At 44.1% G+C, this 57,671-nt stretch carries 45 protein-coding genes, 2 rRNA genes and 2 pseudogenes (2 of these 49 only partly in view); 38 read left to right on the plus strand and 11 right to left on the minus strand.

Annotated features, from left to right (window positions below; genetic code table 11):
• The 5 genes from T3H97_RS12045 to T3H97_RS12065 all read left to right on the plus strand — a co-directional run.
• Positions 1-1,983 (plus strand): 23S ribosomal RNA (locus tag T3H97_RS12045); it begins 945 nt to the left of the window's first position.
• Positions 1,984-2,128: 145 nt separating this feature from the next.
• Positions 2,129-2,245 (plus strand): 5S ribosomal RNA (gene rrf, locus T3H97_RS12050).
• Positions 2,246-2,519: 274 nt separating this feature from the next.
• Positions 2,520-3,371 (plus strand): alpha/beta fold hydrolase, encoded by an 852-nt coding sequence (locus T3H97_RS12055; protein WP_328802660.1) that lies wholly within the window; start codon positions 2,520-2,522, stop codon positions 3,369-3,371.
• A 273-nt stretch (positions 3,372-3,644) separates the two neighbouring features.
• On the plus strand, positions 3,645-4,367 hold the full coding sequence (locus tag T3H97_RS12060; RefSeq protein WP_328802661.1) for a YjjG family noncanonical pyrimidine nucleotidase: 723 nt from the start codon (positions 3,645-3,647) through the stop codon (positions 4,365-4,367).
• A 24-nt stretch (positions 4,368-4,391) separates the two neighbouring features.
• The gene (locus T3H97_RS12065) at positions 4,392-4,937 is read left to right on the plus strand and encodes a GNAT family N-acetyltransferase (RefSeq protein ID WP_328802662.1); all 546 of its coding nucleotides are present in this window, start codon (positions 4,392-4,394) and stop codon (positions 4,935-4,937) included.
• Between the two features lie 122 nt (positions 4,938-5,059).
• On the opposite strand, the gene T3H97_RS12070 is transcribed toward T3H97_RS12065, so the two are convergent.
• Positions 5,060-7,336 (minus strand): alpha-galactosidase, encoded by a 2,277-nt coding sequence (locus T3H97_RS12070; protein WP_328802663.1) that lies wholly within the window; start codon positions 7,334-7,336, stop codon positions 5,060-5,062.
• An 82-nt stretch (positions 7,337-7,418) separates the two neighbouring features.
• On the minus strand, positions 7,419-8,405 hold the full coding sequence (locus T3H97_RS12075; protein ID WP_250245050.1) for a LacI family DNA-binding transcriptional regulator: 987 nt from the start codon (positions 8,403-8,405) through the stop codon (positions 7,419-7,421).
• Between the two features lie 177 nt (positions 8,406-8,582).
• On the opposite strand from T3H97_RS12075, the gene T3H97_RS12080 reads away from it, so the two are divergent.
• From T3H97_RS12080 to T3H97_RS12150, 15 genes are all read left to right on the plus strand, one after another.
• Positions 8,583-10,391, plus strand: a complete 1,809-nt coding sequence (locus tag T3H97_RS12080; RefSeq protein ID WP_328802664.1) for a cache domain-containing sensor histidine kinase — start codon at positions 8,583-8,585, stop codon at positions 10,389-10,391.
• Positions 10,384-11,490, plus strand: coding sequence for a response regulator (locus tag T3H97_RS12085; protein ID WP_328802665.1), 1,107 nt, complete (start codon positions 10,384-10,386; stop codon positions 11,488-11,490). Before T3H97_RS12080 ends, T3H97_RS12085 begins: the two co-directional genes overlap by 8 nt.
• A 196-nt stretch (positions 11,491-11,686) precedes the next feature.
• Positions 11,687-12,988, plus strand: a complete 1,302-nt coding sequence (locus tag T3H97_RS12090; RefSeq protein WP_328802666.1) for an ABC transporter substrate-binding protein — start codon at positions 11,687-11,689, stop codon at positions 12,986-12,988.
• 78 nt (positions 12,989-13,066) lie between these two features.
• A complete protein-coding gene (locus T3H97_RS12095) occupies positions 13,067-13,945 on the plus strand; it encodes a carbohydrate ABC transporter permease (RefSeq protein WP_328802667.1) in 879 nt (292 codons plus the stop codon).
• Positions 13,946-13,973: 28 nt separating this feature from the next.
• Positions 13,974-14,816 carry a carbohydrate ABC transporter permease gene (locus tag T3H97_RS12100; protein WP_149033066.1) on the plus strand — a complete coding sequence of 281 codons (843 nt, stop codon included), beginning with the start codon at positions 13,974-13,976 and terminating at the stop codon, positions 14,814-14,816.
• A gap of 491 nt (positions 14,817-15,307) precedes the next feature.
• Positions 15,308-16,009: a response regulator transcription factor gene (locus T3H97_RS12105; RefSeq protein ID WP_311083170.1), complete on the plus strand. Its 702-nt coding sequence runs from the start codon at positions 15,308-15,310 to the stop codon at positions 16,007-16,009.
• Positions 16,006-16,992 (plus strand): sensor histidine kinase, encoded by a 987-nt coding sequence (locus tag T3H97_RS12110; RefSeq protein ID WP_328802668.1) that lies wholly within the window; start codon positions 16,006-16,008, stop codon positions 16,990-16,992. Before T3H97_RS12105 ends, T3H97_RS12110 begins: the two co-directional genes overlap by 4 nt.
• Before the next feature lie 101 nt (positions 16,993-17,093).
• Positions 17,094-17,873: an ABC transporter ATP-binding protein gene (locus tag T3H97_RS12115; protein ID WP_311083172.1), complete on the plus strand. Its 780-nt coding sequence runs from the start codon at positions 17,094-17,096 to the stop codon at positions 17,871-17,873.
• Positions 17,839-19,851, plus strand: a complete 2,013-nt coding sequence (locus tag T3H97_RS12120; protein WP_328802669.1) for an ABC transporter permease — start codon at positions 17,839-17,841, stop codon at positions 19,849-19,851. The genes T3H97_RS12115 and T3H97_RS12120 overlap by 35 nt, the downstream gene beginning before the upstream one ends.
• 211 nt (positions 19,852-20,062) lie before the next feature.
• On the plus strand, positions 20,063-21,166 hold the full coding sequence (locus T3H97_RS12125) for a TolC family protein (RefSeq protein ID WP_328802670.1): 1,104 nt from the start codon (positions 20,063-20,065) through the stop codon (positions 21,164-21,166).
• 35 nt (positions 21,167-21,201) lie between these two features.
• Positions 21,202-22,674: an efflux RND transporter periplasmic adaptor subunit gene (locus tag T3H97_RS12130; protein WP_328802671.1), complete on the plus strand. Its 1,473-nt coding sequence runs from the start codon at positions 21,202-21,204 to the stop codon at positions 22,672-22,674.
• Positions 22,671-23,408 (plus strand): ABC transporter ATP-binding protein, encoded by a 738-nt coding sequence (locus tag T3H97_RS12135; protein ID WP_328802672.1) that lies wholly within the window; start codon positions 22,671-22,673, stop codon positions 23,406-23,408. Before T3H97_RS12130 ends, T3H97_RS12135 begins: the two co-directional genes overlap by 4 nt.
• A complete protein-coding gene (locus tag T3H97_RS12140) occupies positions 23,405-24,619 on the plus strand; it encodes an ABC transporter permease (protein WP_328802673.1) in 1,215 nt (404 codons plus the stop codon). Before T3H97_RS12135 ends, T3H97_RS12140 begins: the two co-directional genes overlap by 4 nt.
• A gap of 72 nt (positions 24,620-24,691) precedes the next feature.
• Positions 24,692-25,168 (plus strand): RNA polymerase sigma factor, encoded by a 477-nt coding sequence (locus T3H97_RS12145; RefSeq protein WP_328802674.1) that lies wholly within the window; start codon positions 24,692-24,694, stop codon positions 25,166-25,168.
• Between the two features lie 240 nt (positions 25,169-25,408).
• The gene (locus T3H97_RS12150; RefSeq protein WP_328802675.1) at positions 25,409-27,010 is read left to right on the plus strand and encodes an alpha-amylase family glycosyl hydrolase; all 1,602 of its coding nucleotides are present in this window, start codon (positions 25,409-25,411) and stop codon (positions 27,008-27,010) included.
• A gap of 335 nt (positions 27,011-27,345) precedes the next feature.
• On the opposite strand, the gene T3H97_RS12155 is transcribed toward T3H97_RS12150, so the two are convergent.
• From T3H97_RS12155 to T3H97_RS12170, 4 genes are all read right to left on the minus strand, one after another.
• Positions 27,346-28,128 (minus strand): HAD family hydrolase, encoded by a 783-nt coding sequence (locus tag T3H97_RS12155; protein ID WP_328802676.1) that lies wholly within the window; start codon positions 28,126-28,128, stop codon positions 27,346-27,348.
• A gap of 29 nt (positions 28,129-28,157) precedes the next feature.
• Positions 28,158-29,207 (minus strand): 2-amino-2-deoxy-D-mannitol dehydrogenase GutB1, encoded by a 1,050-nt coding sequence (gene gutB1, locus T3H97_RS12160; RefSeq protein ID WP_328802677.1) that lies wholly within the window; start codon positions 29,205-29,207, stop codon positions 28,158-28,160.
• Positions 29,208-29,240: 33 nt separating this feature from the next.
• On the minus strand, positions 29,241-30,482 hold the full coding sequence (locus tag T3H97_RS12165; protein WP_328802678.1) for an aspartate aminotransferase family protein: 1,242 nt from the start codon (positions 30,480-30,482) through the stop codon (positions 29,241-29,243).
• A gap of 113 nt (positions 30,483-30,595) precedes the next feature.
• Positions 30,596-31,804, minus strand: coding sequence for an MFS transporter (locus T3H97_RS12170; RefSeq protein WP_328802679.1), 1,209 nt, complete (start codon positions 31,802-31,804; stop codon positions 30,596-30,598).
• Positions 31,805-32,295: 491 nt separating this feature from the next.
• Between T3H97_RS12170 and T3H97_RS12175 the strand changes: the two genes are divergently transcribed.
• From T3H97_RS12175 to T3H97_RS12230, 10 genes and pseudogenes are all read left to right on the plus strand, one after another.
• Positions 32,296-33,204, plus strand: a complete 909-nt coding sequence (locus tag T3H97_RS12175; protein WP_250245068.1) for an AraC family transcriptional regulator — start codon at positions 32,296-32,298, stop codon at positions 33,202-33,204.
• 117 nt (positions 33,205-33,321) lie between these two features.
• Positions 33,322-34,386, plus strand: coding sequence for a Gfo/Idh/MocA family protein (locus T3H97_RS12180; RefSeq protein ID WP_328802681.1), 1,065 nt, complete (start codon positions 33,322-33,324; stop codon positions 34,384-34,386).
• A gap of 721 nt (positions 34,387-35,107) precedes the next feature.
• Positions 35,108-37,655 (plus strand): annotated as a pseudogene (locus T3H97_RS12195) (alpha-amylase family glycosyl hydrolase); the annotation flags it as partial.
• A gap of 340 nt (positions 37,656-37,995) precedes the next feature.
• Positions 37,996-39,024: a helix-turn-helix transcriptional regulator gene (locus T3H97_RS12200; protein ID WP_328802686.1), complete on the plus strand. Its 1,029-nt coding sequence runs from the start codon at positions 37,996-37,998 to the stop codon at positions 39,022-39,024.
• Positions 39,025-39,160: 136 nt separating this feature from the next.
• A complete protein-coding gene (locus T3H97_RS12205) occupies positions 39,161-39,955 on the plus strand; it encodes an SDR family NAD(P)-dependent oxidoreductase (RefSeq protein ID WP_103048508.1) in 795 nt (264 codons plus the stop codon).
• 91 nt (positions 39,956-40,046) lie between these two features.
• The gene (locus tag T3H97_RS12210; RefSeq protein WP_103048509.1) at positions 40,047-40,349 is read left to right on the plus strand and encodes a putative quinol monooxygenase; all 303 of its coding nucleotides are present in this window, start codon (positions 40,047-40,049) and stop codon (positions 40,347-40,349) included.
• Positions 40,350-40,875: 526 nt separating this feature from the next.
• Complete coding sequence (locus tag T3H97_RS12215) at positions 40,876-41,403, plus strand: GNAT family N-acetyltransferase (protein WP_103048510.1); 528 nt, start codon at positions 40,876-40,878, stop codon at positions 41,401-41,403.
• Positions 41,400-42,110, plus strand: coding sequence for an SAM-dependent methyltransferase (locus T3H97_RS12220; RefSeq protein WP_328802687.1), 711 nt, complete (start codon positions 41,400-41,402; stop codon positions 42,108-42,110). Before T3H97_RS12215 ends, T3H97_RS12220 begins: the two co-directional genes overlap by 4 nt.
• A 453-nt stretch (positions 42,111-42,563) precedes the next feature.
• Positions 42,564-43,331 carry an S-layer homology domain-containing protein gene (locus tag T3H97_RS12225; protein WP_328802688.1) on the plus strand — a complete coding sequence of 256 codons (768 nt, stop codon included), beginning with the start codon at positions 42,564-42,566 and terminating at the stop codon, positions 43,329-43,331.
• A 654-nt stretch (positions 43,332-43,985) separates the two neighbouring features.
• Positions 43,986-44,114, plus strand: a pseudogene (locus T3H97_RS12230) (SAM-dependent methyltransferase); the annotation flags it as partial.
• Between the two features lie 254 nt (positions 44,115-44,368).
• Here the strand turns inward: T3H97_RS12230 and T3H97_RS12235 are convergent.
• Entirely contained in the window at positions 44,369-45,754 is a 1,386-nt protein-coding gene (locus tag T3H97_RS12235; protein WP_328802689.1) for an MFS transporter, read from the minus strand.
• Positions 45,755-45,865: 111 nt separating this feature from the next.
• On the opposite strand from T3H97_RS12235, the gene T3H97_RS12240 reads away from it, so the two are divergent.
• Positions 45,866-46,753: a LysR family transcriptional regulator gene (locus tag T3H97_RS12240; protein ID WP_103048516.1), complete on the plus strand. Its 888-nt coding sequence runs from the start codon at positions 45,866-45,868 to the stop codon at positions 46,751-46,753.
• 169 nt (positions 46,754-46,922) lie between these two features.
• On the opposite strand, the gene T3H97_RS12245 is transcribed toward T3H97_RS12240, so the two are convergent.
• Together T3H97_RS12245 and T3H97_RS12250 are read right to left on the minus strand one after the other, a co-directional pair.
• Positions 46,923-47,489, minus strand: coding sequence for a helix-turn-helix transcriptional regulator (locus T3H97_RS12245; RefSeq protein WP_328802690.1), 567 nt, complete (start codon positions 47,487-47,489; stop codon positions 46,923-46,925).
• Positions 47,393-47,764, minus strand: coding sequence for an AraC family ligand binding domain-containing protein (locus tag T3H97_RS12250; RefSeq protein ID WP_328802691.1), 372 nt, complete (start codon positions 47,762-47,764; stop codon positions 47,393-47,395). Before T3H97_RS12250 ends, T3H97_RS12245 begins: the two co-directional genes overlap by 97 nt.
• Before the next feature lie 149 nt (positions 47,765-47,913).
• On the opposite strand from T3H97_RS12250, the gene T3H97_RS12255 reads away from it, so the two are divergent.
• The 3 genes from T3H97_RS12255 to T3H97_RS12265 all read left to right on the plus strand — a co-directional run bounded on the left by T3H97_RS12255 (position 47,914) and on the right by T3H97_RS12265 (position 53,209).
• A complete protein-coding gene (locus tag T3H97_RS12255) occupies positions 47,914-49,974 on the plus strand; it encodes a beta-galactosidase (protein WP_328802692.1) in 2,061 nt (686 codons plus the stop codon).
• A gap of 264 nt (positions 49,975-50,238) precedes the next feature.
• The gene (locus T3H97_RS12260; RefSeq protein ID WP_328802693.1) at positions 50,239-51,168 is read left to right on the plus strand and encodes an ArsR/SmtB family transcription factor; all 930 of its coding nucleotides are present in this window, start codon (positions 50,239-50,241) and stop codon (positions 51,166-51,168) included.
• 280 nt (positions 51,169-51,448) lie between these two features.
• A complete protein-coding gene (locus tag T3H97_RS12265; RefSeq protein WP_328802694.1) occupies positions 51,449-53,209 on the plus strand; it encodes a glycoside hydrolase family 2 protein in 1,761 nt (586 codons plus the stop codon).
• Positions 53,210-53,361: 152 nt separating this feature from the next.
• Here the strand turns inward: T3H97_RS12265 and T3H97_RS12270 are convergent, their stop codons facing one another.
• On the minus strand, positions 53,362-53,703 hold the full coding sequence (locus T3H97_RS12270; protein ID WP_328802695.1) for a winged helix-turn-helix transcriptional regulator: 342 nt from the start codon (positions 53,701-53,703) through the stop codon (positions 53,362-53,364).
• A gap of 106 nt (positions 53,704-53,809) precedes the next feature.
• Here T3H97_RS12270 and T3H97_RS12275 point away from each other — a divergent pair, with 106 nt between their 5' ends.
• A complete protein-coding gene (locus tag T3H97_RS12275; RefSeq protein WP_328802696.1) occupies positions 53,810-54,724 on the plus strand; it encodes an arginase family protein in 915 nt (304 codons plus the stop codon).
• A gap of 233 nt (positions 54,725-54,957) precedes the next feature.
• Positions 54,958-55,062, plus strand: coding sequence for a DUF6254 family protein (locus tag T3H97_RS12280; protein ID WP_023988604.1), 105 nt, complete (start codon positions 54,958-54,960; stop codon positions 55,060-55,062).
• 212 nt (positions 55,063-55,274) lie between these two features.
• Here the strand turns inward: T3H97_RS12280 and dapA are convergent, their stop codons facing one another.
• Positions 55,275-56,156 (minus strand): 4-hydroxy-tetrahydrodipicolinate synthase, encoded by an 882-nt coding sequence (gene dapA / locus T3H97_RS12285; RefSeq protein WP_328802816.1) that lies wholly within the window; start codon positions 56,154-56,156, stop codon positions 55,275-55,277.
• A 102-nt stretch (positions 56,157-56,258) separates the two neighbouring features.
• Between dapA and T3H97_RS12290 the strand changes: the two genes are divergently transcribed.
• Both T3H97_RS12290 and T3H97_RS12295 read left to right on the plus strand, forming a co-directional pair.
• On the plus strand, positions 56,259-57,140 hold the full coding sequence (locus T3H97_RS12290; RefSeq protein WP_442955647.1) for a LysR family transcriptional regulator: 882 nt from the start codon (positions 56,259-56,261) through the stop codon (positions 57,138-57,140).
• A 305-nt stretch (positions 57,141-57,445) separates the two neighbouring features.
• A protein-coding gene (locus T3H97_RS12295) for an SDR family oxidoreductase (RefSeq protein WP_328802697.1) crosses the window boundary here: on the plus strand, positions 57,446-57,671 show its beginning. Its footprint extends 419 nt past the window's final position; 226 of the gene's 645 nt are visible here — the first part of the coding sequence; it begins with the start codon at positions 57,446-57,448; the stop codon falls past the right edge of the window.

Below are 57,671 nucleotides of genomic sequence, written 5' to 3' on the forward strand. Positions count from 1 at the left end.
CCAAGCTCAGTCAAACTCCGAATGCCATAGATTTAGTTCCGGGAGTCAGACAGTGAGTGCTAAGATCCATTGTCGAAAGGGAAACAGCCCAGACCATCAGCTAAGGTCCCCAAGTGTGTGTTAAGTGGGAAAGGATGTGGAGTTGCACAGACAACCAGGATGTTGGCTTAGAAGCAGCCACCATTGAAAGAGTGCGTAATAGCTCACTGGTCGAGTGACTCTGCGCCGAAAATGTAACGGGGCTAAACACACCACCGAAGCTATGGCTTGATGCTTTGCATCAGGGGTAGGGGAGCGTTGAATGCGGGTTGAAGGTGTACCGTAAGGAGCGCTGGACTGCATTCAAGTGAGAATGCCGGTATGAGTAACGAAAAGATCTGTGAGAATCAGATCCGCCGAAAGCCTAAGGGTTCCTGAGGAAGGTTCGTCCGCTCAGGGTAAGTCGGGACCTAAGGCGAGGCCGATAGGCGTAGTCGAAGGACAACAGGTCGAAATTCCTGTACCACCGTAATCCGTTATGAGCGATGGGGTGACGCAGTAGGGTAGTGACGCGGACTGATGGATGTCCGTCTAAGCAGTGAGGCTGATGTGTAGGCAAATCCGCACATCGTAAGGCTGGGCTGTGATGGGGAGCGAAAATTGTAGTAGCGAAGGTCATGATCTCAGACTGCCAAGAAAAGCCTCTAGCCAGGAGAAGGTGCCCGTACCGCAAACCGACACAGGTAGGCGAGAAGAGAATTCTAAGGCGCGCGGAAGAACTCTCGTTAAGGAACTCGGCAAAATGACCCCGTAACTTCGGGAGAAGGGGTGCCTCGGTAGGGTGAATAGCCCGAGGGGGCCGCAGTGAAAAGGCCCAAGCGACTGTTTAGCAAAAACACAGGTCTGTGCGAAGCCGCAAGGCGAAGTATACGGGCTGACGCCTGCCCGGTGCTGGAAGGTTAAGGGGAGTGGTAAGCCCTTCGGGGCGAAGCTATGAACCGAAGCCCCAGTAAACGGCGGCCGTAACTATAACGGTCCTAAGGTAGCGAAATTCCTTGTCAGGTAAATTCTGACCCGCACGAATGGCGTAACGACTTGGGCGCTGTCTCAACGAGAGATCCGGTGAAATTTTAATACCTGTGAAGATGCAGGTTACCCGCGACAAGACGGAAAGACCCCATGGAGCTTTACTGCAGCTTGATATTGAATTTGGGTACGATCTGTACAGGATAGGTGGGAGCCGTAGAATCTTGAGCGCCAGCTTGAGAGGAGGCATCCTTGGGATACCACCCTGATCGTATCTAGGTTCTAACTTGGTACCGTAATCCGGTGCGAGGACAGTGTCAGGTGGGCAGTTTGACTGGGGCGGTCGCCTCCTAAAGAGTAACGGAGGCGCCCCAAGGTTCCCTCAGAATGGTTGGAAATCATTCGAAGAGTGCAAAGGCAGAAGGGAGCTTGACTGCGAGACCTACAAGTCGAGCAGGGACGAAAGTCGGGCTTAGTGATCCGGTGGTACCGCATGGAAGGGCCATCGCTCAACGGATAAAAGCTACCCTGGGGATAACAGGCTTATCTCCCCCAAGAGTCCACATCGACGGGGAGGTTTGGCACCTCGATGTCGGCTCATCGCATCCTGGGGCTGAAGTAGGTCCCAAGGGTTGGGCTGTTCGCCCATTAAAGCGGTACGCGAGCTGGGTTCAGAACGTCGTGAGACAGTTCGGTCCCTATCTGTCGTGGGCGTAGGAAATTTGAGAGGAGCTGTCCTTAGTACGAGAGGACCGGGATGGACGTACCGCTGGTGTACCAGTTGTTCCGCCAGGAGCACCGCTGGGTAGCTATGTACGGAAGGGATAAGCGCTGAAAGCATCTAAGCGTGAAGCCCCCCTCAAGATGAGATTTCCCAATTAGTAAGACCCCTTGAAGACGACGAGGTAGATAGGTTGGGGGTGGAAGTGCAGTAATGCATGGAGCTGACCAATACTAATCGGTCGAGGGCTTATCCTAAAATAAAACGCAAATAAGTTTCGGATCCAGTTTTCAGGGTGTAAGTTTTGTATTGTATAAGCTCAAGTAGCTTATATGAAACAAGCGAACACACAGCATTTGGCGATGCTGATTCCTGAAAAAGAATTTACGATGTAAATTCATGTTTGGTGGCGATAGCGGAGGGGTTCCACACGTACCCATCCCGAACACGACCGTTAAGCCCTCCAGCGCCGATGGTACTTGGACCGCAGGGTCCTGGGAGAGTAGGACGTCGCCAAGCAAATAAAAGTATGACCTCTACATAAAAAACCGCGATTATCGCGGTTTTTTTGTTTCCAAAAAGATATGCTTGTCAAAAATCCAGTATGAATCCCTTAAGTGAAGAAAAGTAAGACAAAAGTAAACCAGTTTTGTTTTTGAAAAAAACATGTTAAACTTTTCTCATAAAAATTGTACTTTCTGAGGTGAGTTGAAGTGTTGGAACGTTCTATGGAGAATACAAGGGAATTACACAAAGGAAAGGGAGTGATTTAAAAAAGAAAAGGAGATTATAAATGAGCACTTATCAAACAGTTATTAGTGATGGATTTGAGCTGAAATATGCTATAAGAGGTAACGGAAGACCGATATTGGTGATCGGCAGTAGTGTATATTATCCTCGCTTATTTTCAGACCATTTATATAAAAAGTTTCAGTTTATTTTTCTGGATCATAGAGGGTTTGCAAAACCGACTCGAGCTTTAAAACTAGAAGACTATACTTTGGATAAAGTTATTAATGATATAGAAATAGCAAGACAATGCCTTCATCTAAATGAATTTATCATATTAGGACATTCCGGGCATGCCTTTATGGCTTTAGAATATGCTAAACAATACCCGGACCATGTTCAAAAAGTGGTACTTTTAAATTCAGCACCTACAAACAGCCAAGAAAGACAGCGGCAAAGCTTTTCATTCTTTTATGAAACGGCCAGTTCAGAAAGAAAGGAACGTTTCGAAAAGGACATTGTTTTATTAGAGGAAGATATTAAAAGAGACCCTGATAGAAGATTTGTTCACATGTGTATACGTATGGGAGCTCAAAGCTTTTATGATTATACCTATGATGCAGCTTACATGTGGAATGATGTGTACACGAATATGCCTATCATTGATTATTTATGGGGAGAAGCATTCGGAAACATGAATCTGATACAATCCTTGGCGGATGTCCATAAACCCGTATTTATTGGTTTGGGAAGGTATGATTATTTGGTTGCGCCAATTTCTTTATGGGACATGGTCGATGATAGCTATACGAACGTGAAAAAAGTGATTTTTGAACATAGTGGTCATAACCCAATGTTTGAAGAATCTCATTATTTTTATCAAACATTAACCGAATGGATGAATGAAAATCATTAGGATTTTTGCTAAATCATCTCTTAGATGCTCAGGGGCCCGTAAAATGAGAATCATCTTCATTTTACGGGCATTCTTATTGAGCGTTATTTACCTTTTGCACCGATAACAAAATACTATGACTTTGTTATTAGTGACTTGACGGCTTAATTAGGTTCTGTATAATAACCGAAAGGTGATAAAGTATTGTTAGTTCTTCGTTGTACTTTTATCTGGAACATTTCTAAGGCTCATGGAACTGAACAAAGGTCGTAAAGCAATGATATGGAGGTCGTTATGAAATACGAAATTATTTTATTTGATGTCGATGATACGCTGTTTGATTTTAAAAAGGCAGAGAGTCATGCGCTACATAATACGTTTACCCAATTTGGATTGCCACAAGGGGCCACTGAGTATAAATCTAGTTATGATGAAATCAACAGCGCGTTGTGGCGAGAGGCAGAGGAAGGACACATTACCTCAGCGCAACTGCGTGTGGAACGGTTTAAGCGATTATTTACTGTTCATGACCTAGACTTCAATCCAGATGCCTTTAGCGCTGCATATTTACGTTATTTGGGTGAAGGTGCTTTTTTGATGGATGGAGCTGTTGAATTATGTGATATGCTGTCTGATTATCGTTTGGCGATTATTACGAATGGAATCAAAGAGGTGCAAACCTCCAGAATTCAGCTTTCACCGCTGCGTGATGTGTTTGAGCAGGTAATTATTTCAGAGGAAGTGGGTTGCCAAAAGCCACAAGCTGGTATTTTCGATTACGCATTTACTAAGCTAGACATTTCAGATAAAAGTAAGGTTCTCATGGTCGGTGATTCTTTGACCTCCGATATTCAAGGAGGCAACAAATACGGAATTGATACCTGTTGGTTCAACCCTGCTGGGAAAACAAACGCGTCTGGTATTCTACCCACTTATGAAATAACAAGCCTGATGGAGTTATCGAATCGTGTGCTTTTAAAGCGTCCCGTACTGCATCATACATCGACGGAACTCTAGATGAATGAGAAGTTGGAAATCAGGATGAATAATGTCGAAATCAGAAGGCCGGAAATTAAGGACATCGAAAAGTTAAATGAATTGTTTAGAATTGTGATTACAGACACGTTTGCTAAAGAAGGCATTGGTCATATGCTGGAAGACATAGAGAAGGAAATTGAGACTAAGAGGGTATATTTGGAACGTGACTTTGAGAGTCACGGTGAACAACGATATTTCCTAATCGCTGTAGATGGGAATCAAATAATGGGTTCTATTGAATTTGGACCAGTAAGTGAACTAATAAGTAAATTTACCAATGCTACATTTAAAAATTTGTGCGAGGTAGGAACTGTATCTGTTCACCCTGGCTACCAGAAGATTGGGGTAGGGAATTTATTGTTGAAATCAATGTATCTGGCGCTGAAGAATAAAGAAGTAGAAGAGTTCTGTTTAGATAGTGGATATCGTAATGCGCAGAAAATATGGAAAAAGAAATTTGGAGTTCCTGATTATTTATTAAAAGATTATTGGGGGACAGACTTTGATCATATGATATGGAGAATTAAAGTCAAGGATGTTATTAAATAATCAATTGCTTGGCAATCTCTTGTGCGTCTTTAATCCACGGGGATCAAAGTTATTAAACAAGGCAGGCCGGAAAATCGGTCTGCCTTGTTTGAATTTTTTATCGTCACTGGCTTGATCCATGATTAGCAGGAAATAGCTTTGAGGCGGAAGGTAGAGCTGGCGAAATCTCCAGAAAGATCCGAGACAACAATCCCAATTCTCATTAGCCGGTCACCTCCAAAAATTTCGCCATCAAATGCTACGCAGAAGGGGGAACCGCCATCTTCCACTAAGGTATTACCCGCATGGACTGCAGCGTTGTCCGTCGCTCCGTGTTCGATAATATACTTTTTATATGGGTCAAGTCCTTTTAGAGTTAGTCGCCGGATGGGCCCATTGGGTTCTGCTAGTACACGGAAGTAAGCGACAAAAGCTTCGGACTGGTCTTCGCTAACGAACATCCAGGACGTATCGCCTCGACCTTCAAATGGACTAAGGAGTCGATACATATCTCCCTGCTGTACGAGGGAACGAATTTCCTTATACTGAGCGATTTGCTTGGCAGCGAGCTCCTTTTCTTCCTTTGTAAAGGCAGTTAGGTCAAGTTCGTAGCCAAAATTCCCGCTCATTGCCACGTCGCCGCGTATAGCGAGGGAGGTGATTCGCCCCACCTGGTGATTCGGTACATTCGATACGTGTGCGCCCATGGTACTGGCTGGATACACGATGCTGGTGCCGTACTGGATAGCCAATCTTTCAATGGCATCGGTGTCGTCACTGGTCCATGTCTGCGGCATATAGTAGAGCATTCCGGGATCGAATCGTCCACCGCCTCCGGAACAGCTTTCGAACAAGATGTCCGGGAACTGGGAGGTCAGACGTTCCATCAGATCGTAAAGTCCAAGCATATAACGGTGTGCAGTTTCCTTTTGTCGTTCGCTAGGAGCAGTAGCCGAAGCAATCTCCGTCATATTACGGTTCATGTCCCACTTGACATAAGTAATCGGAGCGATCGAGAATACGGAGCTAAGCGTCTCATACAAGTAGTCGCATACTTCCTTGCGGGAGAGATCGAGCACCAGTTGGGATCGGCCTTCCGTTCGCCGCCGACCTTCCGCATGCAGGCACCAGTCGGGATGGCTGCGGTACAGTTCACTATCCGGTGATACCATTTCCGGCTCAACCCACAAGCCAAACTGTAATCCTTGTTCATTAACCCGTTTTGCCAGGTCGGCAAGTCCGCCAGGCAGCTTACGGCGGTCTTCAAACCAGTCCCCAAGCGAATTGTCATCGTTGTCGCGCTTACCAAACCAACCGTCATCTAGAACAAAGAGCTCAATTCCAAGAGGCCCTGCTTCCTTGGCAATCGCTTCGATTTTGTCGGCGTCGAAGTCGAAATACGTGGCTTCCCAATTGTTCACGAGAATCGGACGTTCTTTGTCACGGTAAGCCCCTCGGCACAGACGTGTGCGATAGAGTCGGTGATAGGTGCGTGACATGCCTCCAAGACCTTCTTCGGAAAAGACCAATACAGCTTCAGGGGTCTGGAATGACTGACCCGGCTCAAGCCGCCAGGAGAAGTCAAAAGGATTGATTCCGATACTTACACGAGTCTGATTGAATTGCTCTACTTCTGCCTGTGCGACGAAGTTGCTGCTGTAGATTAGACTGAAACCGTAAACATCCCCACGATCTTCAGTCACATCAGGACGAAGCAGTGCCAGAAAGGGATTCATTTGGTGACTGCTAGAACCCCTTCGGCTCTCGAGCCTAAGAGAGCCGGGTCCGAGATCGCGGCGTTGGATATGTCTTTCTCGAACCCAGGCTCCAGATAAGTAGAGAGCTTGGTAGTTGGAATCGGCGAAGTCGACAGAGGCGCTCATGGCGTGTTCAATATTAATGGTAGCGCTTCCCTTTTGTTCAAAAAGAGTAGACCTAGCAATGGCACTGTGGTTCGTAAATACAGTATAGAGCAATGTAGTCTTAAGTCCCGAGTACTGATCCTCAAGGATCAAAAAGAGGGTTGTGGCTTCATCATCCGATTCGGCATAGACGGAAGGAAGTCCCTCGAGCTTTGGTTTACCAGGTTCAATACGGTAACCACTATATTTCAGCTCCGTAGTCCGAGTTCCGTCCGCAAGTGCAACCTGGTAAGCTGGTTGACGAAAGTCGCTTGTTCCATACTGGGGGTATTCCTGAGGAAGCGTGTCCAAAGAAATTGTACGGCTGGAAGAAACGGGAGTGGGAGAGAAAGAGCAACGCTCCCTAAGCTCCAATATACTTGCGAGACTTTGGTCATGATGAAGTTGAGCTCCCCAATAGACATGTGCGGGATATCCTTCTACAAGCTGGATAATATAGCTGCAATCCTTGGACTGCAAATGAAACAAACCAAGCGCCTCGTTAACATGAATGTTCATGATATTCACTCCTTAGGGGGTTATCATTATTGTTTTACGTAAGGATACTGATCAATGACAACAAGACTCTCAAGTACTGATGTTAGCCTTTTTTGCATGAGCTCTCCCGAATGACAAGCTTAGTCCCGATCACGCTGTACGCAGGTGGTTCACGTCCCTCAAACCGTTCAGAGAGCAGTTGCACGGCAGCCTTTCCCATCTGTTCGGGATAGGCACGGACAGTGGTTAGCGGAGGCTGCACGAAGGCTGCCATCTCAATGTCGTCGAAGCCGACAACAGCCATATCTTCTGGTACCTTGACTCCATGTCCATGAAGGGCGCGGAGGGCACCAATAGCGAGTGGATCACTTGCAGCGAAGCAGGCTGTCGGTCGTTCCTGTTGGGTTAGGAGTTCGTTCATCATGAGATAACCATCCGCGGTACTCCAGGCACCTATACGGACGAATTGAGGATTGTACAACCCCTGTTCCCGCATAAATCGTTCAAAATAATGAGCTCTTCGCTCACCGTCGCTCTTACCGCCGATAAATCCGATTTGTCGGTGGCCAAGCTCAAGTAGATGACCGAGTGCCTGATCAACAGCTTGCCGGAAATGAAGTCGCACAGAATCATACTCCAACTGTTCATGGTACTGGTCGACAAGGACAATGGTGTTCTTGTCAGGATGAAGCTTGAATACCTCTTCAGGGTCAACGCCGCCCACAACAATCAGACCGTCCGCCTTTTGCAGGGTGCCGATGGATGAGCGGCCTCGCAAGGTCTGGCCCAACGTCAGGCCAAGCTCTTCACAGCGCAGTTCGATTCCACGGCGGATCGAAGCGTAATACGGATCGTCTCTTTCCTCCTCAATAGAACACCACAGCAGGAGGGAGACCGTTTTCCCGGCACGTTCCGTATTCTGCTTTAATTGCCTCAGCCGGGTAGGCTTATACCCGAGTTGCTCGGCAACCCCAAAAATTCTGCTTTTGGTGTCCGGGCTTACGGATAGTGACAGATCGTTATTTAAAACCCTTGAAACGGTTGCGGCAGACACACCCGCTTCGCGAGCGATGTCTTTAATGGTTGCCAAAAGAGCTCACACCTTTTTAGTTAATAATTTTACTAAAAATCGACTTTATCCTAACATATCTCTAAGGCACTTTCAAGATGGACGGTTGAATTTTTTTAACTTTATTTTTGATCTACTACTGTAGAGATTGTTTGTGTTAACATGATGAATATTCTCTTGATGAAGGAGGGGTTCTAGGTGAATATTCTGTCACTAGCTCGTAAGTGGTTTGGTCGACTTCGCTTTAAAAGCAAGGTTATCGCAGTATTTCTCCCGCTAATTATTGTTTCTCTGCTTATTCTTGGACTATTGTCCAACCAACTTTTCAGCCGTTCTTTGATAGATCAAACCACCAGCAATGTGGTCGATGAGTCTCAGCTTATCTTGTCTAGGACCGATTACATATTCAGGAGTGTGGAGACGGCGGCCAATATTATGGTCACGAATATTAACCGGATGTATGATTCATACGGTGCCAAACCTGATACTGCCATGGAGCCTATTCAGTTTGGAAACTTGATGCAGAGCCGCCTATCCATTGATTTGTCAATCTTTCGTGAGGTGGATGCCGCTGTCTTCATTGATAACGAAGGGAAGATTTTCGCCTCTTATACCGAAAGCGGGGATGATCGCAAGATCTATAGCATGCTTAAGCGGGTAAGGGAATCTGAAAGTTATGGACAGGCCCTCTGGTTTGATATGGAGAAGAGAGATTTCCTAACACCAGATCCGAGCTCTCCCGTTTTGACGCTGGGGAAGACGGTCATTAATATAGACACCGGCGAACCTTATGGAACGCTTTTTCTGTTAGTGAAGGAAGAAGGTTTGTCCGATTACTTTCGTTCCAGCGATCCAGATGCGCCTAAATCTTATTATTTTTTAGATAACGAAATGCGCGTGGCTGTGGCAGAAGACAATGAGATGCTGATGAATCCGGTGAATCCGCAGTTGGGTGAGGCCATCCAACGTTGTGCCCCTAATGCATCCCATGGAACGTGCTCATTCGAGTATGAGGGCAACCTGATAACGGTCACTGATTATAGCCGGATGGAATGGAAGTTGGTCAATATTGTTTCTCTTAGCCTACTTACAGCTGATGTCCGGCAAAATGTTAGATTGTCGCTCTTAATCGGCGTGTTATGCCTTGTTTTTTCCTGGCTGGGTGCTAGCTTTCTGTCTAAAATGGTCGTTAGCCCTCTCGAACAACTAACTGGGGCCATGCGAAAAGTAGTAACTGGTGACTTGCAATCGGTTACAACCGTGCGTACAGAGGATGAGATCGGTACCATTGCTGAAGCGTTTAATTTTATGATAAGACGAGTTCGGGAGCTGCTGGATGAGGTAAGGCAGGAACAGAACCGTAAGCGTGAATATGAGCTTGCACTGATAAGTGCCCAAATTAAACCGCATTTTCTGTACAACACTTTGGATACCATTTATGCACTCAATGAGTTAGAACGTAATGAGGAGGCTAGAGATACTACAAAAGCGCTGGCAGATTTTTATCGAATGGTGCTGAACAAGGGAAGGGAACTAATCACTTTAGAAAAGGAAGCTCAGATTACTGATGATTACCTGACGATTCTACAAATCCGTTATCCCGATGTGTTTCGCTATGAAGTGGATATCCCTCCTGAGCTTGCAGGTACACCGATCCCGAAGCTCTCGCTTCAGCCGCTTGTCGAGAATTCGATTTACCACGGACTTAAGAAGAAAGGAACAAAAGGTTTTATCCGTATTTTCGCCTTTACACAGGCCAATAGAGTGGTGGTCCGGGTGGAGGACAACGGTGTGGGGATGGACAAAATCCAAGTTCAGAACATTATGTCCAGACATTTACCGAAAGAGGGAATACGATCAATCGGCACCTATAGCGTCCAGCAACGACTGAGTTTGTATTTTGGCGAGGAGTACGGGATATTCGTGCAAAGTGTTCCCGGAGAGGGAACCATTGTTGATCTGTTGCTGCCGATGCTGCCAAAGGGGAGTGAACACCAAGATGTATAAAGTGATGATTGTCGATGATGAACCGCTGTTCCGAGACTTTCTGCGTATGAAGATAGATTGGGAAAGTCATGGTTTTCGGGTTTGCTGCGAAGCAAGGAACGGACAGGAAGCACTTCAGGAAGCCGATCGGCATCAGCCGCATCTCGCTCTCGTAGATATCAATATGCCCTTCATTGACGGAATTGAATTAGCCGAGAGGTTGAAAGTCAAATTCGAACGCATCGTTATTGTATTTATATCTGGACATAATGAATTTGAATATTTACAGAAGGCAGTTCGAACCGGAGTGCAGGATTATTTGTTGAAACCGTTCAATGCAGAAGAAATGCTCTCAATGTTGGAGCGTATTAAGCCGAAATTACCCGTGCTTCCACAGGAGAGCGAACGCGCAGAGTGTAGGGAACATGGTGGCGAAGCGTTGCATGGCAGAGTAGGTATGCCTGATTTGGGCCATCTACGCGATGCGGTTGTGCTTGACCTCCGAATGAAAGACAGTGAAACGTTAGAGGAGATCCGCAAGGCAATTCGTCAGCTTAGCATATATAAATGGGGAGACGAATACGCAGATGCGATGCTTATGGGGATCGTATCTCTGGCACTTTCCTTTGCGAGTGAACGAGGCATTCCTTATGAACGGCTATGGGATGACGGAGGGGACAAGTCTCCTTACGACCGGCTGCGGGAGTTAGATTCCTGGATGGCTGCTGAAGGTTGGATGCTCGCCCTGTACCGCAAGCTGATCCAGTTGATGGAGAATATGCGACCTACAAAGGCTTCCAATTTGTTTGCAGCGGCGATCAACTATATCGAGGAACATTATGCAGACGCAGAGTTATCTGCTGAGCAGGTTTCCTGCGGAGTATTCGTCGATCCCAGCTACCTGCGGCGCATTTTTCGCAAGGAGTCTGGCTTCTCCATCGTGGATCATATTACACACATCCGGATGAAGAAGGCCAAGGAGCTTTTGCTAAGTGGAAATCGGAAGCTTACAGAAATCGCTGAAAGTGTCGGCTACAGTGACCCTAATTATTTCAGCAAATGTTTCAAGAAACGTTTTGGTATGACACCAACTGAATATGAGCAACTCAAAAAAAGGTAGCATCTGCCTTGCGGGGCTCAAGCACAATGATTAAGCCTGGCGGTTTTCCTATTTTGGAGGACCGCTGCTCTATTTGTCCCGTTTTTTACTGATAATACCCGTTTTATTCCTTAAAGAAGAAAAGAAGCAGCAGTATACTGTAGTCAAGCAAATGAAAGCGCAATCATAAAAGACTATACAAGAGGGGGATAAACAAATGAAAAAAAATCTCAAAATTTGGAGTGCAGCTTTGCTAGTGCTCACCATGTCCGTCGGATTGGTCGCTTGTGGCGAAGATAACTCGACCTCTTCCAAGAGTGAGGCAGGGGACGGTACGATCAAGTTGAAGGTGTATGCGCAGCATTTTGATGACGATACCATAAAGCCGTTCGATTATGCGGTGGAAGAGCTCAAAAAGAAGATGCCAAACGTAGAAATTGAACTGGATCCTGCCGTACAGGACGGAGGACAGAAGCTTAAAACCTATGCGGCAACGGGCAATATGCCGGATGTCTATTTAGCGGATTGGGCTGTCCTGCAAACTTTCGCAAAATCGAAAAATGTTGAGGTGCTGGACAGCTATGACACAACGGCCGAATTCAAGAAGAATCTTAACCCGGGTGTTGAATCGCGTTTGATAGCTCCAGACAACCATGTGTATGCTTATCCCGAAACCGGCATTGAATTCCAAATGATCTATTACAACAAGTCAATTTTCGAGAAGGTAGGAATTAAAACACCGCTTAAGACGATTGACCAGATGGCCGATGCAGCGAAAAAGTTGAAAGCTGCTGGTTACGTACCTATGTCAATCTTTGCCAAAGAAAAATGGATTACGACCGCTTTCTATAATGGGCTAGTTACAAGGGAGCAGCCGCGTGGATTTGGAGCACTTGATGAGAAGGGTGTAAAAGCATTGCCGGAAGCATTCGTAACAGCGGCACAGCAGATGAAGCAACTGCAAGCAGCCGGATTATTCGATGCAAACGCGACGAACACCAATTATGATCAGGCTTCGTCCCTGTTTTATCAGGGCAAAGCTGCCATGTTCGTGAATGGACAATGGGAAATTTACAGCTCCCAGGAAAAGCTGGGCGACCAGGTCGACTGGATGTACTGGCCTGCAAAGGATGAAGCAACCTACGAGAAATCCAAATATTTCATTGACGGCTCAGGTTCTCCGCAGGGCTACGCAGTATCATCAAGTAGCAAAAATAAGGAAACAGCCGTAAAGGTAGCGGCATTCCTTGCCACAAAGTCAGCCGAATACAGATACACCCAACTTGGAAGTCCAATTGTTTCGCAGAAAGTGGATAAGCCAATGGCCTCTAATGTCCCAGCAATGATGCAGCGGGTCGTCAAAGAGTTGCTGCCAAACGCGCAGGAATATGCTCAACTTCTGAGCAATACAAAAATTCAGAACACCATTAATGACAATACTCAAAATTTAATGGTAGACAACTTCTCTGAACAGGATTTTGTGAACAATCTGAATAGCACATTGGAAAAAGAAAACTGAGAATTCAGGAATTCGGCAACCCTTGGCGGATAAGTCGCTGGGGGATGCTGTTCCAAAGATAAGGGGTGGAAGCAAGACATGAATAAATATTTGGGGAACAAATCGGCGCTCGCACTGTTTCTCCTCCCTGCTTTGATACTGTATAGCGTGATACTGATATATCCCGTGCTGCAAACCGTCATTCGCAGCTTTTATGATTGGGATGGCCTAAGCACGCTGACCTTCTCTGGATTGAGTAATTACAGAGAGCTCTTCTCCGATCCTTTACTTGCTACTTCGCTTAAGAACGGATTAATCTTTGCCATTGTGCTGGCGGTCTTTCAGATCGGTCTGGGAACGCTATTAGCGCTAATCTGTGCCGATCCACGCACACGCGGACGAAAAATATTGAAAACGTCTTATTTTATCCCAGTTGTCCTATCGGTCACCGTGGTGTGTCAGCTGTGGATCGCAATCTATGATCCAACCAACGGATTAATCAATCGGCTGTTTGATCTCTTAAACATTCCCTATCAGCAAAATTGGCTGAGTTCGCCGACAGCATCGATTATTGCCATCGCCTTCGTTAATGCCTGGCAGTTTATGGGATACCAATTTGCGCTGCTATATGCAGGTGTGAAGTCAGTACCCGAGGATTACTTTGAAGCTGCCACGATTGATGGCTGCAGCAAATGGAGAGCGCACTGGCATGTCACGCTTCCTCTAATGAGAGAGACATACAAATTTTGCTTCATAATTGCGATTACTTCTGGAATTGGGGCCTTTGTGCAGATGCTGATTATGACAAACGGCGGGCCTGGTACTACAAACTATACATTGACATTCATGATATACCGCTATGCTTTTATGGAAAGCAATTATGGATATGCGTGTGCTGTATCCGTGCTGCTCGTACTAATCTCGCTATTGGCAACTGTAGTTATCAATAAGCTGTTCGACCGCGGACAAACCGCCTGATAAGGCGTGTATCGAAAAGGAGAACGAAATGAGTAAAACCGCTTTGAGCAAATTCAGACAAGCTGTTCTGCAGATACCGCTGTGGTTGTATTTTATTATTTCGGTCTACCCGTTGTTCTGGATGGTTTCCTATTCGCTCAAGAATAACGATGAGATCTTTGTCTCTAACCCATTTGGACTGCCGACGCATTTTCGCTACGAAAATTACATCAATGCATGGACGCAGTTTAATATTCCACGTTATTTTTTGAACAGTCTGGTCGTATCCACGATTTCGACTCTGTTCATTCTTTTGCTAGCTCTGATGTTTGCCTTCGCAGTAGCTCGTATGAGATGGAGGTTCCGTTCTGCAGTCCGGACTTATATGATCATAGGAATGTTTATGCCACTGCAGGTTATCATGATCCCGCTGGCTATTCTTGTTCGTGATTTTCATCTTACGAATACGTATGGAGCTCTTATTCTTCCCTATATCGCAATCGGCCTTCCTTTCTCATCAATGATTTTTTACGGGTTCCTTATAGGAATTCCTAAGGAGATCGAAGAGGCGGCATGCATGGATGGAGCTAATATTTATAGACTGTTCCTAAAGATCATTTTGCCACTTGCATTACCTGCAATTGCAACTGTAGCCATTTTTCAATTCTTAAACAACTGGAATGAGTTCACTTTGGCCTATATTCTCATTTCTGATGAAAATATGAAGACATTGCCGCTCGGCTTGCTTTTCTTCCAAGGCTCTTACAGCACGGATTGGGGAGCTATGGGTGCTGTGATGACCATGGCTTCCTTACCGATGGTACTCGTCTACCTGTTCTTGAGTGAACAAGTGGAGCGGGCGATGACGGTAGGTTCCGCTGTAAAAGGATAGAAAGGAAAGAATAAACTGCCCGGGTTTGAGAATCAGAAAAAGATTCTCAAACCCGGGCAGTTTTGTTATGTACATACATAATTTCAATCCGATGATGGTCTGTAGGTAATTAGAAACCTTACAGCAAAGAAATGTTTTTGTAAGATTCAACTGTTGTTCGTTATGTAGAAGCTAATTATGCTGGTAAATAGCTAGGCAAGGAAAGAAGTGAGCAGATTGAAAGATCCAAAGCAAAGCTTCAATGAAATATTAAAAAATCGTAAAAGAACCATTATAACAGTCATAGTTGTCGTTATTATAATTATAGTGTTAATCACTCTGGTATTTGGCACCATGCATATTATCCGGGGTTCTATATACACCACCACGAAAACCTCCTAAATCTACAACCAAAGGGGATTAGATTGTTGTTATTGCTTGAATGATCAAATAAAGGCATTATAGAGAAATCAGTTGTTAAAAATTCAAGCACTAAGAAGGTAGAAAACACGATGCAAAAGATATTAATAGTAGAAGATGACCCTCAAATCAGCTCCTTGCTCCAAACCTATCTTGAAAAATATGGTTATCAAGGAGTTATTGTTTCAAATTTTGATCAAGTTTTAGTTGCCTTTCAAGAGGTAGAGCCTGATTTGGTACTACTTGATGTGAATCTTCCTCGTTTCGATGGATTTTATTGGTGTAGACAAATTCGGACTCAATCTACATGTCCTATCCTTTTTGTATCTGCACGCGATGATAAAATGGATCAGGTCATTGCTTTGCAAAACGGAGCAGATGATTACATTACGAAACCATTTTATCCCGAAGTATTATTAGCCAAAGTAGAAAGTAATCTGCGACGTGCCTATGGTTCTTATGCCGTTGCTCCAAAATCCCGTTCCTTAAAAGTGTCAGGTTTGACGCTATATCCCGATATCATGGAACTTGTATACCATGATAAGCATGTAGAAATTAGCCAGAAAGAAGTAGCATTGTTAGAGCTATTGATGACGTATCCTAAACAGGTTGTGGGTAGAGTTCATCTCTTAGAGGCTTTATGGGATGATCACCAATATGTGGGCGAAAACACACTGAATGTTTATGTCACTCGTGTCCGTAAAAAGCTGAACGAACTGGGACTGGGGGATATCATAGAGACGGTTAGAGGGGCTGGCTATCGGCTTCACTTGACTGAGGAGGATGAACGGTGAAGCTTTTTTTGCGTGACCATTTTTCGCTGGTGATTTTTAATATCATCCAACTTTTTCTTGTGTTAAGTATCTATTGGTTGGATGGTTACCGTAACTGGTCGACGGCCCTGTATTCCGTCTTTTTTGGGGCTTCCATATTGCTGGTTTATTTGCTCTTCCGATATGTCATGTACTCTGGTTTATATCGAATATTATCCACTGCAAACCTTAGAGATTTAGACGAGCTTATTCAGATGAAGGTACTTAATCCGTTAGCCTCTTCTTTGCAACATTTGCTTTTACAATATTACCGATTGTATCAGTCTCGAGTTCATCAGTTAGAGCATCAGCAGCGTGATCATATTACATTTATCAATCAGTGGGTTCACCAGATGAAAACTCCTCTTGCTGTTATTCATTTAATCCTCAAAGGAAAAATAGATCCTGAATCGGATCAGATTTACGATGAAATTGACCGAATGGGAAAAGGACTAGACATGATTTTATATATGTCACGGTTGGAATCCTTTGAACCTGATTTTCATGTGGAGCCTGTTGTATTACGAAAACTGGTTAGTGATGTGATCTATGATAACAAAAGACTATTGATTCGCAACGAAATCTATCCTTCCAATGAAGTGGACGAGCAGTTGTGTGTGATAACCGATGCCAAGTGGCTAAGATTCATAATTAACCAATTGGTGACCAATGCGGTGAAGTATTCTTCAGGTTATGCACACAGTCTGAAACTGATGTCTCACGTAAGAGATCATGTCATTGTGTTGGAAGTACAGGATGAGGGGATTGGTATCCCTAAAAAAGACGTAGAACGGGTATTTGAGGCTTATTACACAGGCGAAAATGGGCGGAAGTATCGTGAATCAACCGGGATGGGACTCTATTTGGTGTCTGAAATCTGCAAAAGACTGAATCATAACATTCAGCTGAAATCAACGGTTGGTGAAGGGACGACGGTTCAAATCCTGTTTTCAATTCGCAAATGAGAAACCTTACAACAGATTTAAGGTTTTTGTAATGTTAATCGATCGCTTCACTTGTCTGGATGGATTATGATCATGACATAGGAAAAAGAAAGGAATGAATTATGGAGATTGTACGAATGGATCAAGTCACCAAAATATACTATGGCAAGGTTCCCTACCGAGCCCTTAACAACATCCATTTAACGATCAAACAAGGCGAGTTTGTTGGCATTATGGGGCCGTCTGGTAGTGGGAAGACTACATTATTAAACATGATTTCAACCATTGATATACCGACTTCTGGCGAGGTTTGCATTAAAGGGGAAAATCCACATCAGCTCAAGAAGGATAAGCTGGCTTTATTTCGTCGCAAAGAGCTGGGATTTGTATTTCAGGACTATAATTTGCTGGAAACTCTCACTTTGGGAGAGAACATATTGTTTCCTCTGATGCTGAATAAAAAAGGATTAAAGGAAATGGAGCACAAACTGGAAGAGGTAGCGAAGAAACTAGATATAATTGATATTTTGGATAAACGACCTTATGAGGTGTCAGGGGGACAAAAGCAAAGGGCAGCTATAGGCAGAGCTATTATTCACTCTCCTTCACTCTTGCTCGCAGATGAACCCACTGGAAATCTCGATTCCATGTCTTCACGTGTTGTGATGGAAATGCTGGGGCTTATCAGTCGTGTGGATCATTCCACAATCGTGCTGGTAACACACGGAGCCGTGGAAGCCAGTTATTGCGATCGGGTTATTTTTATAAAAGATGGTGAGTTATATAATGAAATCCATCGTAGTCATAGTCAGCAATTATTTTTTCAAGAAATTATAGATATACTCTCCTTTTTGGGGGGAAGTAGACATGCGCATGAGCTTTCGTCTGTTAGCATGGAATAATCTCAAGCACAATGTGCGTGCTTATGTACCTTACTATGTAAGTAGCTCATTGATGATTTCGATTTTTTTCGTATATGCGATATTTATTTTTCATCCGGATGTCTCAAATGCAATCACAGCAGCTAATGTAAAAAAGGGATTACAAGTTGCTGATCTGTTGATTTTTGTGTTTTCCTTTTTCTTCGTATTATACACAAACAATATTTTTGTTGCTGCACGAAAAAAAGAATTTGGTATACTGACCATTTTAGGGACACATCACAGACAAATTTATTTTTTGGTCGCATATGAAAATCTAATTATAGGCTTTTTATCCTTATTTACCGGGATTATTGGAGGATTTGTTTCAGCGAAATTCTTTCTACTTTTGGGCTCCAATGTCATAGGAATGTATTTAACGTTTTATTTTCCTTGGAAAGCCTTGGCTTTCACCGTGGTGGGCTTTATGTTTTTGTTTATATTGATCTCATTTGTGTCTGTTTTCTTCATACGCCATTTTAAATTACAGCAGCCTTTTAGCAAGGTTCCACAGCTAAAAAAGGATTTAAAAGCTTCATGGAGCCTGTCCTTTCTTGCAATAGTATTAATAGGAGCGGCTGTATATTTGATGAGGATTGATTTTCCACCATACATTTATCTGGCACCGTATCGTTTGGGGACTCTTTCTTTTTATATATTACACTATTCAGTTGGAGACACATTTAAATATACAATTGTAATGGGGTCTATTGGTGTTTACTTATTTTACACCCAATTATGTGTACTATTCATTCAATTGCTTAGAGCTAACAGGAAATGGTCTTTGAGCGGAATACGCTTATTATGGTTATCTGAGATCACATACAAAATTAGGAATAATGCCGGGCTGTTTTCATTAATCACCTTAATTTCTATCATTTCCTGTGTAGGAGCAGCGTCAACGTTTGACTCCATGCAGCAGCAAAAAAGATTTCTTAAGGAGCAATCTTATTCATTTGCACTTTCTTCTGATGTTGTAAGTTCTATAGAGCTTGAAAAAGAGATTGACCAAAATCTTTATACGGCTGGGGTGGATTATTCGAAAAGTGAAATACTGATTTTTCCCTTTCGTGAACAGCTCGCACCTGTGATGAAACAATCCAATTATGAGGCTCTTGCTTCCAGGTTTAAGGAACTAAAACAGGCAGTAGCGCTTCGGGATCATCAAGGCTTTTTCATTTTTGATTCAAACGGGATGTCTTTAGAAGAACAGAAAACCTTTTTTGAAAAAAAGCTAACTTACAATCAAGGGAAATCTCAGATTATGAATATTCAGATTATGGATACTCAGAAGTTGGACCATAGCATAAAGTTTGTTGAAAACATCATCTCTGAACTAGGACGGTTACTTGTTGTTTCAGATCGAACTTACGACCATTTAATTGAACAACGGTATTTCAATGATCCATTGGCATACAAATCTGTTTACTACTTTGTGCCAAAATGGAAGAATGGTCAACTTTCTTTAGAAACTTCAGAAACTCAACAGGAGATATGGTTGTATTCCGTGTTGGTCAACAAGGTGAATAAAGGGGTGCTTAACTCTAGAGCAGTGGATTATTTGACATCGGAGATGGATCTGAATATTAGTGAATTTATTGGCGGATTTATCGCCATTATTATGTTGGCAAGCACTGTAAGTCTGTTGTATTTCAGATTGTATGTAGATCTTCAACGGGATGAGGAAATATACCGAGCTTTATCGAAAATCGGACTAAACTCAAGGGAAATGAGACGAGCTGCATCCAGACAAATTGCTTTCTTATTTCTTCTGCCATTAGTCGTATCATCCATAGGAATAGTGCTTTGTTTAGTTATGTCAGAACCATTTGGAATATATGTAGTACCCTTTCGCATTACGCTTATTCAGATTATGCTGTGCTTTTGGGCAATCCAATTCTTTTCCTTTCTTATTGTAAGGTTCCTGTACCTTCGTCAATTGGATTTGAAGATGTTATAAGGAACGATAAGTTGTGTGTAAAAAAGTTGCAGAAGGGGAGGAGTGGGTTCCTCCTTTCTGGAATCTCCACGGATTATAGACGATGCAACTCTCAATCACGATTTCCTTGATGGGGAGTCATACAAAGAAATTGTAGTGTAGAGGAAGAATTATAATTCATATAACAACGTATTTATTAGGCTTAATAAAACTTAGAAAGAGGAGGATATCTATGAAAAAAAGTATGTTCATTTTATTGTTGTTGGCCTTATCGGCCAGTTCTTTTTCAGAGTCCTTTGTTCATGCAGAGCAGCAGCAGGTTTCCAATGGAAGTGTAAAAATAACACTGAGTCAAGCACAGCAATGGGCACGGTCTAATAGCTTTAGTTTGAAAGAAGCCCAGCAAACGATAGATCGTAATCGGATTAACCTAAAAAATGCAGGTAAGAATCTTGATTTCATTCCAGCAGGTGCAGGCAACGGTGAAGAGGACGCGGCTAGTAGTTCAGCTTGGAAAGGGTATGCCTCATCGACGGTTTCTTATTTGGAATCCAAGAAGCAAATCGAACTTGCTCAAGATCAGACAGACTACACCACAATGAAGGACTATTACGACGTACTTTTAGCTGACAACAAAGTGAAGAGTAGTGAGGATGCACTTTCGCTTGCGTTATTGGAGGAAAAAGCTGCTGAGGCGAAAGCCAACCGTGGAAAAATTTCTCCAAGTGAACAAAGCACTATTATTCAGACTCGTTTAGAAGCAGAAAAGAATGTAGAGATTGCAAAATCTGCGCTGCAAAAAGCGTTAGAGGTGCTAAACACCCAAATGGGGCAGCCGCAAGGTACGGTATATGAACTGGTGGATCGACCCGCTTACCGGAAAATGGATAACACGAATTTGGATACGCTTGTGACGCGTGCAATCTCGGCGAGTCCTTCGGTATGGAGACAGGAAGAGGCTGTCAAGCTGGCAAAAATGGAAGTTAAATATTACACATGGAACTCGGGATCGGACGATTATGAAATTAAACAGATTGATGTAGACTCAGCGGAAGGCGGACTCCAAAATACCAAGGATCAACTGGCAGAATCACTAAAGAGTATCTACTTTAATTTACAGCAAAATGATGAACAATACGAACAAATGCAAAGTAATTTACAGAACGCTATTAAAGTGTTGGACATATCTCGTAAAAAAAGGGAACGTGGATTTGCCACAGGTACGGAGGTCGCGACGAATCAGTTAAAAGTGAAGCAAATTGAACGGAATAAGGATGAACTCATTGTTCAAATGACAATGCTGCAACATGCTTTAAACAAACCGTGGAGCGTATAGGTTTTAGAAAAAATACATTTTAAGGGGATATAACATTGTCGGAAACAGAAAAGAAAGATGCATTGCAAGTATTAAGAAGGAAAAAAAGATTGAAAGGGATCATAGGTATTCTTGTCTTGGTCCTTATAGCGGGAATTGGAAGTTTTGTTTATATGAAAAAGGGGCTGGAAAAGCCCGTGGAGAGTCCTGCGAACCAGATCGTACAGGTACAGAAAACAAACATGACCGAGTCGCTTAAAGTGACTGGGATCGTTCAGGCTTCTAAGGAAGTCAATATTAATTTCACAAATGTCGAGGGTGCCAAGCTTATTGCTGTCAATGTCAAAGCAGGAGATAGTGTCAAGGCGGGTCAGGTGCTGGCTCGTTTGGATGATTCCGATTCCAGGTTACAAATTAAAAATGCTGAATCTAATGTAGCGATTGCCCGAGCCAAGGTGGAGGAAGCCAAGCGTGGACCAAAGCCTAGTGATATTGAGCTCCAGAAGGCAAATGTCCTAAAGGCTCAGATGGCGATTAAAACAGCCAAGGATTCCATGGAGCTGGAAGAAGCTGATGCACAAAAAGTGGCGGCCAAGATGACTTTGGATAAAGCTCAGAAGGATTATGCTGACCAGACTTATCTAGTCCAGAATGATGCAGCTGCAGAAAGTGACCTGGCGGCGGCCAAGCAAAACCTGGATAAGGCAAAATTGGATATGAGTAATGCCGAGCTTCAATACAAGAAGGCAAAGAATCGACAAGTTCAGGCGATTGAGGATGCGGAAATGGGTTATAAAACAGCTTTAATACAATTAAAGGCAGCCCAGTCCCCGCCTGATGCCTCCAATATTCAATCCGCACAGGCTTCTTTACAACAGGCTGAAACGGAATTGGAGCAGAAGAAAAGTGTCCTGAACAAATTACAGGTTACGGCACCGTGGGATGGAATTATTTTGAAGGTTAATGGCGATGTGGGTACCAGTCCTACAGCACCTTTCATTGTTATGAACAACTCCAATACAGGCGTTATGAAGGTTAGTGCCAAGGTTAACGAAAGTGACATTGCTAAAATGAGGACTGGGCTCCAGGCTACGTTACACACGAATTCGTTCCCGGACAAACAATTTAAAGGCGAAGTCCTCTTTGTTTCTCCAGAGCCGGTTACGGAATCCAATGTGACTACATACAAAATTGAATTGTCTTTGGATAGCCAAAAGATAAGACTACAACCAGGGATGAACATGGATGTATCACTCCTCTTGGCTGAACATAAAGATGCGTTGTCTGTTCCATTGTTCGCATTGAGATCCGAAGGTGGAGTGGACGGAGTATATGTAGCAAAGAACCCGGCTAACCCTGCAGATTATGAATTCAGACCAGTGAAGCTGGGGGTCTATACAGCGGATCAGGCCGAAATCAAGTCCGGTGTCAAGGAAGGCGAAACCATAGTTATTCCGCCTCAGGGTGGTAGTGCTGGTCCGAATGGCAGTCAAGAGGGTCAGGACCCTGATGGAGGTCAGGCACAATGAACGAAGCTCGTTTGAATAAAAGCGTTATTGAAATTAAAGAACTAAAAAAAATATATGAGGTGGGCGGTCAGGAGATTCAGGCTCTACGTGATGTTGATTTATCTATTAGCGAAGGTGAGTTTGTTGCCATAATGGGCCCCTCTGGTTCGGGTAAGTCCACTATGATGAATGTCATTGGTTGCCTCGATCATCCTGATACGGGGAAGTATTATTTGGATGGGTATTCCATTTTGGATGCTCGTGAGAACGAGCTTTCCGAGATTCGAAATCAGAAACTGGGTTTTGTGTTTCAGAAATTCTATCTACTTCCCCGAACTACAGCATTAGCAAATGTAGAGCTACCTATGATGTATGCAGGTATACCTGCCAAGGAACGCCGGGAACGAGCTGTGGAGGCGCTTCGAAGTGTAGGGCTTGCAGAACGGATGTACAACAAGCCTAATGAGCTATCTGGTGGTCAGCAGCAACGAGTCTCCATTGCGCGTGCGTTGGTGAATAATCCTGTTATTCTGCTGGCGGATGAGCCTACGGGGGCATTAGATACAAAGACGAGCGTCGAGATTATGGAGCTGTTTCAAGGCTTGAATGAACAGGGGAAAACCATCGTCTTGGTTACTCATGAGCTGGAAATTGCCGAATATGCCAAGCGCCTGATCAGCTTTCGAGATGGGAATATTGAGCGGGATGAGAGCATTATGAATAGAAGAATTTCATCAAGGATGGCAAGCCTATGAATTTAATGGAAACGATCCGTGTATCAATTAACAGTTTAACGACCAATAAGCTGCGCTCTTTTTTAACAATACTCGGTATTATTATCGGGGTGGCAGCGGTTATTGCCATTATGGCGATTGGAAACGGCTCTACAACCCGCATAAAGGCGGAAATTAATAAATTAGGGAATAACGTATTGATGGTTGCGCCAGCTATGACAATGCTCGATGGTGAAATAGATTATAACAACACGCCATCGTTTACTTGGGCTGATGTCGAGGCGTTGGAACAAAAGAATTCCATAGATGCATTGATGCCAAATATAATGAGCAATTCAAAGGCTACGTGGGGGCGATATAACTATAACGCCACTATTGTAGGGACTTCCGCTTCATTCTATAAAGTCAAAAAGTTTTCCTTTGCCGAGGGCAGAACATTTACCAACGATGAGATGGATAAACGCATGAATGTCGCCATTCTTGAAAGCCAAGCGGTTCAACGTCTTTTTGGTGGAGATACCCAAAATGTATTGGGGCGAACGTTTCAAATTAAACAGATTCCTTTCAAGGTAATTGGAGTTTTAAATACTCAGCCAGTAACGAAATTAAGCTACAGCACTAATGAACAAATTTACATCCCTGCTACAACCATGATGAACCGTCTGGGTGAGAAGAACATTACAGGATTGGACGTGTCCGCCAAGTCACCAGCTTTGATGGATCAGGCTCGTTCAGACATATTGGAAAGCTTGCGTTTAACGCACCAGCTAAAACCCTCGGAACCGGATCAATTTCAAATTATGAGTCTGTCAGAAGCAGCAGGTGCAGTTTCCGGTGTAGATAATATCATGACCAGCTTGCTGGGTGGTGTAGCCGCGATATCGCTCGTGGTAGGGGGAATCGGAATTATGAATATTATGATGGTTTCAGTTATAGAACGTACAAGAGAAATCGGTATTCGAAAAGCCATTGGTGCTAAGCCGAGAGACATTATGATTCAATTCCTGTCTGAAGCGGTCATCTTTGGTCTGTTAGGAGGTACAATCGGGGTTGTAACAGGCATAGGAGCGTCCAAGATACTTGAGGCAACTGCACATATGACCATTGAATTTACGGTCTCGCCTATCATATATTCGTTTCTTAGCTCTGCGGGCACAGGCATCCTATTTGGAGTATACCCGGCTTATAAAGCAGCAAGTTTGAAACCTATAGATGCATTGAGATACGAATAATAAGCAGGGATATGAATTTAAGAATAAAAAGTGACTACGATTCCAAACAAAACAGAAGGGACAAGCAATAATATGGATATTAAAGATGTGGAGGATCTATATTTATCTTGCAAGTCAGATCTCTTGGGATATCTATTGAGGATATTGCATAACAAACAGGATGCCGAAGATTTGTTGCATGAGTGCTTTATTCGATTTATAAGAGCTTCACCTAACTTGCCTCAAGATCGTATTCGATTTTATCTTCTGAGAATTGCCAAAAATTTAGCTATAGATTTAATAAGAAAACGAAAAAAGATGGATGAATACAACCTACGTAAGGAGCTGCTCTACTATCACTGGGATACCGTCGATTTTGAAATTCAGGAGGAGGTCAATCGAATTCTTTTGATGGCAAGTAATACCGAGCAAAGAACGGTACTTGAATTACGTGTAGTCCGAGGATACTCCATAAAAGAAACGGCTAGAATCTTAAACAAGAGTGAAAATTCAGTGAAGTCTTCGCTGCACAGAGCTTCAAAACGCATTAAATTAAGATATATTTCCTGAACTGATTTGGACGACAGCAGATAATCGTTTATTCAGCAAATCGAAAGTACTAAATCTAAGAAAAAGAATAATTTCTTAAAGAGGAGTAGACATAGAGTCTGCTCCTCTCTTCGCTTGATACAGAGATTTAACAATAAAATCGATATTTTCCACCATAATAGATAATAAATATCCCCTTTTTTGGATTGTTTCTATTTATAATGAAAGCGCACCCACAACAATCAAAGGAGCTGATTTGTTTTGACACGTAACAAACGCCTAAGAAGATTGTCCACCGCCATGTTAACGGTGCCTATGCTCACGATGTTCGCTTCAGGTGCAATGGCAGAGCAGGAAATGAACGGACATAAGCCTCCGGTTTCTAGTGGAAGCGGCGTATTTTATGAAATTTATATCAATTCTTTTTATGATTCGAATGGAGACGGACACGGTGATTTGAAAGGAATCACACAAAAACTTGATTACTTAAACGATGGCAAACCCCATTCGGGTAAGGATTTGCAGGTCAGCGGCCTCTGGCTTATGCCCCTAAATCCATCTCCAAGCTACCATAAATATGATGTAACTGATTACTATCAGGTGGACCCGCAGTATGGGAGTCTAAATGATTTCCGCACCTTGATGAAAGAAGCGGACCGAAAGGGCGTCAAGGTGATCATGGACCTTGTTATCAATCATTCGAGCAGCGACCACCCATGGTTTAAGGAGGCCAGTGCCAACCCACAAAGCAAATACCACGACTATTACGTATGGGCGGATGAGAACACAGATATGGAAGAAAAGGGCTCGTGGGGTCAGCAGGTATGGCATAAGAATCCGAATGGCGAAGGGTATTTCTACGGTACATTCTGGTCGGGCATGCCGGATCTGAACTTTGACAATCCCGAAGTCCGCAAAGAAATGATCAAAGTCGGCAAGTATTGGCTGCAGCAGGGTGCAGACGGGTTCCGGCTTGACGCGGCGATGCATATTTTTAGAGGACAGACGAAGGATGGGGCGGATAAGAACATCGCCTGGTGGAATGAATTCCGCTCCGAGATGGAGAAGGTAAATCCAAATGTATATCTGGCAGGAGAGGTATGGGACAAACCGGAGACCATAGCTCCTTATTACGGACCGCTCCACTCCCTGTTTAATTTTGACCTGGGTGGAACGATTTTGAACTCCGTGAAAAACGGCCGAGATCAGGGTATCGCGACATTCGCCGAGAAAACGCTGCAACTGTACAAATCGTATAATAAGGCGGCACTCGATGCTCCGTTCCTGAGCAACCATGACCAGACCCGTGTCATGAGCGAACTGGGCGGGGATGTGCGAAAAGCCAAGCTGGCCGCTTCCATTCTTTTGACGCTTCCGGGTCAGCCGTTCCTCTATTACGGGGAAGAAATCGGCATGAAGGGAGAGAAGCCTGATGAGTATCTTCGTGAGCCTATGCGCTGGTACAAGAGAGATGGCCCTGGTCAAACGACGTGGGAAAAACCCCAATACAACACAGGCGAGGTATCGGTGGAAGCGCAGCTGAGGGACGATGATTCCCTACTGGAAAGCTATCGCACACTCATCCGTCTGAGGGAAGAACATGACGCTTTACGCAGCGACAGTCTGCAACCTATACAAGCAGGTTCTGCCAGCGTGACCGCATTTAAACGTACTTCAGGCAAAGAATCATTGTATGTATATCATAACCTGTCTGGAGAGCCGGTTACCTTGCAGATGAAAGATTTCGATAAGGGTAAATGGAAAGTGGTCTTCTCCACCTCAAAGGATATAAAGGTGAAGAAAGGAACAGTTACAATTCCGGCTTACAGTTCTCTAATTACCAAAGAAGACAGAAGGAGCTGAATATAGGGCAAAATTACCGTTCAGATGAAGCAGGATATATATCGATGAATCCACGTTGGGGTGTTGACAACACCCCCTTTTTTTTACATAAGTTTTGCTGCATACGAATAGAGGGTAATGAAACCGGAAGGAGAGCAGTTATATGTCAAAAAGACAGTTTTTACGATGGTTGTGTGTTGAACCGGGAAATTACTCGTTTCAACTAGACCACTTCGATGTAAAGCACGCCCCTTAGAGTACACACAGGGAAGGATAACTGACATTCTCCAGTGTATATTCCAAGGGGCGTTATTTGATACCCTCAATCATAGTAAAGCTCGGACGATTCTATATGATTATACAGGGGGTATGCCTTCCGGTACATTTCGGCCCTTGCTCTTAGCAAGTAACTGCTCATCGAACGGCAGATTCTCTTTGATCGCCCACAGGTCGTCATAGCTGAGAATCCGTCGATCGGCTCTGGACAGGTCCTGCCGACCGGAGCCGGGATTGTGGAAGCCGATGCATTGCATTCCTGCACTTTTGGCTGCCTGGACCCCGTTCCGTGAATCCTCAATAACGATGCAATGGGCCGGTGCAATGCCTAGCTGCTCGGCGGCGTATAAGAAGATGTCCGGTGCCGGCTTCCCCTGCAATACCTCTTCACCGGTGATTCGAATGTCGAAGTAACGGCCAAGTCCTGTCTTTTCCATAATGAGATCAATCAGCGCCCGTGGAGAGGAAGAGGCCACCGCGACCGGAATCCCTTTCTCTTGCAGCCAGTCCAGCCACCGCTCCAGTCCGTCGATCGCCACAAGGCCCTCGTGTGCAATCATCGTCTGCATCACATTTTTTCGGTGATAGGACAAGGCCTCTTCTATCGTATTGGAAAGCTGATGTCTGTCCAGTACCTGACGCCACATGGATTCGAGTGTCACTCCGACATAAGTGTGATGCTCTTCTTCCGTCATGGGCGCACCGAAATGGGCAAAGGAGCTGCGCTCGATCTCAAAATAAATCGGTTCGCTGTCTACTAGCACCCCGTCCATATCGAAGATGACCGCCTTGACCGGAACGGACGCTGATGGGCCTTCCAAGCATTCATTATTCGGCTGCGCATCATGATGAATGGTTGTCATGTCCATTCTCCTCCTTGTTCGTATCTGGATTAGTTACCGGAACGGTTCGATTGCAGCACAATCTTGATCGCCTGAGACGAAGGCTGAAGTGTCCGCTCGCTGATATTGCATCCAAGTGTCTTAAAGGCTTCATGGTAGTCATCAAGCGGATACGAGTGGGTTATGATTTTTTTGGCGGGAATGATTTGCTGTTCAATCAGGTAATGCGCCGTGGAAAACGTGCCCAGAGAATCAATCGAGCCGATGATTTTAAGGCTACGGTCAACTACCTCTTTCGGATTAAACGAACTTATCCCATCTCTCAGCCCCACCAGCATCAAATACCCGCCGCTCGCAAGCTGGCTTAGTACCTCAGTGCCGACCACGCCTGTGGTATCCACAATCATGTCCACTTGATTCTTTAACGGAGCCAGCTCATGAATGGCCGACTCCAGTGTGGCGTGCGCGGACCACCGTTCGGGGGCAATAGAATCCGCTATGGCGAGCCGTTCCTCCGAGATGTCAACAAGACAACCAGTTACGCCTTTCGAAGCAAGAGCATAGCTATACAGAATCCCGATCGGACCTGCGCCTATAATAACGGTTGTGAAGTTCGGCAGCAGGTGAATCTGGTTGATTCCGGTCAGCATACAGCTCAGCGGTTCGGTCAGCGTCGCTTCTTCGTAGCTGATATGGTCCTTCAGCTTGAACAGAAAACGATCCTCGGTCACATAATAATCGGTGAACGTCCCGTCGGCGCTGACTCCGGTCTCGGTTACGGATTTATGTGTGCAATGATTCTGTCTTCCTGTCCGGCACATTTCGCATTGGCCGCAGTAGTATGTTGGATCAATCACGACTCGGTCCCCAGGCCGCAGTGAACTGACGGCTGATCCTACAGCGATCACATCCCCCGCTGATTCGTGGCCCAAGATAGTGGACGGCACGGCATGATATTTGCCACTAATGATGCCTAGATCCGTACCGCATACGCCTGTCGCCCGAATTCGGACGAGTACATCGTTATCTTTTTTAATCTCCGGGATAGGTCTTTCCTCAAGTGCGACATCCCAAGCTGATTTGTATACCAGTGCAAGCATAAATAGTCCTCCTTTTGCCTGTTAGGCAGATGGTTAGTGAAGGGTGGTCAGAACAGTGTCAAGCCGCTTGGCAATTTCGACAATCTCATCTTCCGTAGCCGTGAGGGAAGGTCTCACTTTGACCACATTGCCGTAACCGTAACGGGAGCCTCTGAGAATCAGCTGCTGTTCGGCAAAAGCGCGGTCGATAATCGCATTACTCTTAACTGCGTCTGGGGCATCATCCTCGTTGACAATTTCCAGTCCCCACATCAAGCCGACGCCGCGAGCCTCACCAATGATGCAATCGTGCTTGTCGGCCATCTCCGTCAGCAGGGTTCCGAGCAGGCTTCCTTTGGACCGAACGGCTTCCAGAAAACCGGGTTCAGATACAACCTCTAGCGTGGCTTTAGCTGCCGTAACCGAGATTAGATTGCTACCTGAGGTGAAGGAGTGCTCGTGCTTCTCGAGAACATTAAGACGAGACTGCATCAATACTGCTGCTACCGGTACACCAATGCCGCCGAGACCCTTGGCGAGAGTAATGATATCTGGCTGGATATCAAACAGTTCACTTGCAAACATATAGCCTGTCCGCCCAATCCCGGTCTGCACTTCGTCAGCAATCAGAATCATCCCGTGCTCGTTACACAGCTGACGGAGGCGCTTGAAATATCCTGCAGGGGGGATGATATTGCCTCCGTTGCCCAGGATGGGTTCAATAATCATGCAGGCCACAGAGCCTGAGCTTGCATACTCAATGGCGTCCGATATGGCTTCGACGCATTGATAGCCACACTTGTCAGGCGAAGAATTAAACGGGCAGCGATAGCAGTAGGGAGCAGGTACATGCAGGGCATTTGGTGCTGCCGAGTTGGGGAATTTTCTCCGCCGGAAGGCGTTGCCGGATATACCTGTTGCGAACTGGGTCTGCCCATGATGGGATAGATACAGGCTGATTATGTCGAGCGCTCCGGTATATTTCTGGGCTAGCTTCACAGCGCATTCGTTCGCCGTAGAGCCGGTAATATCTCTCATCCATCCCGCGTCGATGCCGTTCGGCGTATACTGGATCAGATGATCCAGGACTTCTTCGACGTAAGGCTCGGTAAAGGAAGAGGACATGTGGGCAAGATTGGCAACTTGTTCCTGTACTTTGGTGACGACATGAGGGTGATTATAACCGAGCGACAGATTGAAGGTGCCAGATACGCCATCCAAATATTCCTTACCCGAATCATCAATCAGAGTAATGCCTTTTCCGTATCTGAAGCGTTCTTTGGTTAAGGTATGCACGATGTTCCCCTCCATATCAGAATATACATTCTCATTAAGTACATCCTTAAAAAATGTACTGCCCTGCTACTACATAAAGCGGTGGGCCTCACCTCCCCCAAGAATAAAGAATCTCATCCTTCCTTGCCCTGATGGACAAGGGAGTCAACGACCCGTCTGCTTCTGTCATTCCACAGATGCGAGAGAATGACCGCCAGCAGCAAAATTAGACTGAAAGCCGCCAAAATCCAAAGGGTAGCCGTCACCGACCATTCGCTCATGCTCCAGCCTGTTACATATTGAAGAACTGCTCCGCCAATTCCGCCTGACGCAATTAGAATGCTGGTCGTTCTCTCGGTCATTCCCGGAATCAGCACGTTCGCATAGACGAGGGCAATACAGAAGAGACCGGACATGAATAACCCTGCACCAAAAATCAGAAGGTATGTAGCCCACTGACTGGAGACAAACGCCATTGCGACCAGAAAGCAGAAAGTTCCGATTCCACTCCACAGCAGGAAAGGAATATATCCTGCTGACTCTGCAATCTTCCCTGAAAACATGCGGCCAATGATCATCGCAATCCAGAGTATGCTAACACCCAACGAAGCTACAGATTCCCGAATCTGCAGGGTCTCGATCAGAATAGAGGGCAGGAAGTTCATGAGCCCCAGTTCAAGCCCCATGTAAACAAAGAAGAATACAATGAATATTCCTAGTAACACACGATGCTGTACCGAGTACCGGGCTTGTTCGACCGATCGCTCAGAGGTTTGGAGATCTGCTTGGATAAGGTGGGAAGCGGAGGAAGCAGGCATGGTAATCCAGAACAACCCCAGAATAAACGTCAGAAGGGAGATGGTGTAGAAGGTCAGATACCACATTCCAAGCCAGATATACAGGCTTACCAACGCGGGAATGAGCAGTGCACCAAGTGCAAAATAGACATCCAGCTTGGACATGGCTACGGCTTTCTGCTCTTCGGTGAACTCAATGGTGAACGCTCCGATGGACGACTCAATGATGCCTGAGCCGAAGCCAACCCAGATGGTCATCACGATAACCCAGGTCCATGAGGGGAGTACACCCAAGAAGGCATACCCTGCTACGATACTAACCAGGGCAATGGACAGCATAGACTTGCGACCGATGTGTAGAGCCATGAAGGGGGAGAACAGAACGCCGACAAGAAATCCGAAAAACTGAAGGAACAACAATAATCCGCCATCGCTGTACCCACGTCCATAGTAAGGCAGTAGAACCGGCAGTAATGCTCCAAGCACCACACTAGTAATGCCGATTAACAGATAGAAAGCACAACTTAAAGTGAATAGTCTCTTCAAGGTCCGTCCCTCCATAAGTCTATATTTTCTATATGGATTCTGTTGCTTTACTAGATTATACCTTTTTCTTGGAAATGTATATATGTATTTATATAAAAAATGTAAAACTAATCGTTCGACAATTTTACACGTATTTGCTTAATCCAGTTAAGGCGAAACCTGTTTATCTGAAGAAACTGCATGCGGAAGGGAGAAATAAGATCAGCCCAAATTGTTTTCGGGCGCCAAACCGCTCATAATTGAGGCATAACTTTGTGTTTGCAAAATTAGGTTAGTAAGGATACCTGACAGTTGTTTTACTTAATACAACTGGGATTGATAGGGTAGGAAAAAGAATGTTAACCGCTTACAATTCAAAAGGAAGAGGGAATTTTATTCGAAAGTTGAGAAGGTGAAAAATGAAGAAGAGAAGAAGGAATGCAGTGCAGCATAATTATCAATAGTCATGTGTACGGCTTTTTTGAACTTTACAACAAAAGGAGTCTACCAAAATGAATTTTTATTTAGAAATCCCGGAGCTTGACCGACATTTTCCTTTCCGGAGTTTTATTAATAAAGGCGACGTGCTTTGCTATCCTCATTGGCATAAAGAAATTGAAATTATTTATGTGACCCAGGGAACCTTGGATCTGGGAATTAACGATATTTCGATACGCATGAAACAAGGTGAAGTTCAGTTTATAAATGGGGGGGATGTTCATTATTTCTTGGCTTCTCCCGACAGCGAACGGGTGGTTATTCAATTTGATCTGAGCTTTTTTCAAGAGGTTTCCACATTAAGTGATCAGAAACGCCCTCTTAGATATATATTTACGGAGATGGAGCAATCAAGCTGGAACTGGCCAGAAGAAACAGCAGCTAAAATGCTTCCTCTGATTCAAAGCATTTATGATGAGAACGTCAACCAACACGAAGGGCATGCCTATATGATCAAAGCCAAGTTATTTGAGATGTTGACTCTTATTATGCGTGAAGTGCCGAGAAGCATGACGCCAAGGCTTCCTGAAATCTCTGAAAGACCCTTAACACAATCAAAGGACACCCTTTATAAACTGGAACGTATTTTTGAGTATGTGGAATGCCATTATCATGAAACCATTTCGCTGAAGAATGTCGCTGATTATATGGGGTTCAGTCCCTATTATTTCGCCAGGCTGTTTAAGAAGAATACAGGGATGACCTTTGTAGCATTTTTGAATGATTACAGACTGAATAAGGCAAAATGGATTTTGTTGAATGAAAACAATCCGATCACTGAGGTCGCAGAGGCAGCAGGGTTCAGTAGTGTAAAGACGTTTCATCATCTCTTTAAAGAAGCAACAGGAACATCACCATTGAAATACCGCAGGACAATATTCGGGAATAAAACAGCAAGAAATGAGGAGGAAAGCTTTTCATGAGATTTGTATGATAGAGCTATCCGACGGAGTGAAGGGAGAGTTACGAGGACATTAAAATTTATGGATCCATGAGCAACCGCTTGATATGCAGTAGGCTTAAATCAGGAGTGGAGGAAGATGAAAATGGCCAATCGTATATACAATGTAGTCATCATCGGTTATGGAGGCATGGGAAGCTACCATGTTCAATTGATCGAATCTAATCAGCAACTTGCCGTTGGCGGTGTATATGATATTGTCGATTACCGAATGGAACTGGCTGCGGCTGCCGGCTATAAAACCTATGCCAGCCTGGATGCCGTCCTTGCCGATCAGGCCGTGGATATTGTTTTGATAGCAACACCTAATGATGTTCATAAGGAAATCGCGATCCAGGCGCTACAAGCCGGAAAACATGTCATTTGTGAAAAACCGGTTACGATAACGAGCGCGGATTTCTTGGATATTGTTGAGGTGGCGAAGAAAGAAAATCGTGTGTTTACGGTACATCAGAACCGTCGATGGGATGAAGACTTCCGAATTATCAAAGATATAATTGGCAATAAGACCGTGGGCGAGCTTTTCCAGCTGGAATCGCGAGTTCAGGGGGCTAATGGGATTCCAGGTGACTGGCGGCAACTAAAGGCATATGGAGGAGGAATGCTACTGGATTGGGGAGTACATCTGTTGGACCAGCTGCTTCAGATTACGGACAGCAAAATAGAAAGCGTGGCTGCTACCCTTAGCTATATTTTGGGGACTGAAGTGGATGACGGCTTTACCAGCTTTATTGAGTTCAAGGACGGCCTGACCGCAGTCATTGAAGTGGGTACAACCAATTACGTAAAGCTGCCGCGCTGGTATATTAAAGGAACTGAAGGAACCGCAGTGATTCAAGATTGGGATTTGAGTGGAGAGATCGTCACCCGAAATCCAGATGTTGCTCACGTGGAACCCAAGCCGATTCAAGCAGGCCAAGGATTGACGAAAACGATGGCGCCGCCGTCTGAGGAATCCACCCTTAGGTTCCCGATTGAGAAAATACCTGCTGCTGCAGAAAGCTTTTATGAGAATTTTGTCTCCACCATCGAAGGAAAAGCGGAGATTGCGATCAAAAATGAAGAAGTACACCGTGTATTGGTGCTGATTGAGACGATTTTTGAGGCGGCGGCAACCAAAAGCGTAATTCGAAGAACTATTTAAATCCGCTCTATTTTTCGATCCATCATAATAGAGATATATAGGATCCTGGAGAGAACCAAACAGATTTATTCAATGAAATCTTGGGATGCATTTAAGTAATCAGTAAACCTTTGAATGGTGAGCAAAATAATTTTGCCCACCATAAAACACAAGCGGGTATCGCTCCACAACCGAATTCTATTGCTTGATCATTTTTAAGATGCTGAGATTTCGAATAGCTTTAATTTACACGTAAAGAGAAAAAGAAGCTTTTACATAAAATCCGCTATGTCTTCCTTATAAATCAACATATTCCACTCTAAATCTTCCATAAAAAACATAAAATAATCCATGAAAGCGCTGGAATAATCATTTGTATTAGAAAAGATGAAGGGAGAGATCGTTTATTGTAGTGTGCGACCAGAAGAATATAGATGAAGGGACGTAGAGAATGAGGAGTTATAAACGAAGATCCTGGAAACGCTTATTTTTATTCATGATCACGGGAATACTTGTATTAACATCAGTAAGTGTTGTTACGCCGATCAATGCTGATGATTTGCCTAAAAACGTTACAGGTACATCAGTAAAGCTTTCATGAAAAGCCTCCGAAAACATCGCCGACGGTAGTAGAGTATCAGACTACGATCTCTATCGCAACGGTTCTCTCATCAAGCAAAATATCTCCGATGCAACATATGCCAATTTGCCGAAAAACCTTGATTTGACAGCCCTTCCAGACAACCAAGCGATAGTTTACTATTTTAAGAACAGCCGTGGCTGGAGCGATGTAAATATCCATTATGCTCCCGATGGTTCATCCTGGACATCCCCGCCGGGTATCAGCATGAATGAAAGCGCTTGCTTGGATTGGGCCAAAAAAACTATTGATCTTGGCTCTAAAACATCGATGAAAGCAGCATTTAACAACGGCTCTGTCTGGGATAATAATAAAGGTGCTGATTATCATTTAGTTGCTGGTTTAAGTACTATCAAAGACGGCATTGTCACAACAACAGGAGCTAAGAATCCGTGTACCCTCCAGTTATTGATTTAGAAGCACCTTCTATACCTCAAGGATTGACAGCCAATGCGGATGGACTACGAATCCAATTAGAATGGGATCTTTCTGTTGATAACGTTGGTGGAAGTGGGATCGGCGGGTATGAGATCACTCGCACAGGAGGAACTAAAGGCAAAAAGGTCTATACGACGACCCGTATTACCTTCCAAGATTCATTATTGGAGGCGAAAACGAAATATACGTATACAGTTAAGGCATATGATAAAGCAGAACCAGCCAACAAATCGGAAAGTAGTATTGAGATAAGTGCAACAACAGGAACTTCACCACCTCCTGCTTCAAAGGGAAGCCCGATCGGAACAGATATGCGTGAAGATTCAATTTACTTTGTGATGACTGCCAGATTCTATGATGGGACCCTTCGAACAACCGAGGTGGTGCGAATCATGTTTCAAGCGGCAATGCAGCCAACAGTGATCCAATGTTTAGGGGCGATTTTCAAGGGTTAATCAATAAACTGGATTATATCAAGGCTCTTGGCTTCTCAGCGATTTGGATTACACCAGTTGTATTGAATCGATCTGACTATGACTTTCACGGCTATCATGGTTATGATTTTTTTCGAGTGGATCCCAGGTTAGAGTCACCAGGAGCAACATACCAGGATTTGATTAATGCTGCACACGACAAAGATATTAAAATCATACAGGATGTTGTGTACAACCACTCTAGCCGCTGGGGTGCAAAAGGTTTATTCACGCCAAAGGTATTTGGTATTCAAGATAATCAGTGGAGCTGGTATTATGACGAACCTCAAGAAGGAATCGAGTATGATGGCCTTCAGCAGAATAACGTAGGTAAGCCGTATAACGGTGACCTATGGTCAACGAAGGAACCAGAGGGCAACACATGCCGGAATTGGGGAATCCCAATTAACTCAAAAACATACAATTGCCAATGGCCAAACCCCACCACTGGCATGTTTCCTTCACAGTACTATCACAGTTGCTGGATCGGCAATTGGGAAGGGGAAGATTCACGGAGTTGTTGGCTGCATGAGGATCTGGCTGACTTTAATACAGAGTCAAAGCCTGTCCAAGATTATTTAATTGAAGCGTACAATCGATTTATAGATATGGGTGTGGACGGGTTTAGGATAGACACCGCTGTGCACATTCCTCGCGTTACCTGGAACCGTCATTTTCTTCCTGCAGCGCAGGAGCGGGCCATTGAGAAGTTTGGTGAAAAAGGACGTAATTTCTATATGTTCGGTGAAGTAGGCGCTTTCGTCAACGATAAATGGAACCGAGGTTCTGTGAATCATTCGGCTCAATTCTTCACCTGGAAGGAACGCAAAGAGTATAGCACCAATGATGAAGCAGCTGCGCTGGAACAATATCAACACGAAAATAATCTTGGTACAGCCAATCAGCCTTTATCCGATAATGCATTCCTCAAAGGGAATTTGTATCATGAACCGGACCATTCACAAGCCTCCGGGATGAATGTAATTGATATGAGGATGCATATGAATTTTAGTGATGCGAATAACGCATTTTGGAATGGCAAGGATTCGGATGACAGTTATAACGATGCGACCTATAACGTAGTGTATGTAGATAGCCATGATTATGGACCTAACAAGTCATCGACTCGGTATACGGGGGGCACGGCTGCATGGGCTGAGAATATGAGTTTAATGTGGACTTTCCGTGGAATTCCAACATTGTATTATGGCTCAGAAATTGAATTTCAGGCAGGCAAGCCAATCGACTGTGGTCCAACGTGTCCATTAGCAACCACAGGACGTGCTTATTATGGAGATCATATTGAAGGTACAGTAGTAGCCTCCGATTTCGGACAGGTAGCTTCTGCTTCAGGTTCGGTTGCTCAAACCCTGCAGCACCCACTAGTAAAGCACATTCAGCGACTGAATCAAATTCGAAGAAGTATTCCTGCCTTGCAGAAAGGTCAGTATTCTACGAAGGATGTAAGCGGACAAATGGCGTACAAGCGACGTTATACGGATTCGTCGAAAGGCATAGACAGTTATGCTTTAGTTACTGTTAGTGAATCAGCTGTTTTTCGGAATATTCCTAACGGCACTTATAAAGATGCCATCACTGGAGACGTCAAAGAGGTCACGAATGGGACGCTCAATCTGACAGTTTCGGGCAAAGGAAACTTAAGGGTATATGTACTTGATCTCCCGGGTAATCCTACTCCCGGTAAGATTGGTGAAAACGGACCTTTCTTGAAACCTTAATTTTTAAATATAAGAAGCATGGAGGGAACGACATTCCTAGGAGTGTCGGTAATTTGAGGTTTTAAAAACACACTCATAAACATATGGGTGTGTTTTTTGGTGTTGAGGATGAGTCGTTCATGCCATTAACAAAAATTTATCATGATTAAGTAATTCGCCATATTCCTCTTCATTGATTGAAAATATCATAGATAACAAGAAGATGTAACATTTTCCGCAGCGTAGTACGTTAATGTAGACACCTTAACGTACTTAAGAGTATTCTTATGTGTACTTAAGAGGGACCCCATCGCAACCAAAACTAATGAATATGTAAGTAGATAAAGGAGGCCCCGTACGTATGAAGTCTCATACCTCTGACCGTATTAAAATCCCGCCAGGATTGTGGGCAGGATTATGTCAATTAGGGTTTGGCGCCCACGATGTAGCTCGCAAAGCACGACTGCCGATCGCCATTATTACTGAACCAGTAGTCACCACCACCCAATATTTCGCGATCTGGCAGGCATATTCTGATCTCATGGGTGACACTGCCCAAGGAATCATCAAGCTTGCAACCGTCTTTGATACAGCGAAGTATCCACCGACTGTCTTAGCGACTTACCACGCTCGGGACTACCGCGACGCTCTAAACCGAATGGCTCGGTACAAACAACTGTGTCCCCCGGAAAACCTACATATCACTGAGGAGGGCGAGCACTGTACAATTGATCTGGAATGGCTGTCTCCCGAGCAATCTGGTCCGCCGATGCTGGTTGGTATCACGCTGGCTTGTCTTCTGGAGATTGGACGCCGGGGCACAGGTCAACCTTTGACAGCGCAGCTTGTTGAATTTTCGCACTCCATGGGCGATGTACAAGCCCTTGAAGCTTACTTTGGCTGTCGTATCCGGATTGGTGCAAAATGTAACCGATTGACGCTACACCGAAGAGATCTGGACCGCCCCTTTGCCTCGTACAACGAAGAGTTGCTGGAAATCCTGACTCCTGTTCTGGACCGATCGTTGAATGAACAGCAGCGCAGCCGCTCAATTACTGAGATGGTCAAATGGATCATGAAACGTAGCCTTACAGGAGGGCGTCCTGACATTCAGGCTGTGGCGAAGGAGCTCAGTATGAGCGATCGTACCTTGCAGCGCCGGCTTACTGACGAAAATACGAGCTTCAAGTTTCTATTGACACAAGCTAGGCATGAGCAGGCACGAGAGTACTTGGCAGACCCCTCGCTCGATATTAAAGAGGTGGCATTCTTGATTGGATATGAAGACCAGAACTCGTTTTATCGCGCCTTCCGCCTATGGGAGGGGGATACACCTTCAAATTGGCGGACTGAACATGTAGGTACAAACTCGATATCAGAAGCACGCTAGGACTGCCTAATTAGTTTTATCATTTGGCGTGTTAAACAAGAACTTTGGCGCAATATGCTAGTTACTGGACAATCCAGACAAGATAATATAATCACTATCCGGAGCACAAGACTATTTTAAAAAGGAGAAGTGTATTATGGATATGGGATTAAACCATAAAACAGCTTTAGTTACAGGATCAACGAAAGGCATAGGTAAAGCAATTGCCATTGAACTAGCCAAAGAAGGTGTTAATGTACTAATTAATGGACGAAATTATGAAGAGGTAGAACGAACTGTAAATGAAATTAAGTCAGATTTCCCAGCTACCTCCCCTCAAAATGCTACAGCCGATATTGTAGATATTGGACAAAGAGAAGCCTTATTTGAAAAATACCCCGAAATTGATATTTTAGTTAACAATATGGGTATTTATGAAATTATGCAATATGAGGACGTAGACGATGAAGTATGGGAAAAATACTTCCGCACTAACGTTCTTGCTGCAAATGGATTATCAAAATTTTATTTACCTAAAATGTTGAGAAATGGTTATGGTCGCATTATTTTTATTGCGAGTGAAGAAGCAATTATGCCTTCAGGACAAATGCCTCAGTATTGTATGACAAAATCTATGTTGTTGTCATTGTCAAAAAGCTTATCTAAATTAACAATAGGAACAGAAGTTACAGTCAATACGATCATGCCAGGACCAACACTCTCTGAGAATGTACACCAAATAATTGAGAGTATGTATCCTCATGAAGATATGACTTTTTCAGAAAAAGAGAAAGATTTTATGGTTACAAACCTGCCTCAATCTGAAATACAGCGATTTATCAAGCCTATTGAAATAGGTAGACTAGCTACATTTGTATGTAGTCCTTATGCATCTGCATTTAAAGGTTCTCCAATCCGTATGGATGGAGGAATGGTACCGACTATCTTTTAGCGCTTGTGGAGAAGCTTGCTGAAATTAGCGCTGACATTGCGGAACATTATGATAAGATGATCAAATATCACTCGAGGGTAGGATGAGGATCATGAACCATTTTGCTATGTATGGAAAGTTGACGGCACGTCCAGGGCAAAGGGACACTCTTGCAGACATCTTGCTAGAAGCGGCCGATCTGTTGAAGTCGAATAATGACTGCTATTTGTATATAGTCAATGTGTCAGACGACGACCCGAATGCGGTGTATGTGACCGAACTGTGGAAAGATGCAGATGCCCATGCAGCCAGTCTTAAGAATGAAGAGGTACTGGCGTCGATACAACGCGGCCGACCGTTGATTATCGGAGCGGAGCCCATTAAACTGCGTGCTCTAGGGGGAAAAGGCCTGTAGGGTCATGATGCAATTGCTGCTACTACAGCAGCCGATCACTCGGTTGCTTTTAAGCTAACCAGCAGGATTGTCCTAATGAAACGCTTTTGTAACATGTGAAAGGTTGGCAGATAAAATTGGCCCTGGTATAATAAGGGTAATTCACTAAGGAGAGATTTTTTTGTCTGGAGCTGTTCTTTACTAATCCAATTCCATAAAAAGAGGTTTTCATGCACCTACTATTCGTCTGCCCAATTTTTGTATTACGGGTGGGATTTGAAAGCTTCGGAATTAGTTAAGAACAACGGATATTACCAGATCCTTAGGGATACCTGTTATAATGAGTCCAATCCGTGCTGGTTCAGCGCGGATTTTTTTGTGGCTCAAATAGCAGGTGATATGAGGGTAGGAATGACGTATGTTCATTCCTGCCCTTTTTTAATTTTTTGCAAAGGGGGATAGAAGGGAATTACTCCAATTTGGTCAAATACATCCAGACTTCTTGAATGAAAGAATCAATCTAAGTAAATAGAAAGGTGGACAATACATGAAACTTCAAACGAATCGGCTCATATTAAAAACACTTGATCTTAATTTAATCGAAGCAGCAGCCCGACGTGATATAGGTGCTATTGAAGCTTTGGGTTATAAAACCAGTGATGAATGGCCGGGTCCTGATTTCTTTGAAGCTTTACCTTATTTTCGAGAACTTTTGATAAAAAATAATGGCACTAGAGGTTTTGACTCTTGGATCATTGTGGAGAAGGGTACCCAAGAAATTGTTGGAGGGATTGGTTTTTTAGGAGATCCTGATCAGAACGGTATGATTGAGATCGGTTTTGCAACGAATGAAAGCCATCGCCGCAAAGGCTATTGCTATGAAGCTAGTCAAAAATTAATAGAGTGGTCCTTAAATCATGAAGAAGTTCAAATCATAACGGCAAGATGCGTACCTGACAATATCAGCTCTAAGAATTTGTTATTGAAGTTAGGGTTCGAAATTGATCACAAAGATGAAGAATTGCTTTATTGGAAATATGAAATGAAGAAAGTAGGAGGGGGTCAGCAGAAATGATCCGTCGAGATCTAGATGACGTAGATTTCATAAGAGCAAATTTAATGGGGCCTAGTTCGATTATCATGCTCGAGGAGCTATCGGAAAATTTGCCTTTGCAGAAAGGAATGCGAGTGCTGGATTTGGGCTGTGGGACCGGACTTACTTCTATCTATTTGGCGCAAAAGTTTGGCATAACCGTGTTTGCTGTCGATTTATGGATTAGTGCAACTGAAAACTATAGAAGATTCAGAGAGTTTGGTTTGGAAAGCCAAATTATCCCCATCCATGCAGATGCCTGCCACTTGCCTTTTGCGGAACAATACTTTGATGCAGTTATAAGCGTAGATGCGTATCAATATTTTGGAGCGAATGAGCAGTACTTAGATGACCATCTTGCGCCGCTAGTTAAAGAAGGAGGTAAATTGGCTATAGCGATGCCAGGGATAAAGATGGAGTTTGATGGGGTTATACCCGTGGAACTGCAGCCGTTCTTGTCACTTAGTGAGGTTGATAATCAGTGGCATACATGCGATTGGTGGCGGAAATTATGGCAACAGTCGCCAAATATTTACGTTGAATCGGTAAGAGAAATGAGATGCTTCTCGAAAGCTTGGTATGAATGGCTTCAGTGCAACAACGATTATGCACGTGCTAATAATGCATTGCTGAATGCAGATGACGGGAAGTATATGAACCTAATCTCGCTGATTGCTACTAAGAAATAGCGATATCCAGGGACAAAAGTTCCCAGTCCTATGGGCTGGAATTCGCTAAAGACTGAGAACGATAGTTCAACTCTACCAAAAACAGCCGAGCACTCGGCTGTTTTTTAACTAACGGGCAGAGTACACTAATGCAGATTCCTCATCGCATGAAGCGGTTAATTGATGCCAGGGTCGGACTTACAGGCTTAGGTCGAAAGAGTAATACGGGAAAAGTTGGCCCATGAAGGCCTCCACAAGCTTTCTCAATTCCCGACGGGTCTAACTGAATATGGAGAAGCATTAGAACTTGTATCCATAGCATTTTTCAAACACTGTTTGTCGATATTCCAAAATACTGTTTAACAGTACTTTTTCTTCTCTCTAATATCATCATTTTCTTTTGAAATGCCGATATAAAATTGAGTCTAGAGAACTATTTCATACATAAATTTTACCTAAAGGAAGTGGAAAGAGATGTTGAAAAAGAAATGGCTTATCACCCCGTTGGTTGCGACGACACTGTTTTTCGGTCAATCTGCATTCGCTGCAAACACGTTTTCTGATGTGGAAGGAACAAAATATGAATGGGCTGCCGAATCGATTCGTTCCATGGTCGACAAGGGCGTTGTCAAGGGCTATGCAGATGGGACCTTCAAGCCAAGCAAAACCATAACGAAAGCAGAATTTGTACATATGTTTCACAAGCTTTTTCCAGAAATCGATCATTCTTCCGGCGAACCTTCCGACTTTGTGGATGCGCGTAAACACTGGGCGAATAAAGATTTTGCAGCAATATTCAACGGGGACTATGTTTGGCCGTATGCTGAAAGTGTTAGCGGGAAATATCCAAATTATCAATTCTATGTCAAGCCTGACAAACCATTGACCCGCTGGGATGTGATGATGATTGCCTCTCTTCGGACGGATTATACCAATCAGACGCTTCATCCTGAGATTGAGGAAGTGATTTCCGCAGCTGCGCAGTACAAGGATATGAAAGTTCGTCAGGCCAATTACAATGACAATTTCTCGGCCTACTATCCGGTGCTGTACATCGACAAGACTGGAGAAGAGTACTCCTATGATGGCGATTCCCAGGATCAAAAGGCAGAAGCATTCTACACCCTAACCAAGATGGGGATCCTTACCGCTAATGAAGGATACCTTCTCCCAAAAGCGCTAGTCACACGGGCTGAAGCTGTTACCATTTTACAGCGTTTGAACGAAGCCACAACGAAGTGATTTTTAAATCAATGATGATCAGACAAAAGCAAAAAAAGATCCAACAAATAGCTTCATTTACACCTCAAAGGGTAGTGCTGTTAGGTTTTGATAAACCGAATTCAGAAAATAAACAAACCTAAAAGTATGTCGATGAATTTGTGGAAGAATTGAGATTTCAAACCGCTGATCTGAACAAATCAAATCAGCGGTTTTTTTAGTATGAACATGGGGGAAGATCAAGCTGCATCTTTCGGAAAGTTTTTTGACAGGTCGACGAAATCGCGGTTAATATAGATACATTAAGTCCTTAATTTAAGTGGGGAATCTGAAGTATTCAAAAGCAATGAAGAATGACTCCACACGATGCTTTATTTAATTGCCTTTGCGTCGGACAGACCGTGAGGGAATGGTAAGCTTTGATTGAAATGTAGTTATAATATATCTATTAAGTCTTTAAGCTTGAAATTTTACCAATTCGGTACATTCTATAAAGTATTAGTTTTTGTAAGAAAAAAATGATGCACTACTATTGTGACCTGTAATCATACAAAAAGGAGACTGAACTTATGTGTAGCGAACGTTTTACTAATCACTGGGATTTCGGAAGTGTACAATGACAAGCTGGATTATGTCGCCAAGCCGGAGCGAGGGTCTTGTCCTTGCTTCAACGAGGGACGAAATCCGTAGTATTTTCCCACCATTGGCGAATACACCAGTCTGCTGGAGCAGACTGGCTTCCGTGTTACGTTGGCTCAACACTTCGACAAGCCCACTCCGCTTAAGGGAAATACAGGGGCGCGATAATGATCAAACGACCACTGAATATGCTTTTGTTTTCTGAAAAATGGTATTATGGCAGTTATTAAAAAAATAGCTAATAAGGTTGCTTCACAGAGAGAAACATCAGAATCAATTAAAATAGTGTGCAAAGGTTCATGCAGCCGACTTCATAAAACCGTTCGTTTAGGTGAAACACTTTCTTGACGCCAAATAAATGACATTTGATGCATGATGATTGGTGCCGCGCAATGGTTTGAGATATGAACTTGGTGGACCTACGACTCATGCAATTGTGCTGACTTCCGGTGCTGCCGACTCATGAATACCAAAGACAATGCAATTACCGTGAGGATAATCCCAAGCATTTGAAATCCCTTGAAGCTAAACGTACCTCTCATAACAATAGCTATCAATAATGAAGAGATAATGGTTCCCAGATATCTTGATGTGTTAAATAATCCGGATGCTACACCGATTATTTCTTTTGGAGAATTTTGGAACAGAGCTGCTTGCATACCTACATTGTTCAAACCGTTGCTAATACCGAATGCAGCTAAAGCCAAACACACGCTGATAACCGGTGAAGTTGGATTCAATGTCACGAGCCACACTGACCCCAATGTCATCAGAATTGCGGACACCAGCAATGCCGGTCGGGGTCCTGATTTATCGATCCATTGTCCTGCAATTGGAGAAGTAATTAGCGAGCATAAGCCTAAGCTTAGCATGAGAATGCCTGTTTGGAACTCACTGACATGACGTACCATTTGCAAGTAGGACGGAAGCCCGAAAAAGAGCGAGTAATATAGTACGTTAACGAGCATGAATTCGACATTAACCCAAGTCATTGCAGGGTATTTGGCAAATGTGCGTAAAGGAATAAAGGGTGATGTCGCCTTTAACTCATTTCGTACGAATATCCCCATCGCAACGAGACCTATCAGCCCGACAATGACATTCCCTAATGAGATATGTCCAGATGATTTTGCTGAGAGTAATCCAACGAGCAGGGTAACCAAAGCCACTGTGAAGAGCAGAATTCCTAATGCATCAATCAATTCAAACCATTTACGAAAGGACATGTTGCGTGCTACGGATGTTGGCAGTTCGTCCTTAGGAATATTCCTCCAAGCCAATACAAAGCTGGCCACCACAAACGGAATATTGATGAAAAAGATAGCAGGCCAATTCCACCAATGAATCAAGACTCCGCCAATAAAGGGGCCAATTGCTGCCGCTCCAGATAGGAATATGGACAAAACAGATAACGCAGTCGCTTGTTTCTCTGTAATATGAATTCGAACAATAGCCATTCCAACCCCAACCATCATGCTCGTTCCGATGGATTGCACAATGCGGAACACGATGAGCCACCCGAAATTTGGTGATAATGGAGCTAATAATGATGCAATGAAGGCTACAACAAGCCCGGTAAGAAATATCTTCCTACGACCGAATAAATCGCTGGCTTTTCCCATGACAGGTTGAGCGATGCTACTTGCAATGTAGAAAGAAAAAATAATCCAGGAAACACCTGTAAAGTCAAGTTGGAACACATTTTGCAGTCTTGGAATAGCAACAGAAACCATCGAAGAATTTAATGGGTTCAATAGTATCCCTAGACCAACTGAAATCATTAACCACCAGCTGCGAACGCTCATTTCTGGTCCCCCCATAGCGAATTAATGTCATCGTACTTGAAATCGATTATTTATTCCAACGCATTTGATGTTATAATCTCATTGACTTGAGGGAATGAATGGGGGGTCATAATGGAACTTCTTCAACTGCAATATTTTCTGACGGTAGCTCGTTTGGAACATGTGACCGAAGCTGCACGAAGTCTGCACGTTACTCAATCGTCGCTGAGCAAAACGATTCAACGCCTGGAGGAAGATCTGGGGGTTCCTCTATTCGATCGAACAGGGAGGAAACTGCGATTGAATGAGTTCGGAAGCAGATTCCTTCATCGTGCAGAGAGGGCTTTATTTGAATTGGAGCAGGGGAAGCAGGAGCTTAGTGATTTATCCAGCCCGGAACATGGCACTCTCGAATTGGCAGTGACCACCGCAAGCACATTACCCAATATCCTGCGAGAGTTTCGGAAAAAGCGACCCTATATTCAATTTCATGTGCAAATGCTGACCACGCAGGAAATGGTAACGCTTCTTCATAGAGGCGAGGTCGATTTTTGCTTGTCCTCACCTCCAATAGAGGGAGATGACATCGAATGCCAAATCGTGTTTATCGACCCAATCCTTGTAGCTGTTCCAAAGGGGCATCGGCTGGCAGATCGAAGCAGTGTAACGTTGACAGATCTAAGGGATGAATGGTTTGTCGGTGTAAAGAGAGGCTACGGTACTCGCGATTTAGTGGACTCTGTATGCAAATCGGAAGGTTTTGTACCTAAATATGTGTATGAGGGGGATGAACCAGCAAGGCTTAGTACGCTTGTGGAAGCTGAAATTGGCATAGCCTTCATACCAAGCACGGCAAGGAATTCACGGGAACATCTTAAATATCTCCAAGTAGAAAATCACGAATTGGTACGGGAGATCGCTTTATTATGGCACAGGAGTCGGTATATTTCGCGGGCTGCTCTGGAATTCCGTGAGGTAGTTGTAGAATATTTCGGAGCGATATCCAAACAGACAATATAATCCCATATATAAGCGAATAAAAAACATTAACAGAAGCGGTAGCGTAGGACATGTTAACCAAACGTCCTAAGCGGCCGCTTATTCTTTTATTCAACTGCAAAATTTGTAATTTCGATTTGTACGCTGCCATACACACATGCCCAGCTATTGAAGGATTTTTTAGATTGTACTAACCCATCCTTCTCAGCTGGCGAAACTGCTCCGGCGTGATGCCTGTATGCTCCCGAAATCTCTTGATAAAATAGCTGCTTTGATGAAAGCCAGTTTCCAGTGAAATCTGCTTTACAGTGAGTGCCGTGGATACAAGGAGATGTTTGGCCAGCGTTATTCGGCATTGGAGCAAATATTGAGCTGGGGTGCTGCCCATGATCTGATGGAAGAGCCGGCTAAAATGAAAGGAGCTATAACCTGACGTCGCAGCCATTGTCTTCAAATCGAGCATGTCTCGACAGTGCATACGAATATATTCCGCCGTATGACGAATCCTCTCCTGGACGGTGCCGCCGGGAGAGGTACCAAAAATTTGGTGAGAATGGTGGGCGATCTCCAGCAGAACTTCATAAAGCAGGGAAGAGATCCGCACATCATAGTCGTGACGGTAAGCTTGGGCAAGTTGCAGCATTTCTTCCATCAGTGGCTTTAAACGTTCTGGTCGGTGGAGCGAGAACAGATACGGTTCGTGAATGCTTCGACCTTGTAATGCGAATCTACGTCCTGCCCGTCGAAATGAATCCATCGAACATCCCAGGGATCCTCGGGTTTTGTTCGATATTGCTGCGTCGTATGCTTGTCGAAAAGAAAGCCCATGCCAGGGGTAAGCTCGATTTCCTTCCCATCATGCACAATAACGCCTTTGCCTGCAAAAATGATATGTAAATTGTATTCTTTCAGTAATCCTGCATTCCTTCGCTCCCCATGATTAGGGAAGTTCTTGTAACGCCCTAATGATTCGGGAAACAGCATACCTTTATTTAGAATGGGCAAAGGAAGATAACAATCTATTTTAATCATGTGTCCATCTCCTTGAGTAAGTTAGCAAAAAAGTAATTCAATTAGCAAAATCGAGTTATTCTAATCCTTTTATTCCTATATTACAATAGATACGATTATCAGAGAATCACATTTTTGTACTATCACTTCTACTGAAGGAGAATTGGAGCATGCCGAAATCCTTATCTTTAGATCGCTTTCTTTTGGGAGCTTGTTATTATCCTGAACACTGGGACGAATCGTTGTGGTCGGACGATCTCATAAGAATGAAGGAACTGGGCTTCAGCATCATTCGGATTGGAGAATTTGCTTGGTCGATCTTCGAGCCGGAGGAAGGAAAGTTCGAATTCACGCTGTTTGACCGTTTCTTGGAGCAGGCAGACGCGAACGGGATTCAAGTGATCATGGGCACACCAACAGCTACGCCACCAGCATGGCTTACTTATAAGTATCCCGAGGTGCTGAACGTATCTATGGAGGGGGTCACGTTCCAAAATGGTCAGCGTCGGCATTATAACTACAGTAGTCCCATTTATTTAGAGCTTTGCGCACGTATTACAAGAAAGATGGCACAACATTACAAAGATCATCCGGCCATCATTGGGTGGCAAATTGATAATGAGCTGAACTGCGAGATAAACGTCTTCTATGCCGAGGCAGATCATCAGGCTTTCCGGCGCTGGCTAGAGGCAAAATACGGTACGTTGGAGCAACTCAACAAGGCCTGGGGTGCTGTATTCTGGAATCAAACTTATGACAGCTGGAAGCAGGTTCATCTAACTCGTCCAACCGTATCCGGGTCAACGAATCCTCATCAGGCTTTGGACGAGAAACGATTTATATCCGATAACACCATTTCGTTTGCCAAGCTACAAGTGGACATACTTCGGTCAGTAGCGCCTAATCAGTGGGTGACTACCAACGGTGTATTCGGGCATTTGGATAGCCATAGGATGACGGATCAACTACTTGATTTTTTCTCGTACGATTCTTACCCTCAATTCAGTACCATTTATCCAGACCAAGGGGAGAAGCCATTGCTAGATCGCAAGTGGGGACTTTCTTTAAGTAACGTCAGAGGGATGTCACCAAATTTCTGCGTGATGGAGCAGCAATCCGGTCCGGGAGGATGGGTGAACAGAATGGAGATGCCATCTCCACGCCCGGGGCAGATGCGATTGTGGACCTACCAAAGCATTGCTCACGGGGCAGACATGATTTTGTATTTCCGCTGGAGAACGGCAACATTTGGTACGGAAATGTACTGGCATGGAATTAATGATTATCACAATCAGCCGAATCGTCGGATCGCAGAAGCAGGCCGCGTCGGAAAGGAGCTGCAAAAGGTTGGAGGGCGGATTCTTGGCAAACGCTACGTGGCAGAGGTTGCTCTACTTCGCGATTATGATAACGAGTGGGATGGCGAGTTGGATAAATGGTATGGTCCCTTGACAAAGCAAAGTGAGCTCGGCTGGTACAAGGCACTGCAGTATGGACATATACCTTCGGATATGGTTACAATCCGTCCGGGTATGGAATCAGAACAGCTGCGGGAACTGGCCAATTACAAGGTGCTGGTATACACGCATCCGGCGATCCTACGAGACAGTACGGCAGCTATGTTACAGAAATATGTAGAGGATGGGGGCATCCTGATCTTCGGCTGCCGTACCGGTTATAAGAACGAGTTCGGTCACTGCCGCATGCAGCCGCTCCCAGGCCCTGCAGCCGCAATGAGCGGCGTTCACGTAGAGGACTTTACGATGATAAATGGGACGGCATCACCTGTATCGGTGCGATTTAAGGATCAAGAACTTGATTTTTGCGCTCCAGGCTTCAACGATATATTGAATGTTCATGCTGATACGGTAGAAGTACTCGCAGAGTACGCATCAAGCTACTATGAAGGGAAACCGGCCTTGACCGTTAACCGTGTCGGCGAGGGACTGGTCTACTATTGGGGGGCAGCTTTTGACTTAGCGTTAGCGGCTGAGCTCCTAAGACAGCTGCCGGTGACATCTCCGCTTGCGGGGTGGTGCCAAGCTCCTTCGACGGTAGAAGTCGCTATTCGTGCGGATGTACAAGAAGAGCTGGTATTTCTACTGAATTACAGCGGAGAAACGGCTCAGATTAAACTGAGTGTTGAGACGGAGGAACTCCTTTCCGGTAGCAGGCTTACTGGTACCGTAACTTTGGAACCGTATGGAGTATGGGTATTAAAGAAAGTTTAAAATAAAGAGAGCATCAGCCGCTGATCTTAGTTCGAAGATCAGTGGCTTTTTATTGCATAAAGCAAGGGAATAACGTGTTGCTTTTTGTGTACAGGGTTCGGCTCAATAATCGCTGTCTTTCCTATGGGTTCTTGAACCAGAGAAATCGGACATGATCGGTATTTAATACAAAATTAATAATTTAATACAATATTATTGACTCTTTCAGAGCATACAAGTAAACTTATTGTAATATAATCACAGTAAATGGAGATGGGTGATGCAATGCTTGAGCTTAGTTTTGATGATCCGGACAAGCTGGTAACGGTTACGCATGCTTTATCCACCCGTTCCCGAGTTGATATTCTCCGCCTCTTGATTTCTAAAAACCTTAATATTGTAGAAATAGCGGAAGCTCTTCAACTTCCGGTGTCTACGGTAGCCAACAATATCAAGGTTCTGGAGGCTGCTAGACTGATTAATACAGAGCTGCTGCCTGCCTCTCGCGGCGCGATGAAGATGTGCAGCCGCAATTATGATGACATTCATATTGCGCTAAATCTTGAAAAAGCAGTACCCAAAGGGGATGTACAGATCTACGAAGTGGACATGCCGATCGGTCATTATAGCGATTGTGAGGTTTCACCGACGTGCGGTATGGCCAATGCAGACGGGATGATCATACGCGAGGACGAACCGGCGAGTTTTTTCCACCCGAAGCATATCGGAGCCCAGATGATATGGTTCCGCAAGGGCTATGTCGAGTATTTAATGCCGCTCGAAATACCGGCAGGAGCGCGAATAGAATCGCTTGAGCTATCGATGGAAATGTGTTCTGAAGCACCAAACTATGACAACAATTGGCTTTCTGATATTTCCTTGTGGGTTAATGGCGTGGAGATTGGCATGTGGACGTGTCCCGGTGATTTTGGAGACAGGCGCGGCAAGCTGAATCCTGCCTGGTGGTATGAGTGGTCTACCCAGTATGGGTTGCTCAAGACCTGGCGAGTAGATAAAGAGAAGACTGCGCTGAATATGGAGAAGGTTTCCTCGGTTACACTGGATCAGCTCAACCTGCAAAACAGCCACAAGTTGCGTCTGCGGATCGGAATTAAGCCAGATGCGGTGCATCAAGGTGGGCTCAACCTGTTCGGAAAGCAATTTGGAGATTATGATCAGAATATCAAAATGACTGTGAATTATGTCATGGATTGAGATATTGGTGAAGTGGATAGGCTTTAGTTGCAGGTGCTCTGTAGCTAAAGCCTTATTCAGTTTATTAGTTACATAAAATTAACTTGAAAGCGTTGACATTAAAAATACATCGCTATATAATCCCCTAAAGATACAAAAATAGTGTAACAAATTGATTTTATTGTTTGTATTTCGAAGCGGAAGTAAAGGATGACGATCGGACCTACAGATGATAGCAATACACTGTTAAGTCATCAGGCTAAGGTGACTAATTATATATCAAAGGATAGGTGGAAACTGTATGACTACAAACGCTTATATCAAAAATTATCCAAGGCCGCAATTTGTCCGTAAAGAGTGGCTGGATTTGAATGGGGAGTGGGATTTCGCCTTCGACGACGGCAAAGTGGGTGAAAGCGTTCAATGGTATCATCATTTTCCGAAGGGAGCCAAAATCCTCATACCTTTTACTTATGAAACCAAGGCAAGCGGGATCGGAGTCGAGACCTTCCATCCGGTGGTCTGGTACTGCAGGAGCGTGAAGGTCCCGCAGGAGGCAATAGCGAAAAGGACAATTCTACATTTTCAGGGTGTAGATTATAAAGCGAAATGCTGGGTGAACGGAATTATGGTCGGTGAGCATGAAGGAGGTTATGCTGCGTTTTCTTTCGACATCACACCCTATATCACTTACGGTTCGGAGAATAGCATCGTGCTTAAAGTGGAGGATAGTCAGAGCTGCACGCAGCCCCGGGGAAAGCAGCGCTGGGTGGATCAAAACTTTGAATGCTTTTATGTACAGAGCACCGGAATCTGGAAAAGTGTGTGGATTGAATATGTGAATGAGGTAAGAATCAATGAGGTTAAGATGACACCGGATATCGACCGTCATATGATCCGCTTTGACTTTCAACTCATGGGTATCGAGGGTAAAGAGAACTTACGCCTGGAGACACGGATTGCGCTGAAAGGACAGCATGTGAAAAAGGTCAGCTTATCTGCCGACAGGCCCTGGATAACGGTAGAAATCCATGTATTTCATGAAGCGGGTGGTCCATGGAAGCAGTGCTTGTGGTCACCGGAATCGCCAAACTTGTTCGATGTAGAGTTTGCTCTGTATGAGGATGAGAAAGAGAGCGACAGGGTGTGTTCTTATTTTGGCATGCGGAAAATATCGATTGAAAACGGGCAGATTCTATTGAATAATGGCCCTCTTTACCAGCGGCTAATTCTGGATCAGGGCTACTGGCCGGAAACTCATCTGACTCCCCCTTCTGAAGAAGCTCTTATCGAAGATATCGATAAGATAGCCGCGATGGGATATAACGGGGTTCGTAAACATATGAAGCTGGAAGACCCTCGCTTTTTATATTGGTGTGATGTGAAAGGCATGCTCGTCTGGTCGGAAATGGCGTCGACCTTTGAGTTCAATGATCAGGCGGTTAGCCGCTTTACGAAGGAATGGTTGGAAATCGTGCCGCAGCAGTACAATCATCCAAGCATCATAACTTGGGTCCCGTTCAATGAATCGTGGGGCATATCGACCATTGGACATGATGTAAGGCAGCAGCAGTTCACGCAAACCATTTATCATCTGACGAAGACGATTGATCCGCATCGTCCGGTGGTTACCAATGACGGATGGGAGCATACGGTCTCGGATATTTTAACCCTTCATGATTATGTGGAGACGGGCGAAGAGTTTCTGGAGCGATATCAAGACAAGGAAAGCATCGTAAACAACAGCATCTCCTTTAACAATTGGAAATATGCCTTTGCAGAAGGATATGCCTACCGGGGACAACCGATTATCATAAGCGAATTCGGCGGCATTGCCTTCCAAACGGAAAAGGGCTGGGGATACGGAAACCAAGTGGATTCAGTCGAAGCTTTTATCGAACGTTTCCGTGCAATCACCGGAGCAATTAAAGCGACCCCCTATCTCTCGGGCTATTGCTATACACAGGTAACCGATGTACAGCAGGAAGTCAACGGATTGTTGACGGAAGACCGAAAACCGAAGCTTCCGCTTGAAGTGATTCGGGAGATAAATCTGGCTTGAAGCGATAATTAAGATGATAGAATTTGCAGAACAGCTGCATGCTGTTGTCCAGTCATTGCTGGGTTCAATTAACTATAGAATTTAAACTTGGGATAGCAGTGTTGGAAAACAGGACAACTTTTCGCATACAGGATTTTAGTGGAAAACTGGATTTAATTATTTTGGTTTTTTGTTCCCCACTCACATAACCCTTCCAAAACAGGTAATAGCGTTTCTGCTTTATTTGTGAGACTGTACTCGACTTTAGGGGGGACTTGAGGATATTCTTTTCGATTCACCAGACCATCCGCTTCCATTTCTTTTAGTTGTGAACTCAATGTTTTATAAGTAATAGCCCCTATCTGTCTTTTCAGATCGTTAAAGCGAACGGTTCGGTTTTCGGCTAGGAGATAAATAATAACCATTTTCCATTTACCACCAATCAATGAAACTGTATAACCAAAAGGTGTATCTTGAATATTTTTAACTTTACCTTTAAATTCAGCCATACTCATATTTACACTATCCTTTCGGGTAGTACCTATCAAAATAGTGCGTACTACGTTTTTATTTGTGTTCAGTTTATACTAACCTTACTTTTGAAGTAAAGGAGAGAAAAACATGACTAAAAAAACAATACGCCTGTTAATGCCACAATGGCAAGGGGGAAACAATCCTAATTACTCTTTTGGAGCCGAACTGCTTGCTTGGCTAGCTCCGGATAATGAACAACCCCTTATTCATGTTCCAGTTCAAGCTTATAAGGGTACTCCGCTTGAAAACGAAAACGGTATGAATGGGAGAAAACAGATACTTGAACAGTTAGAGGCTGCTCAGCATATCATTGATGCTCATAAGCCAGATCGCATTGTAATGTTTGGTGGTGACTGCTTAGTGGAACAAGCTCCATTTGCCTATTTGAACGAACGATACGGTGGGGAATTAGGTTTAATTTGGATCGATGCTCACAGTGATTTAGTTAGATATGTGGGCTATGATAACGGTCATACATTACCGCTCGGAAATCTTTTGGGAGAAGGAGATGAGGAGTTCGCAAAACATGTGAAAATTCCACTAAAACCTGAAAATGTCTTTATCGCGGGATTAGCGGCTCCTACAGAACAAGAAACAGAAGTTATTTCAGAAGCGTTTCAAAGACTAGGTATAGCTCCTGCAGAATCAGACACAGAAGTGATTCAAAGACTAGGGATTAAAACTGCAGGAACCAAAGAGTTAACGAATAGTACTGAATCTATTAGAGAGTGGATTAAAGAAAGTGGCATTAAGCATCTAGCTATTCACCTTGATTTAGATGTGCTTGATCCAAAAGCATTTCGTTCTTTACTGTTCGCCAACCCTGAAGCACCCTATAATTTTTCTCCTGCGGGAACAATGCAAATGCCTCAGCTACTTAATCTGATTAAAGAACTATCTGAAGAAACAGATGTAGTTGGATTAGGTATAACAGAGCATATGCCGTGGGATGCTATTAACTTAAAGAATCTGCTTGGAGAGATACCTATTTTAAATAAGTAAGTTCATACATGGATTATAATAGAACAATGATCTGCTTAATCATAAAAATACACTCACGCACTTTATGTTTGCGAGGGTGTATTTTTATGATTAAGCGATGTTGACATCCTATATTTGGGATTGTGATATTTAGGAGAAAATTCAACGATTTTAGTTTTATGAATGAACAGAGCTGAGAAATGACAACTTAAGAAAGTAGTATACATCACAATTTCCAAAGGAGGATATCTGTTATGGCTCACCAGAAGAAAAGGAAAGAAGCTGCCTGGAAGTCACGAAAGCAAGAACAGCATCCCCATGGTAAAGTCAAATCGCTCAAGGAGCTGTCCAGCGAATAGGAGTGAGGAGTATACTGCTTGAAAGAGAAGGACTGTCGGTGAAATTCATCGGCAGCCCTCTTTTTGCAATAATTTCGCTTACAGGAAATAATCCCTTTAATGCAAATTCGTTTTTCTGAAGGTTGTCAGTTCCGGCTAAAAATTGAAGCATCTCCTGTCCAGGAGATGCTTCTTCTACGTTATAATTGGCTAGTCTGAGATAAGCTGATTTATCAGGATACGATTGAATTCAGGAGACCCTGCTTCACCTGATCTGACAGGGGCATAAGTGGCAGGCGCAATTGCTCGGCGGCAATAATCTCTTGCTGGGTAAGCCACCACTTGATCGCGGCCGGGGCTGGCTCTGCAAATACATGCTGGATCATTGGTTCCAGTAGCATGAAACTGTCACGCGACCCGTTCATGTCGCCAGCCACAAAACGTTGGTATATATCCACATACTTCTGGATATGGAGATGAGCGGATGCAAGCATACCGCCGGCAGCCCCCTGGCATAGCATGGCATGGAAATAGGCATCCTCTCCGCAGAGGACAGGCTTGGTCTCGTACTGGGTCAATTTTAAGAGCAAATCAAGACCGCCCGTACTGTCCTTGAGCCCAATTACGCCATCCAGGTCCAGCACTTTGCGTATTGTATCTATTGTCATGCGACTACCCGTGCGAACCGGAATCTCATATACTAGCACAGGCAGACCTACACGAGATACGACACGGAAATGCTCCAATATTCCTTCCTGCGTCGGCCGGTTGTAATACGGAGTGACCACCATGGCTGCATCCGCTCCTAATTCAGCCGCCATTTCCGTCCGATGCACCGTTGAATAGGTATCGTTCGTTCCTGTGCCAATGACGATGGGAATGGTTTTGTTCATGCTCTTCAGAACATCCTGCGTCACATGTACCATCTGCTTCACTTCATCCCAGGATACGGTTGGCGACTCTCCTGTCGTACCGTTAACGACCAGACCCTGGATGTCATGGCCTGCAAGATAGGTAACATACTTCCGGTACGAATCGATATCCAACTTATAGTCACGCGTAAAAGGTGTAATCAGCGGTATGAAAATCCCATGAATATGTTGTTCGTTCATCATCATCAGTTATCCCTTCCCGTTGAATTAAATCTAATGTAACATAGGAAACAGCATCAGAGTTATCTATAATAAACGATGATTCTAATCAAAATTTTCGATGGGGTGGCCAGATTGGATTTCATTTATCTTCAAACATTTCGGGAAGTTGCCATTCGTGAAAGCTTTACAAGAGCAGCAGAAGTGCTAGGTTACGCACAATCCAGCGTCACGACCCAGATTCAGAAGCTGGAGAAAACGTATCAAGTTAAATTGTTCGAGCGCTACAATAACAATAAGATTCGTCTTACCTCCGCCGGAGAAGAGCTGTTCAAGCTTGCCGGACAAATGCTGGAGCTTTTCGAGCAATCGAAAGAAAAATTGGCCAAGCAGGGCGGGGGCTCCATGACGATCGGTACTATGGATTCCATCGCTTCGTATTTTCTACCGCCGTATATGCAGGCGACTCGCAAAGAATACCCTGATCTGAACATACGATTGCATACGGATCGCGAAGAGATGATTTTGCACCACGTGAGGGAAGGGGAGGCCGATGTTGGGTTGATCCTCGCGGACGATTCAAGCAATCCGGCGTTGCAGTGGATTACCATTCGAGAAGAACCGCTTGTGCTGATTGTCCATCCGAACCATCCGCTTATCGCTAAAGAGCGAATCGACCTGAATGATCTGGTGGATGCGGAGTGGATCATGCCTGAGCATACGTGCAACTACAGACAACTGCTGGAGAGAGTGCTTCGAGCAAATGGAATCACCTATCGCGTGAGTCTGGAGCTGGGTAATCCGGAAGCGATCAAACGGAGCATCAAAACTGGAGAGGGTATATCCATTCTACCTCTAATGGCTGCGCTGGAGGAGATTGAACGGGAAGAGCTAAAGGTGTTACCCTTTGAGCATGCCGAGCTCAAGCTGGAAATTCAGCTTGTTCTTCATCCCAAGAAGTGGGTGTCCAATGCATTGAGCTTTTTTATGGAGAGCATGAGAATGTAGATTTTCCTCCACATCAAAATGAATATACAGTACGAGCGCTTCCTAGTGGATACCAGAAGCGCTCAAAGTTTATTCAAATCATCCACGTTTTTTTTGAAAATAAGCAATCAATATTTGTATTCAAAACTTGACAGCAAGTAATTTTTTGACTAATTTAAATGCATGCGCATGTTTTTTATTTGGTAATGTGCTAAACCATTCGGTTACTTAATGTTTAATTAGAACAAGATGATCGACCTTACTGCCCAAGAATGGCGATTTAAGTTAATGGGAAAGGAAAAGATATAATAATGAGGAGTGATTAGATGAAGGTTTTGGTGGTAGGTTCAAATGGGCAAATTGGACAACATCTCATCCATTTATTGAAAGAAAACAAAGAACACACAGTCCGTGCGATGGTTAGGAAACAAGAACGAGCTGATGCTTATCAAAAACAGGGCGTTGAAACGGTCCTTGCAGATTTGGAAGGGGCTGTAGACTCCATTGCAGAAGCCGCTAAGGGGTGCGATGCTATAGTGTTTACTGCTGGCT

Origin of the sequence: Paenibacillus sp. LX16 (genome assembly GCF_036252815.1) — a bacterium.
Classification (GTDB): domain Bacteria; phylum Bacillota; class Bacilli; order Paenibacillales; family Paenibacillaceae; genus Paenibacillus; species Paenibacillus polymyxa_B.

Coding starts and splice junctions, on each gene's coding strand:
- T3H97_RS12175 (WP_250245068.1), top strand. CDS start 32,296: ATGAATTTTTATTTAGAAATCCCGGAGCTTGACCGACATTTTCCTTTC.
- dapA (WP_328802816.1), bottom strand. CDS start 56,156: ATGATGAACGAACAACATATTCATGGGATTTTCATACCGCTGATTACA.
- T3H97_RS12275 (WP_328802696.1), top strand. CDS start 53,810: ATGACTAAAAAAACAATACGCCTGTTAATGCCACAATGGCAAGGGGGA.
- T3H97_RS12260 (WP_328802693.1), top strand. CDS start 50,239: ATGCTTGAGCTTAGTTTTGATGATCCGGACAAGCTGGTAACGGTTACG.
- T3H97_RS12065 (WP_328802662.1), top strand. CDS start 4,392: ATGAATAATGTCGAAATCAGAAGGCCGGAAATTAAGGACATCGAAAAG.
- T3H97_RS12200 (WP_328802686.1), top strand. CDS start 37,996: ATGAAGTCTCATACCTCTGACCGTATTAAAATCCCGCCAGGATTGTGG.
- T3H97_RS12245 (WP_328802690.1), bottom strand. CDS start 47,489: ATGGATTCATTTCGACGGGCAGGACGTAGATTCGCATTACAAGGTCGA.
- T3H97_RS12055 (WP_328802660.1), top strand. CDS start 2,520: ATGAGCACTTATCAAACAGTTATTAGTGATGGATTTGAGCTGAAATAT.
- T3H97_RS12060 (WP_328802661.1), top strand. CDS start 3,645: ATGAAATACGAAATTATTTTATTTGATGTCGATGATACGCTGTTTGAT.
- T3H97_RS12255 (WP_328802692.1), top strand. CDS start 47,914: ATGCCGAAATCCTTATCTTTAGATCGCTTTCTTTTGGGAGCTTGTTAT.
- T3H97_RS12115 (WP_311083172.1), top strand. CDS start 17,094: ATGGAGATTGTACGAATGGATCAAGTCACCAAAATATACTATGGCAAG.
- T3H97_RS12270 (WP_328802695.1), bottom strand. CDS start 53,703: ATGAGTATGGCTGAATTTAAAGGTAAAGTTAAAAATATTCAAGATACA.
- T3H97_RS12225 (WP_328802688.1), top strand. CDS start 42,564: ATGTTGAAAAAGAAATGGCTTATCACCCCGTTGGTTGCGACGACACTG.
- T3H97_RS12280 (WP_023988604.1), top strand. CDS start 54,958: ATGGCTCACCAGAAGAAAAGGAAAGAAGCTGCCTGGAAGTCACGAAAG.
- T3H97_RS12265 (WP_328802694.1), top strand. CDS start 51,449: ATGACTACAAACGCTTATATCAAAAATTATCCAAGGCCGCAATTTGTC.
- T3H97_RS12095 (WP_328802667.1), top strand. CDS start 13,067: ATGAATAAATATTTGGGGAACAAATCGGCGCTCGCACTGTTTCTCCTC.
- T3H97_RS12240 (WP_103048516.1), top strand. CDS start 45,866: ATGGAACTTCTTCAACTGCAATATTTTCTGACGGTAGCTCGTTTGGAA.
- T3H97_RS12145 (WP_328802674.1), top strand. CDS start 24,692: ATGGATATTAAAGATGTGGAGGATCTATATTTATCTTGCAAGTCAGAT.
- T3H97_RS12210 (WP_103048509.1), top strand. CDS start 40,047: ATGAACCATTTTGCTATGTATGGAAAGTTGACGGCACGTCCAGGGCAA.
- T3H97_RS12155 (WP_328802676.1), bottom strand. CDS start 28,128: ATGACAACCATTCATCATGATGCGCAGCCGAATAATGAATGCTTGGAA.
- T3H97_RS12235 (WP_328802689.1), bottom strand. CDS start 45,754: ATGAGCGTTCGCAGCTGGTGGTTAATGATTTCAGTTGGTCTAGGGATA.
- T3H97_RS12105 (WP_311083170.1), top strand. CDS start 15,308: ATGCAAAAGATATTAATAGTAGAAGATGACCCTCAAATCAGCTCCTTG.
- T3H97_RS12140 (WP_328802673.1), top strand. CDS start 23,405: ATGAATTTAATGGAAACGATCCGTGTATCAATTAACAGTTTAACGACC.
- T3H97_RS12100 (WP_149033066.1), top strand. CDS start 13,974: ATGAGTAAAACCGCTTTGAGCAAATTCAGACAAGCTGTTCTGCAGATA.
- gutB1 (WP_328802677.1), bottom strand. CDS start 29,207: ATGCTTGCACTGGTATACAAATCAGCTTGGGATGTCGCACTTGAGGAA.
- T3H97_RS12135 (WP_328802672.1), top strand. CDS start 22,671: ATGAACGAAGCTCGTTTGAATAAAAGCGTTATTGAAATTAAAGAACTA.
- T3H97_RS12125 (WP_328802670.1), top strand. CDS start 20,063: ATGAAAAAAAGTATGTTCATTTTATTGTTGTTGGCCTTATCGGCCAGT.
- T3H97_RS12120 (WP_328802669.1), top strand. CDS start 17,839: ATGCGCATGAGCTTTCGTCTGTTAGCATGGAATAATCTCAAGCACAAT.
- T3H97_RS12205 (WP_103048508.1), top strand. CDS start 39,161: ATGGATATGGGATTAAACCATAAAACAGCTTTAGTTACAGGATCAACG.
- T3H97_RS12090 (WP_328802666.1), top strand. CDS start 11,687: ATGAAAAAAAATCTCAAAATTTGGAGTGCAGCTTTGCTAGTGCTCACC.
- T3H97_RS12085 (WP_328802665.1), top strand. CDS start 10,384: ATGTATAAAGTGATGATTGTCGATGATGAACCGCTGTTCCGAGACTTT.
- T3H97_RS12070 (WP_328802663.1), bottom strand. CDS start 7,336: ATGAACATTCATGTTAACGAGGCGCTTGGTTTGTTTCATTTGCAGTCC.
- T3H97_RS12215 (WP_103048510.1), top strand. CDS start 40,876: ATGAAACTTCAAACGAATCGGCTCATATTAAAAACACTTGATCTTAAT.
- T3H97_RS12220 (WP_328802687.1), top strand. CDS start 41,400: ATGATCCGTCGAGATCTAGATGACGTAGATTTCATAAGAGCAAATTTA.
- T3H97_RS12180 (WP_328802681.1), top strand. CDS start 33,322: ATGAAAATGGCCAATCGTATATACAATGTAGTCATCATCGGTTATGGA.
- T3H97_RS12250 (WP_328802691.1), bottom strand. CDS start 47,764: ATGATTAAAATAGATTGTTATCTTCCTTTGCCCATTCTAAATAAAGGT.